The organism is Chryseobacterium sp. OV279 (assembly GCF_900128945.1).
Taxonomy (GTDB): Bacteria; Bacteroidota; Bacteroidia; order Flavobacteriales; family Weeksellaceae; genus Chryseobacterium.
In genome coordinates, this window is record NZ_FQUD01000002.1 from 985,744 (window position 1) to 1,032,635 (window position 46,892).

Consider the following 46,892-nt stretch of genomic DNA (forward strand, 5'->3'; position numbering starts at 1 on the left):
ATACATGCTGGACTTTTCCGGAATTTTTAACAAGGAAAGTAGTCCCTAAAACCTGAACCAGCAACCGGTTGGATTTTACCCTGAAAGGATGCTTCACATCCCGTTTTACTTCAAAATAAGCTTCACCGGTAAGCGCTATTTCGCGGTTTGCCGAAAAATACCTTGGATAAGTTATCCCCGAGCTGCCATTAAGGGTAACTATTGAGCCGTCGCTAAGCGAAACTTTTTTAATTTCGTTGGCCATTGTATTTACCGTAACCGAACTGTTGAAGTAATACAGTAAACCTGAAACCATTACCAAAATTACTGATGCAGCAGCAATCCAATAATTGAATTGTTTTCCCCATCCGCGCCCTTTATCTGCTACAGCCGGGCGTATCTGTTGTATTGTTTTCTCCCAGGCCTTATCCACAGAAAATAATTGTGGGCTGGAGGATTCATGGGTATCCGCCCAAAGGATTTTCAGGGTCACATATTCTTCACGGTGGTCTGCAATCCATTTTTCCAGGACCTGTTCCTGTTCTTTGGTAGTCTCGCCTGCGAAATGCCTGGCCAGCAATATGTTTATTTGTTCTGTGTCCATGTTATTATCTTCATTTATAAAACGCATTATCTGCAAAAACCCCTACGTATTTATATACAATATAAAGCATGAAAAAAGTGGAGTAGAGTGGATTTTTGTCAATGAAATCCCGCATATGTTTAATGGCCTTGCCCATTTGGTTTTCAACGGTTTTTATGGATATTCCCAGATGTTCTGCAATTTCGGCATATTTTAATTTCCCAATACGGCTGAGCTTAAAAACTTCGGCACATTTGGGCGAAAGGTCCTCAAAAGCTTTTTCTATAAGTAAGGAAATATTTTCTCCATCCTGCTCTTTGTTTATATCTTCGTGAATTTCCAAATCGTGTCCATCGATAGGAACAAGCCTGATGTTGTTTTTTTGACGGAGTGTAGAAATACTCCGGTTCCGTACAGCGGTAAAGAGGTAATTCCGCGCGGCCAGGTCGTTTGGCATTTCCTTTTTGAGCTCCCAAAAGCGGATCAGTACTTCCTGTACCACATCCTCACTTTCATCCCGGTCGGAAAGATATTTAAAAGCATGGTTACAAAGCGGCTGATAGTACTGGTAATAGAGCGCTTTGAAATCCTGAATCTCTTTTTCCATATTTTAACAGATGCAACAAGGTTACATTTATAATCCGGAAAGATAATTAATATTTTCAATACCGGGATTTTATTTTTTTTAAGGGTGGCATAGGGGTATTTACTTTTTGTGCGTATTTAAAGGGAAGCCAGCTAAGAAAATGCTGGAGAAGTTTAGAATAAAATTATAAGCATTTAAAAAATGAAAAAGTCAATGATTATTGTCGCAACCGGTTTAATGTTTTCAGCTACAGTAAAAGCGCAATCCGGCAAACATGAAATACGTGTCGGCTATAGTGAAGGCAGTTCCTTAAAATTAATGGATGATGTTGTGGGTGGTTTTGCAAACGCACTTGTATCCGCAATAGTGCCAGATGCAAACGCTTATGTTCAAAAAGACAGCAAAGAGCTTGGCGTTTTTGGACTGGGCTACCGCAACCAAATTACAGATCGTCTAAAGGTTGGAGGTGATTTGGGGTACATGAAATCAGAACAAACCTTCGGACAGAAAGCAGCTGCTACGACCAAAATGGGTGATATCAAAAAAACACAGCACGTGTTTATCGCCATGCCGGTAGTAGAGTATTCCTATATCAAAACCCCCTGGTTGAATTTTTATGGATCTGCAGCAGCAGGTGTTAACCTTACTTCGTCAACGGAGCGTAAAAACGGCCAGACTGCCAAAGACAGCAAAGTCGGTTTTGCATATCAGGTAAGCCCTGCCGGATTAAGGGTGGGCAAGAAACTGGCTGGCTTTGCAGAAGTCGGATATGGGAATAAAGGTATCGTTACTGCTGGTATCAGTTATGGGTTCTGATAGAAACGCAGTAGATTAAAAAAAATAAAATTATGGAACGTCTGTTAAAATTTGTTTTCCTGTTTGGAATTATTGCTTCTTTTTTCTCATGTCGGAGCGATAGTGAAGAAAAAATAGAAGATTGATCCGGAGAGTCAATTTGATGATCTCTTCAATCAACTCTTAAACCTACGATTTTTACAAATTGTAGGTTTTTGCTTTATATAGCTACTATTTTCGAAAATGCTGACTATTTTTACTTTAAAACCCGTGTAAATGAAGATCAGTTTTTATAAGATTTTTCAATCCCTGTATCGAGATTGTGATTTCATTTTTCCCTAAATTAATTACTGATTTATTTTCAACTTTTATTTTTGATTAAAAATGTAAAACGGGCTCAAAATAAATGTCAATAAAACGCAGTAGGCGGTTAAAATCACCCTATGCTATAAAAGGTTAAATTTTGGTGATTCTGAAAAATAGAGAGACAGCATGGTGAATAGATAAAGATCATTTTAGGGCTTCCCGATGAGATTTTGCCCATTTTACCATAGTTTGAATCAAAGGATAAAGTGATGCACAATATTCCGTCAGATTATAGGTTACCGTTTTCGGGAAATCGGGGTCCTGTTCCCTTAATATCAGTTTATTCATTTCCATTTCTTTAAGCTCTTTGGAAAGCATTCTAAAAGTAATTCCGGGTATACTTTTCGCTATTTCGCGGTACCGGTGATTTCCGTTATAGATGGCCACCATCACCTGTGGCCGCCATTTTCCGCTTATCACGTATAATGTATCCTGAAGGTATTTCAGATCCTCCTGGTCTTTCACGGTACATACATAAGCAGCTTCTTGTTTCATAAAAATGGTCTAACGATATACTCAGGTATAGCATTTACAAAAATATAAAATAGTACCTCTAATTTTGTTTCTATACAATAGAATTTATAGATATGATAAACAGTCAAAATTTTGAAACGGTAAAGGTCTCCATCAACCAATCAGTAGCATATATTAGCATTAACAATCCTCCGGTGAATGTTTTAGATGTAAAGCTGATGGCTGAGATCAAAATGATTCTTTCCGGTTTTTCCAATGATCATTCAGTGAAAGTAATTGTATTTGAAAGTGAAAATCCGGATTTTTTCATTGCCCATGTCGATATGAGCCTGATAGACCATCCCAATGCTTTTGATGAATTAGCTAAGGAAATTCCCGACCATTTAAATGTTTTTCAGGCTTTTGGTGAAACAGTAAGAAAACAGCCACAAATAACCATAGCAAAACTCAAGGGAATTGCCCGTGGCGGAGGTGCTGAGTTTATTGCGGCAGTGGACATGAGCTTTGCTTCAATAGAAAAAGGTCAGTTGGCACAGTGTGAAGCTTTAATGGGAATTATACCCGGAGGTGGCGCAACTGTTTATCTGAAAAATAAAGCAGGAAGATCCCGAGCTTTGGAAATCATTTTGGGAGCAGACCTGTTTGATGCTGTTACGGCTGAAAAATATGGCTGGATTAATCGTGCGATTGCCAATGATGAAATTGATCAGTTCGTAGATCGGTTGGCTCAAAACATAGCCAACCTACCCGAAGGAGTTATTGCTGCGGCTAAGAAAACTTTATACCCCGCTGGCGTTGAAGAAGAATTCCACTTAGAAAGTGCAAATTGGGAAGCTTTATTTGTAAAGCCCAATGCTGAAAAATTAATCCGTGGAGGTTTGAAAAATGGTGCTCAAACAATAGAAGGCGAATTGCATCTGGAAGAAATTCTGAGAAGATTAGCCTGAGATTAACCTATCTGTTAAAAGCTGCAATTGAGATCCTATTGCAGCTTTATATTTCAGTTTGATATTTTTTCCGGAAAATTACAAAAGACGAAGTTGGGTAAGGCAGTGTATGCATTCCTGTGGCTCAGTTTAAAAAAATCCCATAAGATGATTGGATCTATGTAGTTGAATTTGAGTAGGTCAATTAATGACCTGAGGATTTTGAGAATACATTAATCACAACAACACCTGCTACGATTAATAACATTCCTAATAATGCAGGGGTATCCAGTTTCTGTTTAAAAATAACCACAGAAACGGCTGCTGTCAAAACAATTCCTAAGCCTGCCCAAATGGCGTAGGCAATGCCCAAAGGAATAGATTTTAAAGCCTGAGAAAAAAGGAAGAAACAGGCACTAAAGGCAATCACAGTTATGATACTTGGAATTAATTTTGAAAAACCATTCGATTTTGATAAAAAGCTGGAACCTACTACTTCAAAGCAGATGGCCAGTCCTAAAAATAAATACTTCATTTATGAGTCTGTTTTTTCGGCCAGATCCTGGACGAATATTTTAATTATTTATGGTACAAAGGTCAGGCAGAATTTGAATGTTTTTTTTGATGTAAATCAAAATCGCTAATGGTTTTTCGAATTGGGAATAATGTTTCTTTGTGCAGTTAAATAAATCTACGGAGCTGTTATGTCCAGAGTGAAGCTTCCCACACCCACCGGTGCAAGACCATTGACGGCTTCAATCACCTGGGCTGCACCGGCAGCCGTAAATCCGCCGTAAAGTTCAATCAGTCCAAAGCCGGATTCCGCAAGTTCTACAGCAACTTTAGCTCCTGTGGCTTCGTCCGGGACAGGAATGAAGGTCGTGTGCTGAGGATCGAATGCCTTCTCGAAACGGTCGCGGTCAGGATCGCTGCCACTTTCTAGAATAATGAATGCTTCGCGGGGTGGATTTCCTTCGTGGAATGAGGTGCTGAAATGGGCAGCTAATACCAGCGATTCGAATCCGAAAGTAACCGAACTCACCTTAGCCCGACTGCCGATTGCTTCACTAACCTTTGCTCTCCAGGTGGGAGAAATAGCACCACAGAGTTCAATAAGTTCCGCACCTTCGTCCACCAGTGCTATAGCGGCAGAAAGAGATTCTGAAGGATCACCGATCGCCACAATGGTCAGCCGGCCTGATGCACTTTCACGGACAAATCTGGTTTTGTTAGGCTCCGCACCATAACCTTCATAAATAATAGCTTTGTTGAGAATAACGGGGCTTTCTTTTTCCTCTGTACTTAATTTTTTGTTTTGCATATCTTAATTTCTTGATGCAAAATTGGTGGATAATACAGATGAATTTTTTGATGTACATCAAAATAACTGTTTACGATTTTCTGATTCTGCTCAACGTTTCCTGTGTGATACCCAGAAAAGAGGCAATATGCCCAAGATTGACACGCTGCTGCAGGTATGGCATTTGAATAATCAGGTTCCTATACCGTTCTGTAGCCGTTTCGAAGTGCAGTGAATTAATTCTTTCTTCAAGAATAACGCAGAGTTCTTCCGCTATTTTTCTGCCAATCAGGTTGAGCTCGGGATATATTTTATATAAATTCTCCAAATCATCAACTGAAATGGAATATACTTCCGAATCCTCCAGAAACTGAATATTTTCGGGCGAGGGTTTGTTAGCGTACATCGGCATTATCGCTCCGAAAATTTGGTTTTCCGCCCCAAACCAGACATTAATCTCCCTTTCATTCCGGTAAATATAAGATCGGATAATCCCTTTATTCAATACAAAATAGCTGGCCAGAATTTGTCCCTGTTTCAGCAGGTGGCTGTTTTTCTTTTTCTGAAAATGTTTCGTTTTTTGCTCAATTGCTTTTTCAGCTTCACTGGTAATCGGGCCGTATTTTTTGAGTTGTTGAATCAGTGGGTTCATGGCTTCTTATGATCAATATCAGACATATAATAAATACATCCAATTTAAATTTTTTTACTAAGAAATACAAGAGCAGAAATCCGCACGATTTTACGGTCATATCAACCTTGCCCATAAAGAAACTTCACAGATGTTATGAAGTGGGAAAGTGGAAGAAAAGACACGGATAATAGGGTCTGGCAACATGTAAAGCGGTTTTTCGTGGATGTTTATTTGATTTTAATAGTGTTCAGTAAAAGAAGCTTTCAATATTTTGTAGTATATTTGCAATCTATTTTTAATGGTATCTAAAAAGGTTAGAAAGGGCATTAGGTGCCCAATGTAATCGACCCACCATCTCCGCTGAAAAAACTAATTCCATTAGAAGGCTAATGGAACTTTTTTATGGAAAAAAGTCACGGATGCAGGATGTAAATTTTGGAGGATCAATTTCAAAACATGATGAGCAAGTTTTTTTTTAACATTAAGAAATTAAGATCTTAAGTTATGAGGTGCTTAAACAACTTAAAGAAAAATCAATTTATTGATTTCTTCATTGATAACAATAAGCATTATGCTTAAATCCTTAATGTTTGAAATTAAGAAATAAACTAAAGTTTATTGAGGTTAAGAAAATGACGATCAATTTTAAACAGACTTTTATAGGTTTGAATGTACTTACTTCACTCCCCAAGTTTGGAGATTGATCTATTTTTGGAGATCAGTATGTCGGCTGATTAATCAGGTAAATAAAACAACCGCTTAGTCGAATCAATGTAATTGATTCCCTCTTTGTATCCTTAAAATATGCACTATGAGAATAAAACTTTGCGTTAAAAATGCGTTCTGTTTTATAAATCTATAACCATAAGCTGTTCCTTTTGTTTGACTGCGTCGAATCTTTGATTTCAAGACAAAAGAGCATATGACTCACACACCTTACAAAATCACACCAAAAGAAATGCATCCAGCTGGATGTATAAGAAGAATCTTATGATAAGATTTTAAAATATGACCATTGAATCTAATGGTATTGGAGAAGGAGAAAATAAAAGAATGAAAACCAATTTTAAACACATATTAGCTCAGAAATCTATTTATATAGCGGCTTTATCGGCCTGTTTCATTGCGGTAACTGCATTTGCGATTCTGAGTTTCCTCATTACCCGTGACAGCCGGAAAAACAATGAAGGATTTGCTAAGAAAACCTTTTTTCAGAAATATGAAACGCTGGAAAAAGAATTCAGAAATATAGAAGAATACCAGTACCTGCTGCGTGCCCTGATTCAGAAAGACGGCTTGAAAAACTACAAAGAATATTCTTCCGTCCTGAATAATATGAACCGGAAAGAAAATCTAATGCCCTACAGCTGGTATTCCTACTACGATGCCACTTCCGGGAAATCTGTAAGTAACAGTAATCTATCGGATGTAATCACAAATAAATCTCCTGAGGCAAGGTATACCAAAATAGAAAACAACAGATCCGGACATTTCAGAGATTTCCTTACCACACGCAAGGACACCACTTATTGGGTCAGTTATGATTCGCTGATGCTGCCAAAGAAAAATATCCTATATTATGGTTCCGCGGTAAGCCTGAACGATCTTCACGAATATTTCTCCAATATTGACAAAAGCCTGAACAATTATGCCTATGTTTTCACCAAGGAAGGCATCTGTATTTCCCATCCTGAAAAGAAATATCTGGGAAGAAATATTTTTGATTTTACGGATGTTCAGCCGAAAGATACCTTATGCAGTACAACAAAATCAGGATATACAGAAGGAACCGGGATTTCAGAGTATTTTGATTTGGAAATAACCCGTTTCGTAAAACCACTGAAGACGGATAATTTTGATGGCTATGCGGTCGTCAACCACGTCAATTTCCTTATTGATGAAAGTGTCAGTAATACGAAAATGTATACGGTCTATATCTTCCTGGCGGCTTTATTCCTAATCGTAACTGTTTTTATCCTATTTCAGAGGGCAGCCAATATAGCCTATCAGGAAAAAGAAAAGATACAGTCTGAGAAAAATCTACTATTGGTTGAGAATGAAAAAATGCATAGGGTAGAAGCCCTGCACCAGCTTCAGCAGCTTAAAAACAATATCAATCCGCATTTCCTTTTCAACTCACTGAATTCCCTATATATGCTCATCGGGATCAATAAAGACAATGCCCAGCGGTTTACAATGAATCTCTCCAAGATCTACAGGTATCTTATCGTACCGCCTCAGGAAAACATCGTTCCGGTAGCGCAGGAAATTAAGTTCATCCAGCAGTATATGGAGCTTCTGAAAAGCAGGTTCGATGAAGAACTGACCTTTGATCTGATCATCCATCATCCCAAAAGTTTAGAAAAACGCATTCCTTATCTGTCTCTTCAGTTGGTGGTGGAAAATGCTATCAAGCACAATATTGCGACTATAGATCATCCATTAGACATTCTCATCACGGTGGAAGACGAAGGAATCATTGTAAAGAATACCTGGCAGCCCAAAACAGATGAAGATGTACAGGGAGCCAAATTCGGAATTGATTATTTGAATCAGGTTTATGATTTTTTTAAAAAGAATTCTGTTAATATTTCCGTAGACGGTGAATATTTCATATGCATTTTACCATTATTAGAATAAAAAATGAAATCCATTCACTCCCGAAATACGTCCTCTCACTCCCTAACGCTGTTGATATTATTTCTTTCCGTATAGTTTTGCGGGCTGAAACTGAGATATCTAATAATTTGGAATGAATCGGACTATGGTAATGAAGAACTACAGACTTGCATTGTACTTAGGACTGGCATTAGCCTCACCGGCAGTACTGGCACAGAAAAAAGACACTTTAAAAACAGATAAAGAAAAATCGGAGAAAACAGATACTTCATCAAAAAAAGCAAAAAAAATTGATGATCTGATTAAAAAAGGAACTTATAAAAAAGGCCTTTTCAATACCATTCAGGTGAAGACCGATGTGTATTTTGAAATCCCGGACAGTCTGATGGGACGTCAGTTTTTGGTAGTCAATAAACTGTCTCAGGTACCGATGCAGGTGAATGAAGCAGGGCTGAACAAAGGAATGAACTACGAAAACAAAGTCATTTCCTTTCACCGCGATGCAGTAGCCAAAAAGGTGTGGGTAAAAACTGTGGTTCCGCAGGTATCATCGCCTAAAAACGATGTGATCACAAAATCTGTGAAAGACAATTTCTCAGAATCTGTGATTGAGGTTTTTGATATTGAAGCCCAGAACAATGATTCTACATCTGTAGCCATTAAAGTGAATAAGATTTTTGACGGAAATCAGAAAAGCTTTAATGATGTTTTGGCTAATGTAGGTCTTGGAGGATCTGTGAAGTCCAACCTTTCCTATATCGAAGGGGTAAAAACTTTTCCTCAGAATCTGGTTGTCAAATCCCAGCTGACCACATCCGTGAATGAAGGTGGTGTAGATCTGCCGGTAACGCTTGGAGTAACGACCAATCTGGTGTTGCTTTCCAAAGAACCGATGCAGCCGAGAATTGGAGATGCAAGAGTTGGATTTTTCAGTGAAAAACATTGGGCATTCAACGACCGTCAGCAGAAAATGGACGAAAAGCAGTTCATCACCAGATGGCGTTTGGAACCTAAAGATGAAGATAAAGAAAAGTATTTGAGAGGCGAATTGGTAGAACCTAAAAAGCCGATTATTTATTATATAGATCCTGCAACACCTATCCAGTGGCGTGAGAAGATTATTGCAGGTGTTTTCGACTGGCAGGCTGCTTTTGAAAAAGCAGGCTTTAAAAATGCAGTGATTGCAAAAATGCCGGATGAGAACGATAAAGACTTTGATATTGATGATGTAAGATATTCCGTGATTACCTACGTGGCTTCCCCAAAATCGAATGCGATGGGACCTTCCGTAGTAGATCCGAGAAGCGGTGAAATCATTGAATCGGATATTATCTGGTGGCACAATGTGATGACTTCTCTTCAGGAATGGATGAGAATTCAGACTGGACCAATAGATGAAAAAGCACGTGGAAATGTATTCAGCGATGAGCATATGGGCGAGGCGATCCGTTTTGTATCGTCACATGAAGTGGGGCATACCTTCGGACTGAAGCACAATATGGGATCTTCCTTTGCTTTTCCTGTAGAATCTCTTCGTTCAAAAGAGTTTACAGATAAAATGGGTGGTACTGCGCCTTCCATTATGGATTATGCGAGATACAACTATGTAGCACAGCCGGAAGATGGAGTCACCGCGATCACTCCAAAGATCGGAATTTACGATAAACACGCTATTGAATGGGGTTACCGTTGGTATCCTGATGCAGTATCCGAGAAAAAAGCGCTGAGAGATTTAATAGAAAAGCATGAAAATGATCCATTGTATTTCTATGGCGAACAGCAGAGTTATCTGGAAACCATCGATCCGCGTTCGCAGTCTGAAGATTTGGGAGATGATGCGATGAAGGCCAGCGAGTACGGAATGAAAAACTTAAGAATCGTTGCAGACAACCTTCTGAAGTGGACTTATGAAGACGGAAAAACGTACACGGATGCAGGAAAATTGTATATGGGTGCTATCGGGCAGTGGGATCTGTACACAGGTCATGTGATGGCGAATGTAGGAGGAATTTATCTGGATAATACAGTTTTCGGCAGCAAGAAAAAAGCCTATGAAGCTGTACCTGCAGAAATTCAGAAAAGAGCGGTTGATTATTTGGTTAAAAACTCAATCAATCTTCCGGAATGGTTGTTTTTCAATCCAATCACGGAGAAAACGTATTCTGTGAAAAACTCCCCGATGGGACCATTTGAGCAGACACCGTACACCTTAGCAAGAGGAATGCAGTATGCGAATATCTATTCTCTGCTGATGGACGACAGACTTCTGAGAATGATCGAAAACCAGTTGAAAAATGAAGTTTCAGGTTCGAAGGAAGAAATCTACACGGTGGAGGATTTATTCGACCAGCTTCGTGGATCGGTTTTCAGCAAAAAAGGAAGCCTGACGATTCTTGAAAAGATGACGCAGAAAAACTATGTAGATGCCTTGATTGTTTCCGTGAATAAATTATTTGAAAAAACGGCAGTGAAAGCCTTAAAGGTGGAAAATACACTGAACATTCCGATGATCTGTAATTTCCATGAAGAAGACCACGGTCTGAGGAATATCAACTACTCATCGATGAAAAGAGTATCTGAAGTCACTACCTACAAAAGGGCAGAACTACAGAAAATATTGAACCTATTAAATAAAAGTAAGAATAAAGGAGATGAAGCTTCCAGGGCTCATTATGCAGACTTGATCATCCGAATAAAAGAGGCTTTAAATAAATAATCAGCTATGAAAAAAACTCTAATACTTTTACCTCTTTTGGCGGCTCAGATTGCATTGGCCCAGGAAAAGAAAACCATTACCGGAAAAATAGAAGACGGAAATACAGCGACAATGATTTCCGGGGCTACGGTGAAGATAGAAACCCAGTCCGTTTCTACAAAAACAGATCTGGTAGGCATTATTGAAAGTGTATCTGTAGGAACAGTAACCGACAGTAACGGAAAATTTATACTGGAAATTCCTGCAGACACCAAGTCTGTACTGGTGAGTTATCCGGGCTATGAGTCCAGAGTGATTCAGATCAGTGAAGGGCAGACCAATTATACGGTAAGACTGATTCCTGAGGTTTCAGACAAAAATAAAATCCAGGAGGTTATCATTACCGGATATCAGAAAATTGAAAAACGTAAGCAGACTTCAGCCGTTACTACGGTGAAGATGGATAATATCAACCAGGCCGGTGTTGCGAGTGTAGACCAGATGATGGCGGGACAGATCGCCGGAGTAGTGGTGACACCTGAAACCGGAGCTCCCGGAAGTCCTGCAAAAATCAGAATCAGAGGAACAGCTTCTCTTTCAGGTCCGCAGGATCCGCTTTGGGTAGTGGATGGTCTTCCTTTAGAAGGAAATGACGTTCCGAACTTCAGCGATAAAGATAATATAGACCAGCTTCAGAATTTTTCTATTGCAGGTTTAAATCCTAACGATATTGAGGATATCACCATTTTAAAAGATGCTGCGGCGACTGCTATTTATGGAGCCAGAGCTGCCAACGGGGTGATCTCTATTACCACCAAAAAAGGAAAAAAAGGAAGCATGAGAATCAATTTCTCAGCGGATACTTTTGTAACCTCACGTCCGGATTTTGACAAACTTAACCTTCTGAATGCCTCTGAAAAAGTAGACCTGGAATTAATGCTTGCCAGCCGTGCAGATCTAACCTACCGTGCAGACAAAGGGGAAGTGATGAGAATTCTAACGAAAAACGGACAGCTGGATGCGTACAGAAGCGGAGGTCTGGGCGCGTTGAACTCAATGACCCGTCAGCAGCTAGATGGTTTAAGAAACAATAGCACAGACTGGGGAAAATTATTGTACAGAAATGCCATCAATAAGCAGTATGGATTAAGTGTTTCCGGAGGAAGTGACCGTTCAGACTACTATTTCTCTTTAGGATATTATGACGAGCAGGGAACAACAATCGGGACAGGTTTCGAACGTTATAACCTGACCTTAAAAAACAATTATAAACTAAGTGATAAGTTAAATGCAGGAATCTCTATTTTCGGGACCAACAGTGAACGTACATCGTTTGTAACGGATGCTGATGCTTCTATTAACCCTATCAATTATTCAAGAAATGCCAATCCTTATCTAAGTCCGTACAATGCAGACGGAACCTACAGATATGATCAGGATATCGATGGTTTGAGAGATGCCTATGTGCCTTTCAACTTCCTGGAAGAAAGGGAAAATACAAACTATACCCTAAAAAACCGTTCAATAAAAGGGATATTGGATTTAGAATATAAAATCACCAAAGACCTGAAGATTACGTCTCAGTTCGGGATGCAGTATGACAGCAACAAGACAGAAAAATTTGCCGCTGAAAATACATACTCTACCCGAAAAATGAAGGAAGGAACGCGTTATTATAAAGATGGAGCATTCCGTTATTTTCTTCCTGCCGGAGGGGTAAAACAAAACTGGGATAATGAATTTTTCCAGTACAACTGGAAATTACAGGCAGCCTACAGCACAAAAATCAATTCAAAACATGAAATTGATTTAATGGCCGGATCAGAAATCCGAAGAACGAATGACAATACAACACTGACCAGAGCTTTCGGGTATAACAGCATGACAAGAACCGGAACTCCTATTGTTTTCCCAAGTTCAAATTTTGCCGGAGATAAGAAATATGAAACCTACCGTGAAATGGCACCTGTTGAAAATGCTTATGCATCAATGTTTGCAACGGCTTCCTATACTTTCGACCAGAAATATACATTCTTCGGAAGTGTGAGATATGACGGAACCAATTTATTCGGGGTGAATAAAAAATACAAATACCTGCCGATATGGGCTGTTTCAGGTTCATGGCTGGTAACGAAGGAAAACTTCATGAAGGACCTTACGGCTATTTCTAATCTTAGATTAAGAGCTTCTTACGGTTTGCAGGGGAATATAGACCGTAACACGTCACCGTTCTTTATCGGTGAATACAAGGAGACCACTATTCTTCCGGGAAGTAAAGAGAATATCATTAACGTAATCAGTCCTCCAAACGATAAACTTCGTTGGGAGAAAACAACCAACGTTAACCTTGGTCTTGATCTGGGAATGCTGAAAAACCGTGTGAATCTTACCGCGGACATCTACAGCAGAAAAGGAACGGATATGATCAGTATGAAAGAAACGCCACTCGAAACCGGGTTTGAATATACGATGATGAACTGGGGAAGCTTGACCAACAAAGGTTTCGAACTGGCGCTATCGACAAGAAACATCGATAAGGAGAATTTCAAATGGAATACCACCATCAACTTTGCCCACAACAAGAGCAATGTATTGAGCGAGCAGCCTCGTAACAACGCCCTGCTTCCTTCAAGAGAAGGTCTTCCGGTGAATGCTGTATTTGCTTTAAAAACAGCCGGTATGGATGAAAACGGAAATCCGATGTTCTGGAAAGGAAATGAAAAGGTAAAAGCAGAAGAATTCTTCAAACTATACGATGTATATGCAGACTTCCTTCCGGGGCAGCTTGTGGATACTAAACTTTCCAACGAAGAACTGAGAAATCTCTTCACGTATGTAGGAGACAGAGATCCAAAATTTACCGGAGGTATCATCAATACATTCAAAATACACAGCTTTGATCTGACGGTTTCCGCCGCTTTCAATTTTAAGCAGACAGTGATGAGAACCCCTTCTTACCGTGGAATGGATCTGGACAGAGGAAGAAATTACACCAAAGATATCTACGAAGCAGGAACCACACTTCCGGGAATCACCAGTGCCGATATGGAGAGCAATCCAGGATGGATGGCCAATAAATGGTTTGCCGACAACCGTTCTAATGCCTACAGCCTGCTTGATGTATGGGCAAAAGAGATCAGCTATGTAAGAATCAGCAGCATCCGTTTGGGATATACACTGCCTAAAGAATTTACCAGTCCTATGGGAATCAGCAGTCTGAGACTGAGCGTTGAAGGACGTAACCTGTTTGTGTTCAGTAATGGGTACAAAGGTTATTTTGATCCGGAAACCTATGGTAATATTTATGCACAGCCCATTGCCAAATCAGTAACAGTAGGATTTAATGTTTCTTTTTAAAACTTGAAAAAAATGAGAAAAATTACAACATTCATTGCGATCGCAGCCTTAAGCTTTTCCAGTATCGGATGTGACCGTTTTTTAGATATTCAGCCTGAAGGGAAAATTATCCCGATGAACGCAGAGGATTACCGCAAAGTACTTACATCAGCCTATTCTCAATATCCGGTACACAAATCTTTGACCGCTCTGAGAACAGATGAGCTGACGATAGATGAAACCCTGAATGAATTTAATGTCTACCGCGAAATAGCGATGTGGAAAGATTCCAACAACGATCAGGCCACAGCCGAGTTTCCATGGGTAGCGTTTTATTCCGTAAACTTTTATCTGAATCAGGTCATCAACGAAGGAAGCAAGACCATGGCAGATTCTCCTGAAAAGAATCAGATTCTGGCAGAAGCTTATGCGCTTCGTGCCTATTTATATTTTGATTTGGTTAATTTATATGGGAAGCCTTATAACAGTGCAACAGCCGCTACAGACAGAGGAGTGCCGATCAGCCTTGAGATTGATCTTGAGCAGGTACTGAAACCTTCTTCTGTGCAGGCAGTATACGATCAGGTGCATGCAGATATGGCAAAGGCAGAAGGACTGATGGTAGAGGAGAAGCAGCCGGCCGGAATCAATTACAGATTCTCAAAGACCGCCCTGAAGGCATTTCAGGCGAGAACCGCTCTTTATCAAAACGATTGGAACAAGGCCTTAAGCTATGCACAACAGGTGATTGCAGTGAAAGGAGAATTAAGCAATCTGAATACAACACCTACTGCGCCTAATCATTATGCTTCGGTAGAATCTATTTTAGCTTTGGATAATGCCCTGAATATTGCTGTGCAGAACGTATCTTATGCTTCCCCGGAATTGATTTCAAAATACAATACCACAACAGATAAAAGATTTAGTCTTTATTTTGAAAAGAACGGCAGCAAATACAAAGTGATCAAAGGAGGAACTACAGATTTCAGAGTGTCTTTCAGAACTGCGGAGATGTATTTTATACAGTCTGAGGCATTATTAAAACTGAACAGACTGAGTGAGGCTAAAGAAGCAATTCTTAAGGTCCTGAAGAACAGATATACGCCTGACGGATACATCACCGTTCAAAACCAGATCAATCCAATGAACACTTCAGATTTCATGAATTTTATCCTCGAGGAAAGGTTCAGAGAATTTGCTCTGGAAGGCCACCGCTGGATGGATTTAAGAAGAGCAGATCAGAAAAAAATCATTCATAATGTGAATGGTACAGACTATATTCTTCAGCAGAATGATGTGAGATATACCATAGAATTTCCAATGAGTGCCAAGAAGAATAACCCTCTTTTATAAACATTCATATTAACAACCCCTGAAACCGCTTGAACTTAATAGTTTTAGCGGTTTTTTTGTACTTTTGTAATGTTATGAAAATTGCCATTATAGAAGACGAATTGCTGGCTGTGAATTATCTCAGAAACCTGTTGGACCGGCAAAGCATCGTCCCTGTGACGGAGATGGTGATTCTGCGTTCAAAAAAACAGGCCATAGACTTCTTCGAAAACCATGCAGCGGATCTTATCTTTATGGATATTCATCTCGGAGATGGGATGAGTCTGGAGATCTTTGAATCTGTGGAACTGTTCACGCCCATTATTTTCATAACCGCTTTTGACGAATATGCCATGAGAGTATTCCGGCATTTCACTATAGATTACCTTCTGAAGCCTTTTGAGGAAGAGGATTTGCACCAGGCATTACAGAAGTTCATTTCCATCAGGTCCAATTATGATCCCGAACCTGTCCTGAAATCAATGTCTTCATTACGCCAGGCGGATAGCCCTGATGTGATGAAACGTTTTATGGTGCGTGACGGGAATAAACTGAAATCAATTGATGAAGACCATGCAGCCTATTTTTTTGCTTCGGGAAAATACCTTTTTCTGACAACGACGGACAACCAGACCTATATTTATGATGATACGATTAAAGATGTCATTCATAAACTGAACCCACAGCTTTTCTTTAAAATCAACCGTAAGTTTATCATCAATAAAAATGCAATTGTGGAGATTATCAAACATTCCAGCCAGAAAGTAGAACTGAAACTGTCGCCTGCCCCTGAAATCAATTCAAATGTATTTATCAGCAAAAGACAGATCACGGAATGTTTAAGCTGGCTGAAAAGCTGATTGATTCTTATGAAAACCTGTACAGATACAAAAGCAAAAAAAACACCCTGTGATGGATCAGAATGTTATCAATACATATGCGGTTAAGTTCGAAAATAAAACCATGAGCTGGGAAGGATTTCCGGGAAAAGAAAACTGTAAGATTATTGAAACCAACAATTATTGCTTAACATGTTTCTTAACCAGTTGGAAGTCCGTTTCACAAATCAATGATTCATTGCTGCCGGATATTAATGCAGCTTTGGCGGATCCTGCCTTGGAAATTGAGAGTGATACGGCGACAGTAGATATCATCATGTGTAATCATCTGGTAGATTTTTATGATCGTCAGGGTTATGTAAACAGTATACCTTTGAAGGATTTCAAAGAAATTGTAACCTTATGGAGAGATTTTCTGACTACACGTCCTCTGAACGGCGCAAAAGTTTACTTTACCTTCTTTGGATTCTCTTTCTGATTTTTTGTGATTCTTTAGCTAATCTGATCATCATATTTTGACGTGCAAGTTTAAAATATCAATCAAAATGATGGGATTTCCATACGCTACTCTTGGCTAGGAATGAAATTTATCTATCTTAGTAGTTCCTGTTAACCTAATTCCGAACACATTATATTTTATGTCAAAACGTACCTATCTTATATTCCTGGATAAAATACTGGTGATCGATTTTAAAAATAAAAAGTTTGGTATCATACAGAAATAAACAGCCTATGAAAAATCCGGATCAAGTAAATCCTTACCAATCGACGGTAAAAAAAACAGATTTTGGAATACTGACCACATTGGTGTCAGAAGCAGGTGTTTCGACGCATGGAAGTATTTCTTTCGGAGATAAAACACTTTCGGCCAACTACGTTTATGATAAAAGAGGAACCTATCAATTGGTGTACACCATCATCGATACAGAGGGAAATACAGAAAGTTTTGCAGAAGATAATGGGATTTTACCCACATTATTTTTAAGTTCGGCCCAGAAAAATTATGTTTCATTTGTTCCTTATCATCCCGATAAAGAACTGGAAATCAGTGTTCCGGTTTTTAACCGTGACAGTACAGAATTACCAAAGGGAAACAGACCTTTTACCGGAAAATTCATAGGGACAACCAATCAGTTTTCCATCTTTCATGAGGCAGATATCTGGTCTGAAACGAAGCCTGACAAAATGCTTTCCATCGAATTTAAAAACGATGTGATCAAAAAGAAGCACAATATCAAAATAGACCTTCCGAGGAATAATAAAATATTCATCAATAATGGGGACATTCATCTATTAGCCAATGATAAAAAAGGATGGTTGCACAGACAGATTGATGAGTTGGGAAATGTCATACGTGAAAGGCTTGTCAGTCCCAATAAAGAATGGTTTTGGGAAATACTCAGCCTGTCTTTTGTGGAAAACTCCTACATTCTTTGTGAAGAAGAAGGGAAAATATCCGTTGAGGTCATCACACCGGACCTTCAGTGTACCACTACAGATATCGCAGATATAGAAAATGAATTTTTCAATACCTGGCAGCCGGTAAAAATTGCTGAACATACTTTTACCGTGAACTTCAACGGAGAATTCGGAAACGGCTGGCTCACGATTAAAAATGATGAACTGTTGGAATTATTCTACAGCAAAAATGAAAAAGGCTACAGAAATATATTGACCAATGAGGTGTTACCCATGGAGAAGAAAGATATGATTATTTCAAGCCTCAACAAAACTGGAGAAGGCAGTTATGCCGTTATTTTTTATCCATCGGATGACCGGAAAACGAAAAATAAAGAGTTGCTTATTTTGAACCGAAAGATTAAATAATTTCAACCGGGAAAAATTACTGAAAACACTTTAAAATACGAGACTTAAACTGATGTCCTGTAAGATAAGCTAATTTAAATTTCTCATTATTTGTAATGCATTAACTCATAGTATTTTATTGTCTCACATTGATCCCGTGTTTTCCCCCTAAATTCAATCGTAGAACTACGACAATTTTCCAAAAAACAGCTAATTCATTTGCCTGTGATTTTTTTATGTGATAAATTTCAAAACCAAACCACAGAAAAAACTTATGGAAAAAAACCGGATTGATCTAAAGCTATTACTGATAAGTAGCTAAGGCAGAGTTTATTCGAGAAAAGCTCTGATAGAACCATCTCAGAACAATCAAAACTGTACTTGCAAAAGGAGACCGATGCTGAGTACCGGTTGTTTATATGAGCAGAATGGTCTCGTTTCTATGAAGGAAGAAATTCCGTTTTCACATCCACACTACCGAAAAAAAGTATACTATGTTTCAAGAAGGAAAGAATCTGTCCAAGAAGGGACTAGATTCAGCTAAAATAGATATAGCCGACAACATTCAAGAAGTTGTAAAAAATAAGGATTCACAAAAAGCCATGTCTCAGATAAAAACGGTGAGCGATACGGCGCAAAATTTTATGAATCAGCCTTTTATGCAAAACGCTCCGACTGTTATAGAGAATAAAGTATGGGCAAAGCAACCCACATCCAATATCTTCAATGCCCAGGCCATCCCTGAAAGTGCCATTGCAGGAATCAACAGAGTCGTGAAACTTGAAATTTTTGTTGAAGGAAAACCGATCAAATTTTTCAAACATTTTAAGCTGACCCAAAGTGCCGTTAAACACCATCAGTTTGATCTTACTCTTGCTCACGATACTCTCGGAAGCTCCGAAAACCATAACCTTGAAGAAGCCCAAAGCTTTCTGGGAAAAAGAATCACTGTCGTCTTCAAATACAAAGATGTAGAAGAAGGACCTGAAAGAAACTTCGTCGGTGTCATTACCGAAGTAGGATTCGATCAGGATAACGGAAGCCTTGGAAATGTCATTCTTACAGGCTACAGCCCAACGATCCTGCTGGATTCTGCTCCCCATACCCAGAGTTTTGGAGGCAAGCAGGAAATCAGCCTCAACAATATTGCAGATCATGTCATCAAAGAAGGTTTAGGAGCCAGTAAGTTTGATGTCCGGGTAGACGCACAATATGGGAATATTTCTTACAGTTCCCAGTATCATGAGACCCATTACAATTATCTGGCAAGAATGGCAGAAGCCTATGGAGAACAGTTTTTCTATGACGGGGAAGTTCTGCATTTCGGAAAACTACCCCCTCAGCAAAAACCGGTAAAGCTTACGTACGGAAGCAATGTAGCTGATGTGAAAATTAAGATGTTAGCTCAACATGTGAAGCCCTCTTTTTACGGGTATAACAGCAGTAAAAACGAAAAACTTACCGCTGGAGCTTCAAAAATAAACCATACCTCAGATATTGCGAGGCGTGCTTACGAAATTTCAGAAAGGACATTTATCACTCCATCATTAAGCATAGCTCCTATAAAGGCTTCAAAAGTAATGGATATTGATGTTTCCCAAAAAGGCGCTGCCGGAAGCAATTCAGTGGATGTATTCACCACTTCCGGAACCACTTCCGTGCCCTTTTTATATCCTGGATGTACAGCAGACATCGAAATGCGTAAACCGGATACCAATGAGACCTCTTATTTTACAAAACTCATGATGACGGAAGTAAGACATGAAGTGGATGCAAGAGGATATTATACAGGATCTTTTGACGCGATTGCTGCAGATACCGGTTTTATGCCGCGACCTCAGTTCAATTATCCAAAAGCAGAACCTCAGTTTGCAAAGATCATTTCCAACACGGATCCATTAAACCAGGGAAGGGTACAGGTACAGTTCGACTGGCAAAACGGTCCGGATACGACAGAATTTATCAGGGTCATGACTCCCGATGGAGGAAGCAGCGATAAAGTAAGTAAAAACCGTGGATTTATGGCCATTCCGGAAGTAGATGATCAAATTATGGTCAATTTTGTTCACCAGCATCCTGACCGTCCTTTTGTGATGGGCGGAATGTTTCACGGTGGTGCCGGAGGCGGAGGTGGACAGGGCAATAATATCAAAAGTCTCAGCAGTAAAAGCGGACATATTGTAAGCCTTGATGATGCCGGTGCGATCACCATTAAAGATAAATCAGGCGGAAACATCATAACAGTAGACGGAACCAATACCATTTCTGCTGTAGCCAGCAAGAAAATTTCTTTAGACAATGGAAAATCGTCTATTGTCATTGAAGATGAAACCATTACGATTCATGCTAAAAATATTCATGTGGTAGGCGAAACCATTGTTTCTATGGGAAGCGGTAAAGCGGGAGTAGAACTGAGTTCAAAAGAAAATGTGGCAGCCATAAGCGGAGTTACAGTTACTGCATCCGGAAGCAAAGAAGTCCAGATCACAGGAAAAGAGACAAGCATCAGCGGAGCCAAGGTTTCAATGAACGGAGATGGAGAGACTATCATTACAGGAGGTCTGGTTAAACTGAATTCTTAACTATGGAAACATCTTCAATAGCACAGGAATACTACAAATTGAGAGATCTCTGGTCTGCAGCCGAAAAAAAGCAGTCATGGAAACTGGCCGTTTGGGTAGCACAGTATGCGGATGTGGAGATCATCGATAAGTTTATGCAGATCGAACAGTCTCCTGTAGGAGAAGCCAACGATATTTTTTTTCGTTTCGAAACCGAATACCATGGCAACAGGGAATGGTTTGAAGAACAGTTATGGAATGAATTTCTCACCTGGTTTACAGCCCATCCGGATAAAAATAAAGACCTTCACCGGGCACTTTGGGAAAATAATATGATCAGGGAAGCATTCGTTCCGGATGATAAGCTTCCACCCAATATTTCCAGTCTGTTTAGTGAGCTGGAACGCCTTAAGGTGAGTATAACAGATCAGACTGAAGGTTTTTATTTCTGTCTGTATTTTCCTCTTTCGGCCCATTCCAAACAAAATATAGCCCACTGGTTTCAGCAGGTCATAGAAACGGTACCGGATGATTTACGCCTTATAACCATGGATCTTGCAGAAGAAAGACGCGTGGAACTGCAGGGTAAAAAGAATGGGGAATCTCTTTATCACTATCTGCATCCAAAGCTCAAAATGGCAGAAGCTATTAAAAATGAGATGTACAAATCAAGCGACAGCTATAATACTGTCGATCCGGATGCCAGATTCAGAAAACAGGTGATTGTGGTCATGGATTCTACCACCAAGAAAATACAGAATCGGACAGATGTAGAAGTAAAACGCCTTTTAAATATCACTGACGAAATTGGAACGGTATCTTCTAAAATAGCGGGTTTACTGGTCGCATCGCAGGCCTATTTTGCCATACAGAATACAAAAAAAAGCGAAGAATATACAGATAAAGCCTTGGAAGAATCCTCAAAAGCGATGCAGGAAGATGATGCTACGGGATATCCGGTCTGGAAATCATGCATGCTTTTAAAGGCCACATTATTATACGGAAACAAAAAAACGGATCCAGCTTTATTGATTTATGAGGAGTTGTCCGAAAAAGCCTCCGAACGTCAGGATGTCTATTATATCATGGAGGCGAACAGGCTTATCGCTCATATTTATTACGAAAAAAACAACGTGCAGAAAGCCTTTGAAAATGTACTGTTTTCTTTGGCGGCAGGAGCATATTTAGATATCAGTGTAAGAAGACAGTCTACTTTTTTACATGCAGCATTTATGGCACTTTATTTAGGCGGACAGATCAAAACACCCGCAGAAGTAAACGAAATAAAACTGCAGCTGGCAGATTGGTTAGGTGATGACTGGGAAATTTTATTGGCGCAGGCTGGAGTGGATTCAGCAGCGTTAAAAATGGACAAGTCCGTTTGGAAAAAGCAATTATCAAAACTTAAAAACTAACCTATGTCTGATTTAATAGGAAAAGTAGCCACATCACCCGCCCCACGAAGAGGCTTCGGTGAATTGTTTGGAGAAGCCAAAAACAAACTGGATCATTTGCAGAAAGATATGGCCAGTATTCTCCCTGCCATGCCCGGAATGCCTGTAGGAAAGTACTTTGATCTCGCGATTGGGATAGATTTTCATGAAACCATTTTTCCGCCAATGCCTTTGTTGCCGGTACCGCATATCGGGATGGTTTTCGATATCATGAGCGCCATCATGAATGCCATTTCAAGCATTTTACCCGAACCTCCGGCTCCTCCCGCAGATGGCTCTGAACCACCAACAAGCTTAGCTTCCGTTTGTACAGCGATTGTCAATGGCATGAAACCATCCGTTCAGGTTCACGGACAGTGGGTAGCTAATGCAGGTACGGGGATTCAGCATTTACCCGGTATCTTTTTACATATCCCGTTTCCGATTGTAAAACCTATTGCAAGCTCAGAAATGTTTTTGGGAAGCAGTACCGTTTTAGCTGATGGCGGGCCGTGCAGTACCCAGTTTCACCTAGCTTTATCATGCAACCTGATTGGGATTCCTGCGCCGTTCCGTATTACAAAACCAAAACCAAAGGTTGCTTTAATGGCACCTACTTCCATGCTGCTGATCATCACTTCAGCCGGAAAACCTGTTTTAGCAGGTGGTCCGCCAACGATTGATCTTTTCCAGCTGGCCATGAGTCTCGGTTTAAAAGGAATGGGGAAATTATGGAAAAAAGCAGGCAACAAATTACAGGATTTCATTCACAGGGTTCAGCCTAATAAACCTAAGCTGGCTAAAGTGTTACAGCCGGTAAAATGCCGTTTGTTCGGTGAACCGGTAGATGCCGCTACCGGAAGAGTATATTCCACCAATACCGATATTGAGTTGCCGGGACCTATCCCTTTTGTATGGCAGCGTACCTATTACAGTGATGCTGAGGTGAACGGGCCATTAGGCTTTAACTGGCATCACAGTTACAATATGGGACTTTTTGACTTGCAGAATGATTATGCTTCCGTGCGTTTATCAGACGGACGGGAAACCGTTGTTCCGTTGGTAGGTGTGGGCGAAAAATATTTTAACAGAAAAGAACAGCTCACCTTTAGCAAAGATGAAAAAGGATATATATTAACGGATTCCAATAAACTCCAATACCGTTTCAATGGGGCGCTGAATCAGGAAGGCTACCGAATGCTTTCTTCAATATCTACTGCAGATGGATTTACAATAAGTTTAGATTATCATTCCAACGGATGTTTAAAAAAGATAACAGACAGTACAGGCAAAATCATAAAGGTAGAAACCGATTCTGATCATCGTATTACCCGTCTCTACACCGTTGCTGAAAACCGTGAGATCACCTATATCCAGTACAGTTATGACGATCTGGGAAATATGGTATACAATAAAGACGTGATCGGGGCAGAAAAACATTTCCGCTATCAGGGGCATTTATTGGTTCAGCTGACCAACCAGACCGGACAGAATTTTTATTGGGAATACGAAGGAGCAGGCGATGATGCCAAATGTATCCATACCTGGGGCGATGGCGGTGTACTGGAATATTTTACAGAGTATAATCCGGGACAAACCATTACCAAAAACAGTTTAGGTTTCACAGCAGAATATTTTTATGATGACAGCAAACTGATCTATAAAATAATAGACGAAAACGGCGGCGTTACCCATCAGAAATACAATCAGTATCAGGAGCTTGAATTAGTGATCAATGCAGAAGGTTTCACACAGAAATACCTGTATACTGAAAACGGTTTACTGAAAACAATTGAAAACGAAAATAACGGGCAGAACCTGTTTCAATATGATGATGCTTTTAATTTAGTTAAAATAACGAGTCCGGGAGGTGCAGAAATAGAATGGACCTATGACGAATTCAACCGGATTGTTCAAAAGAAGCTTCCTTCCGGGGAAAAGTTGCATTATCAGTATAATGATAAGCACCTTAGAAAAATAACTGATGACAAAAACCGTGCGGTTCATTTTTTCTATGACCAGTCGCATCAGCTGGTGCAGATGATTTATCCCAATGAAACCTACAGCAAATGGGATTATGATGAACTGGGCAATGTAATAAGCGAGCGTGATCCAAGAGGAAATATAACGTTCTTTCAATATGATGATGCCGGCAACGTAATCTACTTAAAAGAATCCGATGGAAACGAGCATTATTTCGAATATGACACCTCATACAATATCATTCATGCGAAGGATGATTTGCATGATGTGAGGTTCAGATATGGCAGTTTAGGGATTTTACTGAGCCGGACCCAGAATAACCGTACAGTGAAATTCGGATATGATACTGAATTACAGTTAAAAAGTATCAGTAATGAAAAAGGGGAAGTATATCGCTTTGCGCTGGACGGAGTAGGCGATGTGATCAGTGAATGGGGATTTGACGGATTGCACCGTCAGTATGAGCGAGATGCGATAGGCAGAGTGAAAAAAGTAGTCCGCCCGGACAACCGCTGGACAGAATATGACTATGACGGCATTGGAAATATCATTGCCGAACAGCACAGTGACCTTTCATTCACCGGATACAGCTACAATAAAGACGGATTTTTAACCGGTGGGTTAAATCAGGATATCAGCATAAAAATACAGCGCGGAAAAGATGGCCGTATCATTAAGGAACAGCAGGGCCAGCATTGGGTAAGTAAAACGATTGATCAACACAATGATTCTTTATTGACAGAAAGTTCATTGGGAGCCCACATTACCAGTCAGTATAACCATTTCGGACAGCTCAATACCATGGAAAGCGGAAGCTGGAAAGCTCAATGGCAATACGATGCCACAGGACTGGAAATACAGCGCGATCTTACAGGTGGTATCAGCCAGGTTACAGAACATGATCAGCAGGGACGGGTAGTTCGTCGCAGCATCAACAGTCATAATGTAGAGAAAAACCGTACCCGGTATATGTGGGGAACTGCGAATCGCTTATTGAAAACCGTCAATGAAATCACCGGAACGAGTGCCAGTTTCAATTATGATGCTTGGGATAATCTGGTGAGCGGAACTTATCAGACTAGCAAAGAAACGGATACTATTTATAAAGCTCCGGATGCCATCGGTAACCTCTTTGAAACCCCTAACCAAACTGACCGAAGCTATGGACCGGGAGGAAAACTGTTGACCGATATACGGTATAATTACTACTACGATGCAGAAGGAAACCTGATTTTTAAAGAATTCAGAAAAAGTACCCAACGGGCAGCTATTTCTTCTTCCACCGTAGAGCATAAATACGGAATCAGCCTGATGGGAAGCGGCGTCGGCTGGCAGTATGAATGGAAAGGAAACGGAATGCTTGCCAAAGTAGTATTGCCGCAGGGCGGAGAAGTCAGTTTTGCATATGATCCTCTGGGAAGGCGTATTGCCAAGCAGTATAAAAATAAAGTGACCCGCTGGGTATGGGATGGAAATGTCCCGTTACATGAATGGCAGTATGACGGAGAATTCCCACCAAAGCTGAGTATTGATGAAGAAAATAATGTGGAGGAAGCTTCTGAATCTGCAGAAAATGTAATAACTTGGCTCTATCAGGAGGGAAGCTTTGTGCCTTGTGGGAAAATTGTTGGAGAAGAGGAGTTTAGCATCATCAGCGATTATTTAGGTACACCTACGCATGCTTATGATCATGAAGGCATTCTTGTCTGGGAAAGGGAATTGGATGTATATGGTTCTCTGCGAAAAGGAGATAATGAATTTGTTCCGTTTTTGTACCAGGGACAGTATGTGGATAGAGAAACAGGATTGGCCTATAACCGTTTTCGGTATTATGATAATGAGAGCGGGAATTACTTAAGTCAGGATCCGATTGGATTAATGGGTAATAATCCTAACTTTTATGCTTATGTAAATGAAAATAATAGTAGAATTGATCCTTTTGGCTTAGATGTTTATGACCTAATTGCCGATGTTGATGGTTGGTATCCTGTTTATGAAAAAGGAAGTTTAAATCCAACATCTTATGTAAGATTAAAACAAGGAGATGTTTATAAAATTGGAGAATCTAAAAATCCTGTTAGAAGATATTCTCAAACAAGATTAGACGAAGCCAGAATTAATAGATCTACAGCGACATCTATTGCAATTGATCCTACCGGAAAACCAATATTAGATGCAAATGGTAATACTGTTACAGCTGGTTTGAGAAGGCAAGTTGATCCCAATACTATTGGAAATACGAAACAGGCAGACCGTTTAATTGAAACACAAAAAATAAAAACGTATGAACAAGCACAAAATAAATTACCGCCTGGTAATAAAACACATCATTAAAATTTAAAGATTATAAATTATGGGAATTTTTTTAAAAATCACTTATGATTCACAAGGAGGGAAAACAAAAGAAAAAGCTATTATAAATCAAAATATTTTAGATAATATTCTCAATAGCTTGAATGATTATGCTTGGCAAGATTCAATTTCGAGTAAATTAACATCCCTTGACCCCAAATATAGTCATATTGCACTTGGTACTATTCTTAGGTTTTTTCATCTGAAAAATATTGAAATAGGTAATTTAAAATCATTTGCACGGTACGCCAAAAAGGATGATAAACTTATAATAGATCAAATACTCATCATTGATAAATATGAAGATTTGTCAGAAGATGAAACACGAAAAGCACTCTGTGATGATGTTTTTCTATACTTTAAAGAAATTATCTTAAAATATAAAGATCACTTTCAAGACTTTGATGCGGTTTCTTTTATACCGCTGCTTGAAGAAAGATTCAAAAAAATAAAAGAGGGCAATTAGAAATGAAGCTTTACTACTTGTAGAAAATTGCTGGAGCAGAAAGGTTTACCCCGATCTATGATGATTAATTATAATGGAAAATGAATTATTTGTAAGCTTTCAAAGAAGCTATATAAAAAGAAAAAGTATCCCTTTGATGGATGATATTATTCTTTTTGATTCTTTTGATTCTTCTAAGAGGACCAAGTTTTATTCTGTTTCAGAATGGAGGACATTGGACTATAAAGATATCCCTTTTCCTCCGGAAGATAATAAATATAAATTTCCCAAGGATCTTTATTTAGTATTCAAGAAGAAGCAAAATGATTTTCAGTTTAATTATATTGAGTACGGTTCAGACGTGAAAATACTGTCCATAGATTTATTTGAAAAGTTATCTGATAATGGATTGGAAAAGGATCAGTATGAATATTCAATACTAAAATTAGTAGATAAAGAAGGTAATGTATTAACAGATAAAAGGTATTGTGCTTTAAGGTTTGGAAAATTTGATGATCACTTGTTTGAAGTGAATAAACAAACAAGTTTTAGAAGTAAAGTTAACGGAAGTACAAATTATATATATCCTGATTTAACATTAAATATAGAAAATTCAGACAGGAAAATTTTTGTTTTAAAGGAATTTTCTTATAGGAAATCACTAATATTTAATAGTCTAAATTTAGTTACTAACCTTGTTACTCAATTTAATGATATTGATATTTATAATACCAAAGAATTTCCATTCATTTATGATAACCAATATGATGAAGAGGTTGTCCCTTTGCAAAATAGTTACAAAATATAAATTAATTGAGATTATTTTCAGTAAGTCAAAATTAGATTTTTAGTCAATAGATAAAAGAATTGTTTACCTTATAATGATAATAAGGGAGCGTTAAAAAAGCAAGCTGTGCAAAGTCCGACTCTGTACAGCTTATTTTTTACCAAAAAGATTATCTTTACCAGATTCCAATGAATCAATACATAATGAAACGATTTTACTTTCTGATCACCGGTTTTCTGATATTTACAGGGATCAATACTAATGCGCAGTCAGACAGCGTAAAAAACTATGTAGTTAGCGCACTTGATCTGATGAAGGCCAAATCGGTCAACAAACACAGGATCAACTGGGATTCCCTTTACATGGATTCCCGCAAAAAAGCAGAAAGTCTTCACACGGTTAAAGAGACCTATCCGCTTATTAAAAATATACTCGGTGCCCTGAAAGATGCCCATTCCAATTTTTTTCCACCGGAAATGGTTAAGGCCTATACATTGGGTTACAGAGCTACAGGACAGGAATTTCCTGTTATTGAAACAAAAATGACGGAAAACCAGATTGCTTATCTCAAGCTTCCCGGGATTGCCTGTTATCATTTTGCAGAATGGGATGAGTTTGTCAACACATTTTATAAAAAAATAGAAGAGCTGAATGCACAGAAACCTAAAGGCTGGATTCTGGATCTCAGAGACAATGGCGGAGGCATGTTTTATCCCATGTTTGCAGCTTTGTCACCAATGCTGGATAAGAAAAATGTGATTGGAACCATAGATGCAGAAGGAAAATATGCGTTTTATGATTATGATGACAAAGGAAATCTGTATGAGGGTAAACAGTTAGCTCATCATTTTAATGTCAAAAATATCCCTCAGCGCATCACAAAACCAATGGTTGTAATGGTCAACAAAAAAACATCAAGCTCAGGCGAATTCTGCACTGTTGCATTTGCCGGACAAAAAAACACAACGGTTATCGGGCAAAATACAATGGGACTGACCTCCGGAAATCAGGAATACAAACTTTCTGACGGAGCATTTCTTATTTTAACAATAGGAAATATCGTAGACCGTAATAAAAAGGAATATGCCAAAGTAGGAGAGGGATTTACTCCAAATATACTGCTGAAAGACCTTTCGGAAGCTCAATACATGAAAACGGCATCTGAGATATTGCTAAAAAAGTAATCTTTAAATTTTTATAGAGCGTTTCGGCGCGAAGTCGAAGACTTCGCGCCGAAACGCTTACCTTTTTATTCCTTTAATGAATCAGCTGCTTAAAAGAAAAATCCGGCTGGCGCATTTCAATTTCGTTTGTGCTTGAGGCAAGTTGTGCTTCGCGGGCATAAATGAACATTTCTGCTTCATAACCTTTAATAGCAGCCTCCAGTGATTCATAGGATTTATTTGTGAGTTTTTCAGAGAGGATCAATGCATCCAGTAAACCGGTATTGACGCCCTGACCTGCAAAAGGAGGCATCAGATGAGCCGCATCTCCTATAAGTGTTATAGGTAGAGGACGGTCATTATTCCAGGGTTGGTTCAATGGAAATTTTCTGGTCGGAAGACAACTGAAAGATGAGGTAGAACGGAATAAGTTATTGAATCTATCGTCCCAATCAGCGAATCTTTCCAAAAGAAAGGCACGGATGAGGTTCGAATCATGAAAGTAAGATTCGGTACGACCGGACCATTCTTCAGGCTTTTTAAAAATGACACCGTAGGTCAATACCCCATTATTGTTGGGATTGGCTACCAGCAAATTACCTTTATGGGCGGCCATCAGCCTTTTTCCATCGCACCACTCGTAAAATTTAGCAGCATGAAGCTCCGGATCAGGAATATCTCCCTGGATGATCATGGTTCCGGTATCTTCGACCTGCGTGTCTGTAACAAAAGATCGTATGACAGACATTCCGCCATTGGCCCCAATCACAAGATCTGCTGTTTCTTGAACTCCATTTTCAAAATGCAGCAGCCATTTGCCATTAAGAACTTCAAGTCCCGTACATTTTCTGTCCCAGACTACAGTATCAGCGGTTAAACTCTCTAATAACATATTTCTAAGAACATTTCTGTTGATTTCAGGATTGTCATACTGATTTTCAGGGGTAGACTCTTTCGTGAATAAAGTTTCTCCATTTTCATCAGTCATGACAATACCCATAGGCAATGCCAATGCATAGTAATTGTGCAATAGTCCGGCTTTTTTCATAGCTTCCTGACCTGAACCTTTATGAAGATCTAATGTACCGCCCCAAATTCTGGCTTGCGGATCTTGATCTCTTTCGTAAACGGTAACATCTGCACCATTTTGTTGTAATAATCTGGCTAACGTAAGACCCGCAGGTCCTGCACCAATGATCGCTGTTTTTTTATTCGTAAGTAACATGATTTTTTGTGTTGTTTAATATGAATACAAAATTGAGGGTCATTTTAGAAATAAAATAATTACATTAGACTTAAAAATAACCGTAAAAGACTTTTATGGAAAAAGAGGATTACACCATCCCTGTCATTCTTCAAAAGTTGGCTCATGTACTGGGAACAAAATTAAAGAACAGAAGATTAGAGATCCCTTCCGGATTTGGAAGCGGGTATTGTACCGGATTTGTTTTTAATACACACATCAGGATGCTGATCAGTAATTATGAGCTGAATGACGATGTGGTGCTGGAGAATCCGGAGCGGAATGAAGGCCGAAAAGTGATATTTTTTAAGTTTCAGAACATTTTTCCTAAAGCGGAATCATTGTCTACCGGAAAACATCCCGGAGAAATACCATCCGTTTTAATTGCAACCAGCCGCATCAATACCGATGAAATTATTTCCATCCATTCCAATACATCTACCATTAATATTGAAATAGAGGCAGATTATCTGGGCCAATTGTTGAGCACATCAGATCAATCACCGGTTTTGCAAAGTCTCCTGCAGAATAACCAACCTTATCTTTTTGAGCAGATCATTTATCCCTCGTTGCAGAAAGTGGTGGATGAAATTATCTCAGAATTCGTTGGAGAAACTTTCGAACTGTTTTTCATGAGAATCAAAGCAGAGGAAATGATCTGCAGGCTGCTGATGGAACTGGAAAAGCGGGACGAAAAACGCATCTATGCCCTGAACAGTCATGATATAGAAATTCTTTACAAAATAAGGGATCACGTCCTTCAAAACCTCGACATTCCTCCTGTTATCGGAAAACTGGCTGCTGAGGCCGGTATGAGTCCTACAAAATTGAAACGGCTATTTAAGCAGATCTTTGGTGACAGTATTTTCAGCTATTATCAGGAATTCAGGATGAAAGAAGCCGCTCTTCTGCTAAAAGGGAAGAAATATTCCGTTTCAGAAGTCGGCTACAAACTCGGTTTTACCAACCTGAGCCATTTTTCAAAAATCTTCAAAGAACATATGGGAATGAACCCCAAACAGTATGCGATGATACAGTGATTATTTCAATGATTTGTAAAAATGAGTTGTGGTCATATGACGGGTTATATTTTTGACAAATTCGTCCTTTCCATAGAAAAAGCTTGTCTTATTTCTAAAACTAAATGAATAATAATTATTCTTTAAGTTCTTAATGGTGAGCAGAGACTGATCTATGTCTTTTTTCAACTGATCTTTATCGGTTGTATCGGTTGCGATATAGCTATTAAACTGTTTTTCTTCTGCATTTGAGATAGTACCACAGGAATAGACCGCACCCAATAGCGAAGCAAAAGCATCATCCATCTTATTCAATTGTCTGTATGACTTTGAGATGGATAAAAGTGAATTCTCCACATCGCTGCAAACCCGGGAATCACTTGAATTTGGAAAATCAAAAACGGCTTTTCTGTAATATTCAATGGCTTTGCTGTAATCCTGTTTGGAAAAATAATAGTCGCCTAATGTATGGGCAGAAAAGTGTTTAAGGCCATAGATATCAATGTTCTCAGCACCGTCTTCCAGCAATTCTTTTGGGAATTTAAGCTTTAAGAGATAGCTGAACATTCCAATATGATGGATCAAACTGTCCCGATTTATTCGTTGTTCATAGGTTTCAGTATTCTTTAAAAATTCTTTGTCCTTACTGAAGGGACTGCTTTCCCTGAGACGTTTTACGTAGGAATAGATGTTGTGGTCATCAGAGGAATGGGCGAATGGATGTTTTTCTAAAAAAGTTGTCAACTCATCTTCTTTCTCCTGCCTGATTTTTTCCACTACTTTTTTTCCGGAAATCTCTTCGCCAGCCAAACTTAATTTAAAAGCGTAGATAATAATCCCTTCATTACCAAAGCTTACAGCATACATCCAGTCATCATTTCCCCGAATAAACGAGACATCTGCAGGACTGAAAACCTTATATTCGTTCGTCAGTTCAGTGTAAGTACTTTCAGCCTTGGGATGATCTGTCAGCAATGATTGAAAGATTTTTGATTTTCCTATGTCTCTCCGATTATTCAAAAAGGCATCTGCATATTCTTTCGTCTCATCACTGGGCATTTTAGTAATACTTGACCGGAGAGCTGAAATATCTACCTTATCATTATCATAAGTGTACACGGCAGGAAATAGATCCAGATTGCTGTTGCCGTTGTCTAAAAATAGAGCAATACCCACTACATCTTTGGTAAGATGTTTTGCATTTAACTTTTTAGCCGTTTTAAAATGGGTCACCAGATCCTTAAGGTATTGATAGTGGGAACTTTTGCCGTATTTTTTTAAAGCAGTATCCAGCTTAGGCTCGTAATCTGAAAACGATTTTTGTTGTGCTTCTGCTGTAATAAAACTGGTCAAAAAGATCAATATAATGTATAATTGCTTCATGGGGTTACATTTTTATGACTTCCTATTTTTGAAGAAAGTATTTGGTATCCTGTGTTTTATTAGTAAACATAAGGATTAAAAATTAACAAGATCATAAATAGAGGTAAAAGATTTTATGGGTATAAATGATTGCTCAACAGATGGTTAAAATAAATATCAGAATATACAGGGAAAAGTCTGCGTTGATGTAATAAATAAGGGAGAAAGAATGTCATATAATTAATATCCTCCTGATTAAAAAAAGCCTTATAATTCGGCTGATCCGTAATAAAACTTAAGTATTTTTGACAAACTAAATTTCAAAAGATAAAATGAAACCAAAAACTCCCATATACGCTGCAGCCCTGATCGGAATGATGTACGTTCCGGTATCTGCACAGACAAAATCCCAGTTGAATACCGAAATTGCCAAAGTAGAAGCAGGATTAATACCTGCGGTTCGCTTTCAGGGTGAACCTATGTGGACACTGGAGTCCAGAATGAAGCATTATAATGTTCCGGGAGTGAGCATTGCTGTTATTAAAAATTCAAAAGTGATCTGGGCGAAGAGCTATGGTTTTTCAGATGTGGAATCTAAAACTCCGGTCAATTCCAAAACACTTTTTCAGGCGGCATCCATGAGCAAGCCGGTAAGTGTGTATGCGGCATTGACAGAAGTAGAAGCGGGAAAGATCAATCCTGATGCTGATGTCAATTCCTACCTTAAATCCTGGAAAGTTCCGGAAAATGAATTTACCAAAGAAAAAAAAGTCACTTTTAAAAATATAGTCAGTCATACAGCCGGTTTTACAGTAAGTGGATTTCCCGGATATGAAGCCGGAAAGCCTATTCCTACCTTAGTCCAGGTTTTAAATGGACAGACTCCAGCGAATACTCCTGCTGTTTTCGTAGATAAAGTTCCGGGAACACCTTTCCGTTATGCGGGCGGTGGATACTGTGTCCTGCAGCAGATGCTTATCGATCTGGAAGGAAAAGATTTTACCACCATTATGAAGGAAAAGGTTCTCATGCCGCTGGATATGAAGAACAGTACTTTTTCACAGCCTTTATCCGATGCACAGGCTCAATTCGCAGCTACGGCATACAATCAAGATGGGATAAAAGTTCAGGGAAAATCTCATACCTATCCCGAACAAGCAGCAGCCGGTTTATGGACTACCCCTGAGGATCTGGCTAAATTCGTCATTGATGTGCAGAATACTTTGAGCGGGAAGAGCAGCACCATTATTTCACAAAAGACAGCTGAACAGTTTACCACTTCCTTTATTGATCCATTTATGGGATTGGGGATTTTTTTGGAAGATAGAAGAGGTCATATGTATTTTCACCACGGTGGTTGGAACGAAGGATTCTCCAGCAGATTTATAGCCAGTAAAACAAGCGGTGACGGGGTTGTTGTATTAACGAATACCAATAAACCTGATTTTGTAGAAGAACTTGTGCGTTCGGTGGCAGAAGTCTATCACTGGCCTTTATTTAATGGCCCAGTTCAGAAAATATTGCCTTTAAATCAGAATGATTTCAAAAGTATCGGACGTTACAAAAGTGGAAAATATGGTTTTTACAGGGTTTATCGTGAAAATGGAAAGCTGATGACTGCTGCTAATATGGATACTCCGGTTGAAATGATTAAAGTAGGAGAAAATAAGTATGCATTTCGGGACTGGGATTTTACGGTAAAATTTGTGAAAAATAAGGATACCGGAAAAACAGATATCGTACAGGTATTTTCCAATGGAAAAATAAGGTCAACAGATGCACAGATGGGACCGGATGAGAAAGCTCCTTTAGAATGGGTGCTGGACGGAAATTATGACAAAGGTCTGGAAGCGTATAAGAAAGCCAAAACTGAAGATGCCGGAAATGATCTTCTCTCTGAGGGTTTTCTGAATGGAGCAGGTTACACCATGCTTCGGAATAAAGATTTTACAAAGGCCATTGATATACTCAGGATAAATGCTGCATTGTATCCTAAAAGTGAAAATGTCTACGACAGTTTGGGAGAAGCTTACCTGAAGGCCGGTCAAAAGGATAAAGCCAAACAGAATTACCAGAAAGTTCTGGAGATCAATCCCAAAAACGAAAATGCTGCAAAGGTTTTAAAAACATTATAATTTCAGTTCGGTCAGATGGCTGGAAGCTGGAAGAGAGAAGCTGATTGAACCCTGTCAAGGTTCAAAACCTTGACAGGGTTCACTGGATGGCCAACTCATTATAAAAGCAAATGTCTTATCCCGGGCTCAGGTTAAGAAAATAAAAACATTGGTTTTCACTAAACACAGAATAAAAAGAAGCCATGAGTAAAAAAGATCAATACGGCCTGGAATTCCTGAAAGTAACGGCAGGCGGTGATGCCGGATATGATTGTGTCCGCAAGAATAGAATTGTTGATGAAAATAATCTGTTGCAGTTTTTACGTTATTTAAATATCTCCAGAACTGAATTCCTTTTGAAGGAAATCAATTTCTATCTGGATGATACTCCCGATCCGGTTTGGGAACCTTATGACTCAATGGTGCTGGAGCATATGGATTTACAAATTGCTTATCCTGATTTTATAATTGATGGGCAGTCCACTGCTTTTCCATTGGCAGACATCAGAGACCTATTACAGGAATGGTTGGAATTCTTACAATCCTAAATTTTTTGCATGAATAAACCGCTTGTTTAATGTCATTTATCTAACGGATTGATGCTTTTTTTGATTATAATAAAATATAAGTAAATATTTCTTTTAAAAATTGATTTATAAGCGTATATGTGTGGTATGTGGCCATAAAATGATTAAAATATCAATGTTTTTCGGAATTTTGTGAGTATTTTTGGCGGGACTAAATATAAACAAACCACCAAGTACTGATTCATCTTATGATCTTAATTGTTGATGACAACCAAAGTAATCTTTACTCACTGAAAAAACTACTGGAATCCAAAGATTTTCAGGTAGATACGGCCGATTCCGGAGAGGAAGCATTAGGGAAAGCCATAAAAAATAATTACGCATTGATTATTTTGGATGTGCAGATGCCCGGCATGGATGGGTTTGAAGTGGCTGAAACCTTAGCCGATTACAGCAAAACAAAAGAAGTTCCCATTATATTTTTATCCGCAGTCAGTACGGAGAAGAAATTTATCACCCGTGGTTATGCCTCAGGAGGAAAGGATTACGTCACAAAACCTGTGGATCCTGAAATTTTGCTGCTTAAGGTGAAAACTTTTTATAACCTTCAGGAGCAGAGCCTTGCCATGAAAAAGACCCAGCAGAGCTTGGAGTTGGAAGTCAAAGGAAGGAGAGAATCCCAGGTGACCATGAAGTCGCAGATTGATCATTTTCAGTTAATGCTGGAATCTCTGCCGCAAATTGCGTTTACACTTAATGAAGAGGGAGAAATAGAATTTGTGAACCTTAAATGGTACCAGTACTCAGAGTCAGATCTGGAATTTCCGGAAGTTCATCCTGATGATCTGGATATCAGAGAAGAATTTGAGCGTTGCAGAAAAAAGAATAGAGCGCTTGAGCTTGAAGTCAGAATAAAAAATATAGATTCCGGAGACTACCGTTACCATCTTTTAAGAGTGACGCCGGTAAACGATGAAAATGGAGTCAAAAACTGGGTAGGAACCTTTACCGATATCGACGATCAGAAAAAAGTGGAAAAAGAAAAGGATGAATTCCTGAGTATTGCCAGCCACGAACTGAAAACCCCTTTAACTAGTATAAAAGCCTATGTTCAGCTGCTGGACCGTAAATTAAAACTGGACAAGCAAAGTGCTGAAGCCGGTTTTATGGGCAAAGTTCAGGATCAGATTGAAAAACTGAATACCCTGATCACCGACCTGCTCGATGTTTCCAAAATAGAAAACGGAAAGCTGAAGATCAACAGAAAGCCAACCAGCCTTGAAAACCTGATCAGCAGTGCCGTGGAAACCATCATACAGACCCATGACGAAAATAAAGTCAAAATAAAAAGACACGGAATAAAGCCTGAAATCCTGATTCCTTTGGATGAGATACGCATAGAACAGGTCCTGATCAATTTCCTGACCAACGCCATTAAATATTCTCCTCAGAACAACCAGGTCATTGTCACCACATTTGTAGATGAAGAAAAGCAGGAAGTCAAAGTAAGTGTCACCGATTTTGGAATTGGAATTCCGGACTTTAAGCAGGATGCTGTATTCCGAAAGTTTTACCGTGTAGAAGAATCATCACTGCAGTTCCAGGGAATGGGAATCGGACTGTTTATCTGCTCCGAAATCATCAAACAGCATCATGGAACTATTGGAGTATCCAGCAAACTGGAAGAAGGTTCCACATTCTATTTCACCTTACCTTTAAATTAATCTCATGCCGAAAAAAATAATCAGAAATCTTCAGTTTGGGGTCGCATTTTCTTTACTGATCCTGATTGCCAGTTCAGTGGCATCTTATATGAGTATCCAGAAACAGATGGATCACCGGGAAAGCCTGTCTCAAAGCAGAAGATCCATCACTGGCGTAAAAGATGTTCTTGTTGCTTTACTCGATGCAGAAACCGGAAACAGAGGCTACCAGCTTACAGGAAGAGAAAACTTTCTTGAACCTTATAACCGTAGTTTAGGAGAGTATACAAAGGCGTTTGAACGTGTAAAGGCTTTAGACATTAAAGATAGAAAACAGCTTGAGCGTCTGGATGCTTTAGAAAAAAATGTAAACAGTAATGTTGAGAATTTAAAGCAGTTTGTTCAGAACAGACGAAACGGTATAGTGATGACGCAGCAACAGATTCTGTTGAGCAAAAGCTATATGGATAAATGCCGTCAGATCGTCCGAGATTTCGTTCAGTACGAAGAAGCTCAGCTTGAAATTAAAAATAAAGATCTCAATCGTTCATCCAGCACTACGGTGATGTTCATTATCGTTTCGGCGATAGCAGCGGTGGTGGTTACTATTTTCTTTTATATTAAACTGAGAGCAGATCTGATCCGGAGAGATAAATTAGAAAGCGAATTACGTGCAAAAGATCTTGAAATAAGCAGACGTGTAAGTGCGATTCAGCAAATTGCAAATAGAGTAGCCAATGGTGATTACAGTCAGAAAGTGGTTGATAATGCAGAAGACGACTTAGGAGATCTTGTAGATTCATTGAATCACATGACCGATTCCCTGAAGAAGTCTTTTGATAAGATTAATAAAAGCGACTGGCGCCAGAAAGGTCTTGCCTTACTGAATGAATCTTTAGTTGGAAATAAGTCAGTGAAGGAAGTTTCCGACTCCTCATTAAACCAGCTTGTGGAATATGGGAAATGCATCAACGGAGCTTTATATCTGTTTGATGAAGGAACCCTTAAGCTGAGTACGGCTTTTGGTCTGGAAAATACCATGAAGAAAACTTTCGAACCGGGAGAAGGAATGGTAGGTCAGGCCTATACCAATGAAAAAATGCAGGTGTACAACAATCTTCTTGAAGAGGATTTTGTGGCAAGTTTCGCCAGCAGCAGAATAAAAATAAACGGAATTTTATTACTTCCGATCCATGCAGACGGACACTGCATTGGTGTACTCGAATTGGGATCCGGTTCAGATTTCGATCAGGACAGACTGGATTATTTCGAAGAATGCAGCAGAAATATCGGGATTGCTTTAAATGCAGCAAAAGGGCGTGAAAAGGAACAGCAGTTACTGGAAGAAACCCAGGCGCAGTCAGAAGAACTGCAGGTACAGCATTCCGAACTGGAAAACCTGAATACGGAGCTGGAAGCACAGACCCAAAAATTACAGGCCTCCGAAGAAGAACTGAAAGTACAGCAGGAAGAGCTGATGCAGGCCAATGCCGAACTGGAGGAACGTTCAAGACTTCTTGAAGAAAGAAATCACATGATCGCCCAGAGAAACGGGGAGATCCAGAAAAAAGTGGAAGAGCTTGCTTTAAGCACCAAATATAAATCTGAGTTTTTGGCCAATATGTCCCACGAACTGAGAACACCACTGAATTCTATCCTTCTTCTTTCAAGGTTAATGGCGGAAAATCCGGATGAAAATCTAAACGAAGATCAGGTAGAATCAGCTAAAGTGATCCAGAGTTCAGGAAGCAGTCTGTTGACGCTTATTGATGAGATTTTAGATCTGGCCAAAATAGAATCCGGGAAAATGACCCTAGAATACCAGGATGTAGTCGTGAATGATGTCATCAGAGACCTGAGAAGTCTGTTTAATCCAATTATTCAGGAGAAACAGATCAAATTTGATATTCATGTGGATGAAGAGGTGCAAAAAACTATTGAAACCGACAGACTTCGTGTAGATCAGGTATTGCGCAACCTTTTATCCAATGCAATAAAGTTTACGACAGAAGGAAGCATTAGTTTAAACATAAGAAAAGATACGGAAAACAAAGACTTCATTGTTTTCAGCGTAAAAGATACGGGAATCGGGATTCCGGAAGAGAAGCAGGCGATTATTTTTGAAGCGTTCCAGCAGGCGGATGGTTCTACACGACGCAGATTTGGTGGTACCGGATTAGGACTTTCTATAAGCCGTGAAATTGCACGATTGCTAGGCGGAGAACTGACCCTGAAAAGTAAAGTGGATGAAGGAAGTGAATTTAGCCTTATCATTCCTATAACAGCAGTTTCTGAAGTTATTCAGCCGGAAAATGATCAACATCTGGTAGCGACCATTCGTGAAGATGTGGAAGAAATTCAGAATATCCTGGAAGATACGGAAGCTTCAACAGCATTGCATTTGGAAAACCTTGAAATTCCTGAAGATGTAGATGATGACCGCGATGGAATCACAGCTGAAGATAAAGTGATCTTAATCGTAGAAGATGATATCAATTTTGCGAAGGCTCTTCTGAAATACACCCGTATGAACAATTATAAGGGAGTTGTGGTGGTAAGAGGAGATTACGCCTTGTCTGCAGCGGTTCAATACCATCCGCAGGCCATTTTACTGGATGTTCAGCTGCCTGTAAAAGACGGCTGGAAGGTAATGGATGAGCTTAAATCCAATTCTGCAACGAAACATATTCCGGTGCACATGATGTCTGTCCTGCAGCTTGAAAAAGAAAGCTTGATGAAAGGAGCTATCGACTTCATCAACAAGCCGCTCGCTTTAGATAAAATGACAGATGTTTTCAAGAAAATTGAAGATGCGCTTCTGATGTCTCCTCAAAAAGTTTTGATCGTAGAGCATAATGCCAAACATGCCAAAGCATTATCATACTATCTGAGCAATTTCAATATTTCGTTATCCGTAGAAAATAATGTGGAAGACAGTGTGAAAGCATTGACCTCAGACCAGATCGACTGTGTGATTTTAGATATCGGAGATTCAAGAAGCAGCGAATACAAGGTAATTGAATCCATCAAAAGCCACGAAGGACTCGAAAACCTGCCGATCATTATTTTTACGGAACACAGTTTATCCAAATCCGAAGAACTTAAGATCAAGCAGTATGCAGATTCAATTGTTGTAAAAACTGCTCATTCTTACGAAAGAATTTTAGATGAAGTAGGTTTATTCTTACATTTGGTGGAAGAAAAAAACAACTCTATTGAAACGGTAAGGAACAAAGTTTTAGGATCGCTGACGGAAGTATTAAGTGGGAAAAAAATATTGATTACCGATGATGATGTCCGAAATATTTTCTCTCTGACGAAAGCCCTGGAGAAATATAAAGTGGAAGTCGTGGTGGCCATGGACGGAAAACACGCCTTAGAGCAGATCAAAGAACATAAAGACATAGACGTAATTTTAATGGACATGATGATGCCTGAAATGGATGGCTATGAAACCATAAGAGAAATCAGAAAGATGCCGATGTTTACAAGGCTTCCTATCATCGCTGTAACGGCGAAATCCATGATCGGGGACCGTGAAAAATGCATCGTGGCAGGTGCTTCAGATTACATCTCAAAACCGGTGGATATCGATCAGTTATTGTCCTTACTGCGCGTCTGGTTATATGAAAGTTAAATGATGAATAAAAAGATTTTGATTGTGGACGATGATCCACGTAATATATTTGCACTGAAGCTGACGCTGAAATCAAGAGGATATCAGATTGAAAGCTGTACAATGGCTCAGGAAGCCATTCAGATATTAAAAGAAAAGGCAATAGACATCGTCCTTATGGATATGATGATGCCAGAAATGGATGGATATGAAGCCATCAAAATGATTAGAAGCACACCGTCTATAAGCCAGATTCCTGTGATTTCCGTTACAGCTCAGGCCATGCCGGAAGACCGTCAGAAATGCCTGGATGTGGGAGCTCAGGACTATGTCTCAAAACCTGTGGATGTAGACCAGTTAATGATTGCCATCGAAAAACTGTCTTAAATGCTGGAACCAAGTATCGTAAAAGATGAAGAGGTAGAATACTTGATAAAAGATGTGTATGAGATGTATGGGTATGATTTTTCCGAGTATAGCAGGGCTTCTTTTAAACGCCGGGTCAACAGGATTTGTCTGATCGACAGGTTCACCAGTTTCGCAGAGTTGCGGTATACCGTTCTCAATGATCCTGAATACCTGAAACGTTTTGTAGAAGAAATCACAGTGAACGTGACTGAAATGTTCCGGGATCCGCTGTTCTTTAAAAAGCTGAGAGAAAAGATTTTGCCACAGTTGGGAACCTATCCGCTGATCAGAATATGGGTGGCGGGATGTTCTACGGGTGAAGAAGCTTATTCAATGGCTATTTTGCTTAAAGAAGCCAATCTCTATCACAAATCACTGATCTACGGGACAGACCTGAATCCTACCGTTTTGGAAACCGCAAGAGCAGGAGTCTTTCCGTTGCAGCAGATGAAGCTGTATTCAGAGAACTATATGTTGTCCGGTGGGAAAAAGGATTTTTCAGATTATTATACAGCCAATTATGACAGCGTAAAATTTGATAAAAGCTTACAGGAAAAGTTGATATTATCCACTCATAATCTGGTTTCAGACAGCTCTTTTAATAGTTTCCAGTTGATCATCTGCAGAAATGTACTGATCTATTTTGACCGGGAACTGCAGGAACGCGTCTTTAAACTTTTTGACAGCAGCCTTGAAAATTTGGGGTACCTGGCTTTAGGATCAAAGGAAACCCTGAGATTTTCGAAACTGGATAAAGTATACCACCAGGTCGATGACCAGCGAATCTGGAAAAAAACAGAGCATATCTAATACATTGACCATGGAACCTAAAAACACAAAGACAGAACTGGTAGTGATAGGAGGATCAGCAGGAAGCCTGCAGGTCATTCTGGAAATGCTGAAAAAAATAAAAACCGAATTGAGTTTCCCCATACTGCTGGTGGTACACCGTAAAGCATCCTCAACCAATGTTTTACAGACCTTACTGCAGCAGTTTGTACCCATGGAAGTGATCGAGGTGGATGACAAAACGGAAATTGAAATTAATAAAATATATATAGTCCCAGCAGATTATCATTTATTATTTGAAGATAAAAAAATGATGTCGCTGGATTTCTCCGAAAAGATGAATTATTCCCGACCGTCTATTGATGTAACCTTCAAGTCTGCGGCGGAAGTGTACGGTGAAAGCCTTGTCGGTGTTCTGCTTTCAGGAGCCAATGCAGATGGAGTGGAAGGCTTGGGATTTATTAAAAAGAACAAAGGAAAAGTCTGGATCCAGGAACCGGAAACCGCTGAAGTAGATTATATGCCCAAACATGCGGTACAGGAAGTGGATTATGACCTGATCATTAAACCGGATAATTTGGCGGATTATATCAATCAGCTGTAAAAGAGAAATTAAATAAACTAAAGATTTAAATAGAACTACTATGAGTACAAAGAAAATTTTGATTTTTGATGATGATACAACTATTTTAGAAGTTATTACCATCATTTTCGAAGAGAATGGTTATCAGGTCGAAATTTCAGAAACATCTCATGACATATTGGAAAAAGTGGCCCAGTTTCAGCCGGATGTTATTCTTATGGACAACTGGATCCCAAAGATTGGCGGGGTAGAAGCGACCAAACTTTTAAAAAGTCATGATGAGTTCAAATCTATTCCTGTCATCTATGTGACGGCCAATAATGATATCGTAAGACTGGCTGAAGAAGCTCAGGCCGATGATTATGTGGCAAAACCGTTTAATCTGGATGATCTGGAAGATAAAGTGGCTAAATATTTAAAATAATCAATTGTTATCTCAAACGAAGAAGAGCCTTTGTATCTGAAGGCTTTAGGTTAAAAGATAGTCAGGAAGTTTCCAGTCTTGAACTTTTGGTTTATTTTGCTTCAAGGCAAAAGAACAGATAAAGAAATAAAGAATTAGATCTTATGATCAATTGAAATTATAATAAAAAAATCCTTACATCATTGTAGGGATTTTTTTCTAAATAATCCTTCTCATCGGTCTTCGCCGTAATTCTTCAAAATGTCTGATCCTTTCCCGGATAAGCTCAACCGTGCATTTTCCATTATTAATTTCCGTGATCAATGCTGAAAGAAATAATTTCAACTGACGGTCAGACAGTACTCTATCCGTAAACGTAGTGGCGATGATGGTCTTTTTAGAAACAATATTCTGTGTAAAGATATATTCACCCTCCAAATCTACATGGATATGAAACTGATCTGCTATACTGACTGACAGGTACCGATGGATCAGGTCGATATTTTGTAACATATTTTCCATCCTGGTGTATTTATAAGATATACAATAATATTCATGCCATAGTTGTTTTTTTAATTTTTTTTTAATTGATAATCAGCGACAACAGAGATGATCACTGGATATTTTAAAATAAATATTATCTTGCTGTCTGTGATGAGTTTCAGGATGACCTTTGAAAACTCGGATCCATACAACCAGAGCCTCATATTTATGTTAAAAGATATCATAGCCAAAGACCTTACTGTTATTTTTTGTGGAATCAATCCCGGGTTGAAATCTGCTGAAGACGGCCATCATTTTTCAGGGAGAAGCAACCGTTTTTGGAAAGTAATGCACCAGTCAGGTTTTACACCCTACCAGATTGAAGCGGAGAATGACAGGGATTTTTTAGATTTTGGATTGGGTCTCACTACTGCTGTAGCAAGAGCTACTTCCCGTGCTGATGAGCTGTCAAAAGATGAATTTGACAGTTCCTTAGAATTTTTTAAAACGAAAATAACAGAATTTAATCCCAGATATATTGTATTTCTAGGTAAAGCGGCTTATCAGGCTTTCTCTAAAAAGAAGCAGATTTCATGGGGTCTGCAGCCTGAAGATTTCTGTGGTTCCATCGTTTGGGTTCTGCCCAATACCAGCGGTCTGAACCGTGGATTTTCATTGGATGATCTGGTTGAATATTACAGTGGGTTTTATGCTGAGACTCAAAAATAAAAAGATCTGACTTTTGAATTCATTGTATTTCATCGGTAAAAATACATATTAAAAGTTTTCTGCTATTTTTGATTATAAGGAATATAATCCTGCCACTTCCAGGGTATGCACGTATCGCCAACTACAGTTTCTACAAGTTCCTGAAATACCTTTTCTCCATTCTCACTGTTGATCATAATGATCACTGAAATTCCTTTCTCCGGAAAATTGATATTATAATTCCTCCAGGAAATTCCGTTGCCTTCTTTAAAGAAAGCTTTCCCATAACGGGGGCATTTCAAATATCCCCAGCCAAGGCCATAGGAAAGATGAATGGCTTTATTTTCCGTGGTGGTTTCTTCCTGAATAGGAGGGAACTGAGTTTTTGAGTAGATAGCAATCTGTGGCGAAAGCATTTCCCTGTACAGTTTTTTACTCATTCCTTTCTGCTGCATCATGTTTTCAATAAATTGGGTATAATCGGCAATAGTTGTCACCAGAGAACCTCCGGCTACAGGCTCGGTACGTTTCTTTTTTTTGTTGATATCGCCGTTATTCATATGTCCTACTGCTACATTGCTGTCTCCAAATGATTCATGCCAGATATACCCGGTTCTGGTCATTGCAAAAGGGTTGAATATTTTTTCGCGGGCAAGTTCATCTATATTTTTTCCGGTAATTTCTTCCACGACCAACTGAAGGAGCTTATATCCTTCTCCGGAATAAGCATATTTTGTACCCGGATTAAAATAAATTTTCATGGTTCCGATGGTATCCTGCTTTCCGGTTTTCGGGTGAAACCACCTTACATTTGGAAGTCCGGTAGTGTGATCAAGGCACATTCTTGCCGTAATAGATTTCCACCTGCTGTCTCCTTGAAGGTCAGAAAAGTACTCATATTCAGCAATTGGCTTTTTCAGATATTGATAAAGAGGCTTGTCGAGAGCTAAAACTTTTTCTTCCGTCAGTTTCATAATCAGATATCCGAAAACCGCTTTGCTGAATGAGGCACCATATACGATTGTTCCAGTATCCATCAATGCTTTTTCAGGCTTATTTCTAAAACCGTATGATTTTATAAATACTGTTTTATTGTTATTCAGAACTGCAAGATTGAGCCCTTGAATATGAGCCGTATCCATTAGTTTTTTTACTACGAGATCAACCTGTGAAGGAGTTACAGTGGTGCCATCGATTTTTCGTATCGTCTGCAGTTGAGAAAAGACAGGATTTCCTATAAACAGCAGAAAAATAAAGATCAGATTGTATTTCATATTCTTTGATTTATGAATGATCAACTGTTATATTTTCCCTTTTGTGCTATACATCTGCATGTGGAAGATAGAAGGCTGGAAGAACAAAAAAATGTTGGAGTTTAATGTCTCCATTGTAAATATAAAGAATTATATGATAGTATATTCTAAACCATAATATGCATAGATAATGCGTAGAAAAATATTACTTTTATACATCAGAAATTTAGAATGTTTACGAAGTTAAGAGCCCATATCGAGAAAATTGTTCCGTTGAGTGATGAGGAGTTTGAACATATTTCATCATTTTTCACCTGTAAAAAATATAAAAAACACCAGTTTCTCATTCAGGAAGGTGAGTTGGTTACGTGTAATTATTTTGTGATCAAAGGTTTATTAAAGCTTGTGTATACGGATGACACCGCAAAAGAACATATTGTAGGTTTTGCTATGGAAGATTGGTGGGAAACCGATTTTCAGGCGTATTACAAGCAGACCCATGCAACCATGTCTCTGGAATGCATAGAAGATACCGAAGTATTGTGTCTCCGTCTCGAAGATTACAGAAAACTGTGTGAATCATTTCCAAAACTGGAACATTTCTTTCTCGAAAAGGCTTATATGGGATTTATTTCCGCTCAGCAGCGTATCATCTCATCAATGACTGTCGGAATCAAAGAACGGTATGAGCAATTGGTTGAAAAATACCCGTCTCTGATTCAGCGTGTTCCAAAGTCACTTCTTGCCGCTTATCTGGGCGTTTCCAGAGAAACTTTAAGCCGTCTTTCCCTTTAGATTTGTGATTTTTCTCACTTGATAATCGTGATCATAATCACGCGGATTTATGGTACCTATTGAGCAATTTTGTAAAGTAAACAGAAGACAAAATTCAATGACTACATTAGAAAAAAGAACCGTAAATCCATGGAAATGGCAGGAAGAAAGAAGCTATTCTCAGGCAGTGGAAGTGAAAAACGCATCAGGAACTTTATACTGTTCCGGTCAGGCCGCCATTGATCCGGACGGTACCTCCAGTGATAAAGACATGAAATCCCAGCTGGAACAGGCCATAGCCAATCTGGAAGAGGTGATCAGAACTGCAGATTATGAATGTAAGGGAATTGTCCGATTAAATATCTATACGACTTCCACAAAAGAACTTTGGCCCCATTTCCCGATCCTTCAGGAATGGATTGCAAAGCACAACATCGAGCAGGCTGTAACGATGCTGGAAGTAACCGGATTATTCGAAACGTTAAAAGTAGAACTGGAAGCAACGGTTGTTAAATAACCTGAATTTGGATTATGAGTTGGAGTGTCGGAGAGTTTGAGGGTTTGAGGGTTTGAGAGTAAATTGGGTTTATAGGTGATGGTGGCTTCGAGTGCCTCCTTTAGATTAGCAGAGGATAAAAGTTATTAACTTTAGAGAAAGAGAAAGCATTTAATTAAACTAAGAGCGCCTCCGAATAAGATTCATGGGCTGATAAAGAATTAAATGCTTTATTCATTTAAAACTCAAATAGAAATACGGGATTAAGGCCCATTATAAGGAGTTGAGTAAAAATGAAAATCTCTTTTCCCTTTTTTAACCTAAACCCAAAGTTATGGAAAAAGTAATAATTGGCATTGATATCAGTGCAAGAACCTTGGACATCTGCAAAAAAGAAGACAAAAAAAAAGATTTTTT

Annotated in this window: 37 protein-coding genes (1 of these 37 running past the window's edge); 27 read left to right on the top strand and 10 right to left on the bottom strand. The window is 39.1% G+C overall.

The window, feature by feature from the left end; translation table 11 throughout:
• Together BUA72_RS12205 and BUA72_RS12210 are read right to left on the bottom strand one after the other, a co-directional pair.
• On the bottom strand, window positions 1-583 hold the 5' portion of the coding sequence (locus BUA72_RS12205) for a FecR family protein (protein WP_175548893.1). It extends 377 nt beyond the left edge of the window; 583 of the gene's 960 nt are visible here — the first part of the coding sequence; the start codon lies at window positions 581-583; its stop codon lies beyond the left edge, outside the window.
• 10 nt (window positions 584-593) lie between these two features.
• Window positions 594-1,169 carry an RNA polymerase sigma-70 factor gene (locus tag BUA72_RS12210; RefSeq protein ID WP_072923102.1) on the bottom strand — a complete coding sequence of 192 codons (576 nt, stop codon included), beginning with the start codon at window positions 1,167-1,169 and terminating at the stop codon, window positions 594-596.
• 180 nt (window positions 1,170-1,349) lie between these two features.
• Here BUA72_RS12210 and BUA72_RS12215 point away from each other — a divergent pair, with 180 nt between their 5' ends.
• A complete protein-coding gene (locus BUA72_RS12215; protein WP_072923103.1) occupies window positions 1,350-1,964 on the top strand; it encodes a hypothetical protein in 615 nt (204 codons plus the stop codon).
• A 489-nt stretch (window positions 1,965-2,453) separates the two neighbouring features.
• Here the strand turns inward: BUA72_RS12215 and BUA72_RS12220 are convergent, their stop codons facing one another.
• On the bottom strand, window positions 2,454-2,804 hold the full coding sequence (locus tag BUA72_RS12220) for a winged helix-turn-helix transcriptional regulator (RefSeq protein ID WP_072923104.1): 351 nt from the start codon (window positions 2,802-2,804) through the stop codon (window positions 2,454-2,456).
• A gap of 92 nt (window positions 2,805-2,896) precedes the next feature.
• On the opposite strand from BUA72_RS12220, the gene BUA72_RS12225 reads away from it, so the two are divergent.
• Window positions 2,897-3,730, top strand: a complete 834-nt coding sequence (locus BUA72_RS12225; RefSeq protein ID WP_072923105.1) for an enoyl-CoA hydratase/isomerase family protein — start codon at window positions 2,897-2,899, stop codon at window positions 3,728-3,730.
• Between the two features lie 184 nt (window positions 3,731-3,914).
• Here the strand turns inward: BUA72_RS12225 and BUA72_RS12230 are convergent, their stop codons facing one another.
• The 3 genes from BUA72_RS12230 to BUA72_RS12240 all read right to left on the bottom strand — a co-directional run bounded on the left by BUA72_RS12230 (window position 3,915) and on the right by BUA72_RS12240 (window position 5,661).
• The gene (locus BUA72_RS12230) at window positions 3,915-4,244 is read right to left on the bottom strand and encodes a DMT family transporter (protein ID WP_072923106.1); all 330 of its coding nucleotides are present in this window, start codon (window positions 4,242-4,244) and stop codon (window positions 3,915-3,917) included.
• Between the two features lie 156 nt (window positions 4,245-4,400).
• Complete coding sequence (locus tag BUA72_RS12235) at window positions 4,401-5,030, bottom strand: DUF6506 family protein (RefSeq protein WP_072923107.1); 630 nt, start codon at window positions 5,028-5,030, stop codon at window positions 4,401-4,403.
• Window positions 5,031-5,100: 70 nt separating this feature from the next.
• On the bottom strand, window positions 5,101-5,661 hold the full coding sequence (locus BUA72_RS12240; RefSeq protein ID WP_072923108.1) for a Crp/Fnr family transcriptional regulator: 561 nt from the start codon (window positions 5,659-5,661) through the stop codon (window positions 5,101-5,103).
• Between the two features lie 990 nt (window positions 5,662-6,651).
• On the opposite strand from BUA72_RS12240, the gene BUA72_RS12245 reads away from it, so the two are divergent.
• The 13 genes from BUA72_RS12245 to BUA72_RS12305 all read left to right on the top strand — a co-directional run bounded on the left by BUA72_RS12245 (window position 6,652) and on the right by BUA72_RS12305 (window position 29,015).
• Entirely contained in the window at window positions 6,652-8,283 is a 1,632-nt protein-coding gene (locus tag BUA72_RS12245; RefSeq protein ID WP_228407867.1) for a histidine kinase, read from the top strand.
• Window positions 8,284-8,395: 112 nt separating this feature from the next.
• Window positions 8,396-10,978: a zinc-dependent metalloprotease gene (locus BUA72_RS12250; RefSeq protein WP_072923109.1), complete on the top strand. Its 2,583-nt coding sequence runs from the start codon at window positions 8,396-8,398 to the stop codon at window positions 10,976-10,978.
• A 6-nt stretch (window positions 10,979-10,984) separates the two neighbouring features.
• The gene (locus tag BUA72_RS12255; protein WP_072923110.1) at window positions 10,985-14,314 is read left to right on the top strand and encodes a SusC/RagA family TonB-linked outer membrane protein; all 3,330 of its coding nucleotides are present in this window, start codon (window positions 10,985-10,987) and stop codon (window positions 14,312-14,314) included.
• A gap of 12 nt (window positions 14,315-14,326) precedes the next feature.
• A complete protein-coding gene (locus BUA72_RS12260) occupies window positions 14,327-15,646 on the top strand; it encodes a RagB/SusD family nutrient uptake outer membrane protein (RefSeq protein ID WP_072923111.1) in 1,320 nt (439 codons plus the stop codon).
• A 74-nt stretch (window positions 15,647-15,720) separates the two neighbouring features.
• The gene (locus BUA72_RS12265) at window positions 15,721-16,485 is read left to right on the top strand and encodes a LytR/AlgR family response regulator transcription factor (protein WP_072923112.1); all 765 of its coding nucleotides are present in this window, start codon (window positions 15,721-15,723) and stop codon (window positions 16,483-16,485) included.
• A 52-nt stretch (window positions 16,486-16,537) separates the two neighbouring features.
• Complete coding sequence (locus BUA72_RS12270; protein WP_072923113.1) at window positions 16,538-16,942, top strand: hypothetical protein; 405 nt, start codon at window positions 16,538-16,540, stop codon at window positions 16,940-16,942.
• A gap of 254 nt (window positions 16,943-17,196) precedes the next feature.
• The gene (locus BUA72_RS12275; protein WP_072923114.1) at window positions 17,197-18,291 is read left to right on the top strand and encodes a hypothetical protein; all 1,095 of its coding nucleotides are present in this window, start codon (window positions 17,197-17,199) and stop codon (window positions 18,289-18,291) included.
• A gap of 473 nt (window positions 18,292-18,764) precedes the next feature.
• On the top strand, window positions 18,765-20,852 hold the full coding sequence (locus BUA72_RS12280) for a type VI secretion system Vgr family protein (RefSeq protein ID WP_072923115.1): 2,088 nt from the start codon (window positions 18,765-18,767) through the stop codon (window positions 20,850-20,852).
• A 2-nt stretch (window positions 20,853-20,854) separates the two neighbouring features.
• Window positions 20,855-22,246, top strand: coding sequence for a hypothetical protein (locus BUA72_RS12285; RefSeq protein ID WP_072923116.1), 1,392 nt, complete (start codon window positions 20,855-20,857; stop codon window positions 22,244-22,246).
• A 3-nt stretch (window positions 22,247-22,249) separates the two neighbouring features.
• On the top strand, window positions 22,250-26,581 hold the full coding sequence (locus BUA72_RS12290) for a DUF6531 domain-containing protein (RefSeq protein WP_072923117.1): 4,332 nt from the start codon (window positions 22,250-22,252) through the stop codon (window positions 26,579-26,581).
• 19 nt (window positions 26,582-26,600) lie between these two features.
• Window positions 26,601-27,065, top strand: a complete 465-nt coding sequence (locus BUA72_RS12295; protein ID WP_072923118.1) for a hypothetical protein — start codon at window positions 26,601-26,603, stop codon at window positions 27,063-27,065.
• Window positions 27,066-27,138: 73 nt separating this feature from the next.
• On the top strand, window positions 27,139-27,852 hold the full coding sequence (locus BUA72_RS12300; RefSeq protein ID WP_072923119.1) for an Imm43 family immunity protein: 714 nt from the start codon (window positions 27,139-27,141) through the stop codon (window positions 27,850-27,852).
• Window positions 27,853-28,034: 182 nt separating this feature from the next.
• On the top strand, window positions 28,035-29,015 hold the full coding sequence (locus BUA72_RS12305) for a S41 family peptidase (protein ID WP_072923120.1): 981 nt from the start codon (window positions 28,035-28,037) through the stop codon (window positions 29,013-29,015).
• Window positions 29,016-29,088: 73 nt separating this feature from the next.
• Here BUA72_RS12305 and BUA72_RS12310 read toward each other — a convergent pair whose 3' ends face one another.
• On the bottom strand, window positions 29,089-30,219 hold the full coding sequence (locus BUA72_RS12310) for an FAD-dependent oxidoreductase (protein ID WP_072923121.1): 1,131 nt from the start codon (window positions 30,217-30,219) through the stop codon (window positions 29,089-29,091).
• 95 nt (window positions 30,220-30,314) lie between these two features.
• On the opposite strand from BUA72_RS12310, the gene BUA72_RS12315 reads away from it, so the two are divergent.
• Window positions 30,315-31,277, top strand: coding sequence for a helix-turn-helix domain-containing protein (locus BUA72_RS12315; protein WP_072923122.1), 963 nt, complete (start codon window positions 30,315-30,317; stop codon window positions 31,275-31,277).
• On the opposite strand, the gene BUA72_RS12320 is transcribed toward BUA72_RS12315, so the two are convergent.
• Entirely contained in the window at window positions 31,278-32,639 is a 1,362-nt protein-coding gene (locus BUA72_RS12320; RefSeq protein ID WP_072923123.1) for a tetratricopeptide repeat protein, read from the bottom strand.
• Window positions 32,640-32,950: 311 nt separating this feature from the next.
• Between BUA72_RS12320 and BUA72_RS12325 the strand changes: the two genes are divergently transcribed.
• The 8 genes from BUA72_RS12325 (at window position 32,951) to BUA72_RS12360 (ending at window position 42,782) form a co-directional block, all read left to right on the top strand.
• A complete protein-coding gene (locus BUA72_RS12325) occupies window positions 32,951-34,753 on the top strand; it encodes a serine hydrolase domain-containing protein (protein ID WP_072923124.1) in 1,803 nt (600 codons plus the stop codon).
• A gap of 182 nt (window positions 34,754-34,935) precedes the next feature.
• Window positions 34,936-35,280, top strand: a complete 345-nt coding sequence (locus tag BUA72_RS12330) for a hypothetical protein (RefSeq protein WP_072923125.1) — start codon at window positions 34,936-34,938, stop codon at window positions 35,278-35,280.
• A gap of 227 nt (window positions 35,281-35,507) precedes the next feature.
• Window positions 35,508-36,983, top strand: a complete 1,476-nt coding sequence (locus BUA72_RS12335; protein ID WP_047456045.1) for an ATP-binding response regulator — start codon at window positions 35,508-35,510, stop codon at window positions 36,981-36,983.
• A gap of 4 nt (window positions 36,984-36,987) precedes the next feature.
• Window positions 36,988-40,599: a response regulator gene (locus BUA72_RS12340; protein ID WP_072923126.1), complete on the top strand. Its 3,612-nt coding sequence runs from the start codon at window positions 36,988-36,990 to the stop codon at window positions 40,597-40,599.
• Complete coding sequence (locus BUA72_RS12345) at window positions 40,600-40,965, top strand: response regulator (protein ID WP_047456047.1); 366 nt, start codon at window positions 40,600-40,602, stop codon at window positions 40,963-40,965.
• On the top strand, window positions 40,966-41,796 hold the full coding sequence (locus BUA72_RS12350; RefSeq protein WP_072923127.1) for a CheR family methyltransferase: 831 nt from the start codon (window positions 40,966-40,968) through the stop codon (window positions 41,794-41,796).
• 10 nt (window positions 41,797-41,806) lie between these two features.
• Window positions 41,807-42,379 carry a chemotaxis protein CheB gene (locus BUA72_RS12355; protein ID WP_072923184.1) on the top strand — a complete coding sequence of 191 codons (573 nt, stop codon included), beginning with the start codon at window positions 41,807-41,809 and terminating at the stop codon, window positions 42,377-42,379.
• A 40-nt stretch (window positions 42,380-42,419) separates the two neighbouring features.
• Window positions 42,420-42,782 (top strand): response regulator, encoded by a 363-nt coding sequence (locus BUA72_RS12360; protein ID WP_047456049.1) that lies wholly within the window; start codon window positions 42,420-42,422, stop codon window positions 42,780-42,782.
• Between the two features lie 198 nt (window positions 42,783-42,980).
• On the opposite strand, the gene BUA72_RS12365 is transcribed toward BUA72_RS12360, so the two are convergent.
• Window positions 42,981-43,283 (bottom strand): hypothetical protein, encoded by a 303-nt coding sequence (locus tag BUA72_RS12365; RefSeq protein WP_072923128.1) that lies wholly within the window; start codon window positions 43,281-43,283, stop codon window positions 42,981-42,983.
• A gap of 189 nt (window positions 43,284-43,472) precedes the next feature.
• On the opposite strand from BUA72_RS12365, the gene mug reads away from it, so the two are divergent.
• Window positions 43,473-43,973, top strand: a complete 501-nt coding sequence (gene mug / locus BUA72_RS12370) for a G/U mismatch-specific DNA glycosylase (RefSeq protein WP_072923185.1) — start codon at window positions 43,473-43,475, stop codon at window positions 43,971-43,973.
• A gap of 62 nt (window positions 43,974-44,035) precedes the next feature.
• Here mug and BUA72_RS12375 read toward each other — a convergent pair whose 3' ends face one another.
• Complete coding sequence (locus tag BUA72_RS12375; protein WP_072923129.1) at window positions 44,036-45,226, bottom strand: serine hydrolase domain-containing protein; 1,191 nt, start codon at window positions 45,224-45,226, stop codon at window positions 44,036-44,038.
• Between the two features lie 210 nt (window positions 45,227-45,436).
• Between BUA72_RS12375 and BUA72_RS12380 the strand changes: the two genes are divergently transcribed.
• Together BUA72_RS12380 and BUA72_RS12385 are read left to right on the top strand one after the other, a co-directional pair.
• Entirely contained in the window at window positions 45,437-46,000 is a 564-nt protein-coding gene (locus BUA72_RS12380; protein WP_072923130.1) for a Crp/Fnr family transcriptional regulator, read from the top strand.
• A 97-nt stretch (window positions 46,001-46,097) separates the two neighbouring features.
• Window positions 46,098-46,496 (top strand): RidA family protein, encoded by a 399-nt coding sequence (locus BUA72_RS12385; protein ID WP_072923131.1) that lies wholly within the window; start codon window positions 46,098-46,100, stop codon window positions 46,494-46,496.
• The last annotated feature ends 396 nt before the right edge of the window (window positions 46,497-46,892 follow it).

Excerpts from the sequence above, each read along its gene's own strand:
- BUA72_RS12210 (WP_072923102.1), bottom strand. The coding sequence starts at position 1,169 with ATGGAAAAAGAGATTCAGGATTTCAAAGCGCTCTATTACCAGTACTAT.
- BUA72_RS12215 (WP_072923103.1), top strand. The coding sequence starts at position 1,350 with ATGAAAAAGTCAATGATTATTGTCGCAACCGGTTTAATGTTTTCAGCT.
- BUA72_RS12220 (WP_072923104.1), bottom strand. The coding sequence starts at position 2,804 with ATGAAACAAGAAGCTGCTTATGTATGTACCGTGAAAGACCAGGAGGAT.
- BUA72_RS12225 (WP_072923105.1), top strand. The coding sequence starts at position 2,897 with ATGATAAACAGTCAAAATTTTGAAACGGTAAAGGTCTCCATCAACCAA.
- BUA72_RS12230 (WP_072923106.1), bottom strand. The coding sequence starts at position 4,244 with ATGAAGTATTTATTTTTAGGACTGGCCATCTGCTTTGAAGTAGTAGGT.
- BUA72_RS12235 (WP_072923107.1), bottom strand. The coding sequence starts at position 5,030 with ATGCAAAACAAAAAATTAAGTACAGAGGAAAAAGAAAGCCCCGTTATT.
- BUA72_RS12240 (WP_072923108.1), bottom strand. The coding sequence starts at position 5,661 with ATGAACCCACTGATTCAACAACTCAAAAAATACGGCCCGATTACCAGT.
- BUA72_RS12245 (WP_228407867.1), top strand. The coding sequence starts at position 6,652 with ATGACCATTGAATCTAATGGTATTGGAGAAGGAGAAAATAAAAGAATG.
- BUA72_RS12250 (WP_072923109.1), top strand. The coding sequence starts at position 8,396 with ATGAATCGGACTATGGTAATGAAGAACTACAGACTTGCATTGTACTTA.
- BUA72_RS12255 (WP_072923110.1), top strand. The coding sequence starts at position 10,985 with ATGAAAAAAACTCTAATACTTTTACCTCTTTTGGCGGCTCAGATTGCA.
- BUA72_RS12260 (WP_072923111.1), top strand. The coding sequence starts at position 14,327 with ATGAGAAAAATTACAACATTCATTGCGATCGCAGCCTTAAGCTTTTCC.
- BUA72_RS12265 (WP_072923112.1), top strand. The coding sequence starts at position 15,721 with ATGAAAATTGCCATTATAGAAGACGAATTGCTGGCTGTGAATTATCTC.
- BUA72_RS12270 (WP_072923113.1), top strand. The coding sequence starts at position 16,538 with ATGGATCAGAATGTTATCAATACATATGCGGTTAAGTTCGAAAATAAA.
- BUA72_RS12275 (WP_072923114.1), top strand. The coding sequence starts at position 17,197 with ATGAAAAATCCGGATCAAGTAAATCCTTACCAATCGACGGTAAAAAAA.
- BUA72_RS12280 (WP_072923115.1), top strand. The coding sequence starts at position 18,765 with ATGTTTCAAGAAGGAAAGAATCTGTCCAAGAAGGGACTAGATTCAGCT.
- BUA72_RS12285 (WP_072923116.1), top strand. The coding sequence starts at position 20,855 with ATGGAAACATCTTCAATAGCACAGGAATACTACAAATTGAGAGATCTC.
- BUA72_RS12290 (WP_072923117.1), top strand. The coding sequence starts at position 22,250 with ATGTCTGATTTAATAGGAAAAGTAGCCACATCACCCGCCCCACGAAGA.
- BUA72_RS12295 (WP_072923118.1), top strand. The coding sequence starts at position 26,601 with ATGGGAATTTTTTTAAAAATCACTTATGATTCACAAGGAGGGAAAACA.
- BUA72_RS12300 (WP_072923119.1), top strand. The coding sequence starts at position 27,139 with ATGGAAAATGAATTATTTGTAAGCTTTCAAAGAAGCTATATAAAAAGA.
- BUA72_RS12305 (WP_072923120.1), top strand. The coding sequence starts at position 28,035 with ATGAAACGATTTTACTTTCTGATCACCGGTTTTCTGATATTTACAGGG.
- BUA72_RS12310 (WP_072923121.1), bottom strand. The coding sequence starts at position 30,219 with ATGTTACTTACGAATAAAAAAACAGCGATCATTGGTGCAGGACCTGCG.
- BUA72_RS12315 (WP_072923122.1), top strand. The coding sequence starts at position 30,315 with ATGGAAAAAGAGGATTACACCATCCCTGTCATTCTTCAAAAGTTGGCT.
- BUA72_RS12320 (WP_072923123.1), bottom strand. The coding sequence starts at position 32,639 with ATGAAGCAATTATACATTATATTGATCTTTTTGACCAGTTTTATTACA.
- BUA72_RS12325 (WP_072923124.1), top strand. The coding sequence starts at position 32,951 with ATGAAACCAAAAACTCCCATATACGCTGCAGCCCTGATCGGAATGATG.
- BUA72_RS12330 (WP_072923125.1), top strand. The coding sequence starts at position 34,936 with ATGAGTAAAAAAGATCAATACGGCCTGGAATTCCTGAAAGTAACGGCA.
- BUA72_RS12335 (WP_047456045.1), top strand. The coding sequence starts at position 35,508 with ATGATCTTAATTGTTGATGACAACCAAAGTAATCTTTACTCACTGAAA.
- BUA72_RS12340 (WP_072923126.1), top strand. The coding sequence starts at position 36,988 with ATGCCGAAAAAAATAATCAGAAATCTTCAGTTTGGGGTCGCATTTTCT.
- BUA72_RS12345 (WP_047456047.1), top strand. The coding sequence starts at position 40,600 with ATGATGAATAAAAAGATTTTGATTGTGGACGATGATCCACGTAATATA.
- BUA72_RS12350 (WP_072923127.1), top strand. The coding sequence starts at position 40,966 with ATGCTGGAACCAAGTATCGTAAAAGATGAAGAGGTAGAATACTTGATA.
- BUA72_RS12355 (WP_072923184.1), top strand. The coding sequence starts at position 41,807 with ATGGAACCTAAAAACACAAAGACAGAACTGGTAGTGATAGGAGGATCA.
- BUA72_RS12360 (WP_047456049.1), top strand. The coding sequence starts at position 42,420 with ATGAGTACAAAGAAAATTTTGATTTTTGATGATGATACAACTATTTTA.
- BUA72_RS12365 (WP_072923128.1), bottom strand. The coding sequence starts at position 43,283 with ATGGAAAATATGTTACAAAATATCGACCTGATCCATCGGTACCTGTCA.
- mug (WP_072923185.1), top strand. The coding sequence starts at position 43,473 with ATGTTAAAAGATATCATAGCCAAAGACCTTACTGTTATTTTTTGTGGA.
- BUA72_RS12375 (WP_072923129.1), bottom strand. The coding sequence starts at position 45,226 with ATGAAATACAATCTGATCTTTATTTTTCTGCTGTTTATAGGAAATCCT.
- BUA72_RS12380 (WP_072923130.1), top strand. The coding sequence starts at position 45,437 with ATGTTTACGAAGTTAAGAGCCCATATCGAGAAAATTGTTCCGTTGAGT.
- BUA72_RS12385 (WP_072923131.1), top strand. The coding sequence starts at position 46,098 with ATGACTACATTAGAAAAAAGAACCGTAAATCCATGGAAATGGCAGGAA.